The organism is Actinomadura sp. GC306, assembly GCF_004348665.1.
In the GTDB taxonomy this organism is placed as follows: domain Bacteria; phylum Actinomycetota; class Actinomycetes; order Streptosporangiales; family Streptosporangiaceae; genus Spirillospora.
Map to the genome: position 1 here is coordinate 1 of NZ_SMKM01000005.1, position 57,671 is coordinate 57,671.

General features: G+C 73.0%; 44 protein-coding genes and 1 tRNA gene (1 of these 45 running past the window's edge). 23 read left to right on the forward strand and 22 right to left on the reverse strand.

Translation table 11 applies throughout. From position 1 onward, the window contains the following. From E1200_RS01475 to E1200_RS01490, 4 genes are all read left to right on the forward strand, one after another. Positions 1 to 613 (forward strand): RDD family protein (locus E1200_RS01475; protein WP_207933038.1); only part of this gene is annotated, 613 nt, incomplete at its 5' end. 101 nt (positions 614 to 714) lie between these two features. Continuing rightward, complete coding sequence (locus E1200_RS01480) at positions 715 to 1,497, forward strand: RDD family protein (protein ID WP_131949923.1); 783 nt, start codon at positions 715 to 717, stop codon at positions 1,495 to 1,497. A 54-nt stretch (positions 1,498 to 1,551) separates the two neighbouring features. Continuing rightward, positions 1,552 to 3,138, forward strand: a complete 1,587-nt coding sequence (locus tag E1200_RS01485; protein WP_243708282.1) for a M1 family metallopeptidase — start codon at positions 1,552 to 1,554, stop codon at positions 3,136 to 3,138. 186 nt (positions 3,139 to 3,324) lie between these two features. Then, entirely contained in the window at positions 3,325 to 4,746 is a 1,422-nt protein-coding gene (locus tag E1200_RS01490) for a M1 family metallopeptidase (RefSeq protein WP_131949924.1), read from the forward strand. Between the two features lie 70 nt (positions 4,747 to 4,816). Here E1200_RS01490 and ilvA read toward each other — a convergent pair whose 3' ends face one another. The 3 genes from ilvA to E1200_RS01505 all read right to left on the reverse strand — a co-directional run bounded on the left by ilvA (position 4,817) and on the right by E1200_RS01505 (position 8,252). Further along, positions 4,817 to 6,055 carry a threonine ammonia-lyase gene (ilvA, locus tag E1200_RS01495; protein WP_131949925.1) on the reverse strand — a complete coding sequence of 413 codons (1,239 nt, stop codon included), beginning with the start codon at positions 6,053 to 6,055 and terminating at the stop codon, positions 4,817 to 4,819. A 77-nt stretch (positions 6,056 to 6,132) separates the two neighbouring features. Further along, complete coding sequence (locus tag E1200_RS01500; protein WP_131949926.1) at positions 6,133 to 7,092, reverse strand: ROK family protein; 960 nt, start codon at positions 7,090 to 7,092, stop codon at positions 6,133 to 6,135. After that, positions 7,089 to 8,252: an FIST N-terminal domain-containing protein gene (locus E1200_RS01505; RefSeq protein ID WP_131949927.1), complete on the reverse strand. Its 1,164-nt coding sequence runs from the start codon at positions 8,250 to 8,252 to the stop codon at positions 7,089 to 7,091. The genes E1200_RS01500 and E1200_RS01505 overlap by 4 nt, the downstream gene beginning before the upstream one ends. Positions 8,253 to 8,438: 186 nt before the next feature. Here E1200_RS01505 and E1200_RS01510 point away from each other — a divergent pair, with 186 nt between their 5' ends. The 3 genes from E1200_RS01510 (at position 8,439) to E1200_RS01520 (ending at position 12,603) form a co-directional block, all read left to right on the forward strand. Continuing rightward, positions 8,439 to 9,872, forward strand: coding sequence for a sigma 54-interacting transcriptional regulator (locus E1200_RS01510; protein WP_131949928.1), 1,434 nt, complete (start codon positions 8,439 to 8,441; stop codon positions 9,870 to 9,872). A 76-nt stretch (positions 9,873 to 9,948) separates the two neighbouring features. Continuing rightward, the gene (locus E1200_RS01515; RefSeq protein ID WP_131949929.1) at positions 9,949 to 12,018 is read left to right on the forward strand and encodes a hypothetical protein; all 2,070 of its coding nucleotides are present in this window, start codon (positions 9,949 to 9,951) and stop codon (positions 12,016 to 12,018) included. Between the two features lie 27 nt (positions 12,019 to 12,045). After that, the gene (locus E1200_RS01520; RefSeq protein ID WP_131949930.1) at positions 12,046 to 12,603 is read left to right on the forward strand and encodes a hypothetical protein; all 558 of its coding nucleotides are present in this window, start codon (positions 12,046 to 12,048) and stop codon (positions 12,601 to 12,603) included. Positions 12,604 to 12,657: 54 nt separating this feature from the next. On the opposite strand, the gene E1200_RS01525 is transcribed toward E1200_RS01520, so the two are convergent. After that, entirely contained in the window at positions 12,658 to 13,752 is a 1,095-nt protein-coding gene (locus tag E1200_RS01525; RefSeq protein ID WP_243708283.1) for an alpha/beta hydrolase, read from the reverse strand. A 48-nt stretch (positions 13,753 to 13,800) separates the two neighbouring features. Beyond that, positions 13,801 to 14,958 carry a cystathionine gamma-synthase gene (locus E1200_RS01530; protein ID WP_131949931.1) on the reverse strand — a complete coding sequence of 386 codons (1,158 nt, stop codon included), beginning with the start codon at positions 14,956 to 14,958 and terminating at the stop codon, positions 13,801 to 13,803. A 169-nt stretch (positions 14,959 to 15,127) separates the two neighbouring features. On the opposite strand from E1200_RS01530, the gene E1200_RS01535 reads away from it, so the two are divergent. Continuing rightward, complete coding sequence (locus E1200_RS01535) at positions 15,128 to 17,284, forward strand: MMPL family transporter (protein WP_131949932.1); 2,157 nt, start codon at positions 15,128 to 15,130, stop codon at positions 17,282 to 17,284. Between the two features lie 161 nt (positions 17,285 to 17,445). Here E1200_RS01535 and E1200_RS01540 read toward each other — a convergent pair whose 3' ends face one another. Further along, positions 17,446 to 18,828, reverse strand: coding sequence for a cystathionine beta-synthase (locus E1200_RS01540; protein WP_131949933.1), 1,383 nt, complete (start codon positions 18,826 to 18,828; stop codon positions 17,446 to 17,448). 187 nt (positions 18,829 to 19,015) lie between these two features. On the opposite strand from E1200_RS01540, the gene E1200_RS01545 reads away from it, so the two are divergent. From E1200_RS01545 to E1200_RS01555, 3 genes are all read left to right on the forward strand, one after another. Beyond that, entirely contained in the window at positions 19,016 to 19,975 is a 960-nt protein-coding gene (locus E1200_RS01545; protein ID WP_131949934.1) for an SGNH/GDSL hydrolase family protein, read from the forward strand. Between the two features lie 386 nt (positions 19,976 to 20,361). Next, positions 20,362 to 21,582, forward strand: coding sequence for an acetyl-CoA C-acetyltransferase (locus E1200_RS01550; RefSeq protein ID WP_131949935.1), 1,221 nt, complete (start codon positions 20,362 to 20,364; stop codon positions 21,580 to 21,582). 190 nt (positions 21,583 to 21,772) lie between these two features. Further along, a complete protein-coding gene (locus E1200_RS01555; protein ID WP_131949936.1) occupies positions 21,773 to 22,000 on the forward strand; it encodes a DUF4287 domain-containing protein in 228 nt (75 codons plus the stop codon). Between the two features lie 310 nt (positions 22,001 to 22,310). Here E1200_RS01555 and E1200_RS01560 read toward each other — a convergent pair whose 3' ends face one another. The 4 genes from E1200_RS01560 to E1200_RS01575 all read right to left on the reverse strand — a co-directional run bounded on the left by E1200_RS01560 (position 22,311) and on the right by E1200_RS01575 (position 26,119). Beyond that, the gene (locus E1200_RS01560; protein WP_131949937.1) at positions 22,311 to 23,165 is read right to left on the reverse strand and encodes a Bax inhibitor-1/YccA family protein; all 855 of its coding nucleotides are present in this window, start codon (positions 23,163 to 23,165) and stop codon (positions 22,311 to 22,313) included. Between the two features lie 105 nt (positions 23,166 to 23,270). Further along, positions 23,271 to 23,343 (reverse strand) — tRNA-Leu (locus E1200_RS01565). A gap of 17 nt (positions 23,344 to 23,360) precedes the next feature. After that, complete coding sequence (locus tag E1200_RS01570) at positions 23,361 to 24,713, reverse strand: class I SAM-dependent methyltransferase (protein WP_131949938.1); 1,353 nt, start codon at positions 24,711 to 24,713, stop codon at positions 23,361 to 23,363. 44 nt (positions 24,714 to 24,757) lie between these two features. Then, positions 24,758 to 26,119, reverse strand: a complete 1,362-nt coding sequence (locus E1200_RS01575; protein ID WP_131949939.1) for an NAD(P)/FAD-dependent oxidoreductase — start codon at positions 26,117 to 26,119, stop codon at positions 24,758 to 24,760. Positions 26,120 to 26,360: 241 nt separating this feature from the next. On the opposite strand from E1200_RS01575, the gene E1200_RS01580 reads away from it, so the two are divergent. Then, positions 26,361 to 27,128, forward strand: coding sequence for a DUF4232 domain-containing protein (locus tag E1200_RS01580; protein WP_131949940.1), 768 nt, complete (start codon positions 26,361 to 26,363; stop codon positions 27,126 to 27,128). On the opposite strand, the gene E1200_RS01585 is transcribed toward E1200_RS01580, so the two are convergent. Beyond that, a complete protein-coding gene (locus E1200_RS01585; RefSeq protein WP_131949941.1) occupies positions 27,125 to 27,964 on the reverse strand; it encodes a uracil-DNA glycosylase in 840 nt (279 codons plus the stop codon). The genes E1200_RS01580 and E1200_RS01585 overlap by 4 nt on opposite strands. Positions 27,965 to 28,103: 139 nt before the next feature. Between E1200_RS01585 and E1200_RS34280 the strand changes: the two genes are divergently transcribed. Continuing rightward, complete coding sequence (locus E1200_RS34280; RefSeq protein WP_207933040.1) at positions 28,104 to 28,928, forward strand: DUF2510 domain-containing protein; 825 nt, start codon at positions 28,104 to 28,106, stop codon at positions 28,926 to 28,928. Between the two features lie 9 nt (positions 28,929 to 28,937). Here the strand turns inward: E1200_RS34280 and E1200_RS01595 are convergent, their stop codons facing one another. The 4 genes from E1200_RS01595 to eno are packed head-to-tail and all read right to left on the reverse strand — an operon-like array spanning position 28,938 to position 32,283. Further along, positions 28,938 to 29,885: a Ppx/GppA phosphatase family protein gene (locus tag E1200_RS01595; protein ID WP_131949942.1), complete on the reverse strand. Its 948-nt coding sequence runs from the start codon at positions 29,883 to 29,885 to the stop codon at positions 28,938 to 28,940. Next, the gene (locus tag E1200_RS01600) at positions 29,882 to 30,478 is read right to left on the reverse strand and encodes a DUF501 domain-containing protein (protein WP_131949943.1); all 597 of its coding nucleotides are present in this window, start codon (positions 30,476 to 30,478) and stop codon (positions 29,882 to 29,884) included. The genes E1200_RS01595 and E1200_RS01600 overlap by 4 nt, the downstream gene beginning before the upstream one ends. Positions 30,479 to 30,502: 24 nt before the next feature. Further along, on the reverse strand, positions 30,503 to 31,000 hold the full coding sequence (locus tag E1200_RS01605; protein ID WP_243708284.1) for a septum formation initiator family protein: 498 nt from the start codon (positions 30,998 to 31,000) through the stop codon (positions 30,503 to 30,505). After that, positions 31,000 to 32,283, reverse strand: a complete 1,284-nt coding sequence (gene eno, locus E1200_RS01610; protein ID WP_131949944.1) for a phosphopyruvate hydratase — start codon at positions 32,281 to 32,283, stop codon at positions 31,000 to 31,002. Before eno ends, E1200_RS01605 begins: the two co-directional genes overlap by 1 nt. Positions 32,284 to 32,521: 238 nt before the next feature. Between eno and E1200_RS01615 the strand changes: the two genes are divergently transcribed. Both E1200_RS01615 and E1200_RS01620 read left to right on the forward strand, forming a co-directional pair. Continuing rightward, positions 32,522 to 33,460, forward strand: coding sequence for a sulfite exporter TauE/SafE family protein (locus E1200_RS01615; protein WP_131949945.1), 939 nt, complete (start codon positions 32,522 to 32,524; stop codon positions 33,458 to 33,460). 141 nt (positions 33,461 to 33,601) lie between these two features. Continuing rightward, the gene (locus E1200_RS01620) at positions 33,602 to 35,017 is read left to right on the forward strand and encodes a HAMP domain-containing sensor histidine kinase (RefSeq protein ID WP_131949946.1); all 1,416 of its coding nucleotides are present in this window, start codon (positions 33,602 to 33,604) and stop codon (positions 35,015 to 35,017) included. 15 nt (positions 35,018 to 35,032) lie between these two features. Here E1200_RS01620 and E1200_RS01625 read toward each other — a convergent pair whose 3' ends face one another. The 6 genes from E1200_RS01625 to mfd form a co-directional block, all read right to left on the reverse strand. Further along, the gene (locus E1200_RS01625) at positions 35,033 to 35,260 is read right to left on the reverse strand and encodes a hypothetical protein (protein WP_131949947.1); all 228 of its coding nucleotides are present in this window, start codon (positions 35,258 to 35,260) and stop codon (positions 35,033 to 35,035) included. Between the two features lie 57 nt (positions 35,261 to 35,317). Then, the gene (locus tag E1200_RS01630) at positions 35,318 to 36,262 is read right to left on the reverse strand and encodes an NADP-dependent oxidoreductase (RefSeq protein ID WP_131949948.1); all 945 of its coding nucleotides are present in this window, start codon (positions 36,260 to 36,262) and stop codon (positions 35,318 to 35,320) included. A gap of 80 nt (positions 36,263 to 36,342) precedes the next feature. Then, positions 36,343 to 38,853: a transglycosylase domain-containing protein gene (locus E1200_RS01635; RefSeq protein ID WP_165950156.1), complete on the reverse strand. Its 2,511-nt coding sequence runs from the start codon at positions 38,851 to 38,853 to the stop codon at positions 36,343 to 36,345. A gap of 82 nt (positions 38,854 to 38,935) precedes the next feature. Further along, the gene (locus E1200_RS01640; protein WP_131949949.1) at positions 38,936 to 39,934 is read right to left on the reverse strand and encodes a MazG family protein; all 999 of its coding nucleotides are present in this window, start codon (positions 39,932 to 39,934) and stop codon (positions 38,936 to 38,938) included. A gap of 5 nt (positions 39,935 to 39,939) precedes the next feature. Beyond that, positions 39,940 to 40,596, reverse strand: a complete 657-nt coding sequence (locus tag E1200_RS01645; RefSeq protein ID WP_131949950.1) for a hypothetical protein — start codon at positions 40,594 to 40,596, stop codon at positions 39,940 to 39,942. A 61-nt stretch (positions 40,597 to 40,657) separates the two neighbouring features. Further along, complete coding sequence (gene mfd / locus E1200_RS01650; RefSeq protein WP_131949951.1) at positions 40,658 to 44,251, reverse strand: transcription-repair coupling factor; 3,594 nt, start codon at positions 44,249 to 44,251, stop codon at positions 40,658 to 40,660. A gap of 225 nt (positions 44,252 to 44,476) precedes the next feature. Between mfd and E1200_RS34590 the strand changes: the two genes are divergently transcribed. The 6 genes from E1200_RS34590 (at position 44,477) to E1200_RS01680 (ending at position 51,960) form a co-directional block, all read left to right on the forward strand. Then, complete coding sequence (locus tag E1200_RS34590) at positions 44,477 to 45,376, forward strand: class I SAM-dependent methyltransferase (RefSeq protein ID WP_243708285.1); 900 nt, start codon at positions 44,477 to 44,479, stop codon at positions 45,374 to 45,376. A 118-nt stretch (positions 45,377 to 45,494) separates the two neighbouring features. Then, entirely contained in the window at positions 45,495 to 46,967 is a 1,473-nt protein-coding gene (cysC, locus tag E1200_RS01660) for an adenylyl-sulfate kinase (protein WP_131949952.1), read from the forward strand. Positions 46,968 to 47,140: 173 nt separating this feature from the next. After that, positions 47,141 to 48,106 (forward strand): sulfite exporter TauE/SafE family protein, encoded by a 966-nt coding sequence (locus E1200_RS01665; RefSeq protein ID WP_131949953.1) that lies wholly within the window; start codon positions 47,141 to 47,143, stop codon positions 48,104 to 48,106. Further along, the gene (locus E1200_RS01670; protein ID WP_131949954.1) at positions 48,084 to 48,890 is read left to right on the forward strand and encodes a WecB/TagA/CpsF family glycosyltransferase; all 807 of its coding nucleotides are present in this window, start codon (positions 48,084 to 48,086) and stop codon (positions 48,888 to 48,890) included. The genes E1200_RS01665 and E1200_RS01670 overlap by 23 nt, the downstream gene beginning before the upstream one ends. Positions 48,891 to 48,998: 108 nt before the next feature. Next, on the forward strand, positions 48,999 to 50,270 hold the full coding sequence (locus E1200_RS01675) for a hypothetical protein (protein ID WP_207933042.1): 1,272 nt from the start codon (positions 48,999 to 49,001) through the stop codon (positions 50,268 to 50,270). Between the two features lie 79 nt (positions 50,271 to 50,349). Beyond that, on the forward strand, positions 50,350 to 51,960 hold the full coding sequence (locus E1200_RS01680) for a DNRLRE domain-containing protein (protein WP_131949956.1): 1,611 nt from the start codon (positions 50,350 to 50,352) through the stop codon (positions 51,958 to 51,960). A gap of 127 nt (positions 51,961 to 52,087) precedes the next feature. On the opposite strand, the gene E1200_RS01685 is transcribed toward E1200_RS01680, so the two are convergent. Beyond that, positions 52,088 to 55,822 carry a PKD domain-containing protein gene (locus E1200_RS01685; RefSeq protein WP_131949957.1) on the reverse strand — a complete coding sequence of 1,245 codons (3,735 nt, stop codon included), beginning with the start codon at positions 55,820 to 55,822 and terminating at the stop codon, positions 52,088 to 52,090. Between the two features lie 431 nt (positions 55,823 to 56,253). Between E1200_RS01685 and E1200_RS01690 the strand changes: the two genes are divergently transcribed. Beyond that, positions 56,254 to 57,642, forward strand: a complete 1,389-nt coding sequence (locus E1200_RS01690; RefSeq protein ID WP_131949967.1) for a hypothetical protein — start codon at positions 56,254 to 56,256, stop codon at positions 57,640 to 57,642. Further along, positions 57,639 to 57,671, forward strand: the beginning of a protein-coding gene (locus E1200_RS01695) for a hypothetical protein (protein ID WP_207933043.1). The gene runs 1,248 nt beyond the window's last position; 33 of the gene's 1,281 nt are visible here — the first part of the coding sequence; its start codon is at positions 57,639 to 57,641; its stop codon lies beyond the right edge, outside the window. Before E1200_RS01690 ends, E1200_RS01695 begins: the two co-directional genes overlap by 4 nt.

Below are 57,671 nucleotides of genomic sequence, written 5' to 3' on the forward strand. Positions count from 1 at the left end.
GCACCCCGCCGCGCCGCACCCCGGCTACGGCCCGCCCATGCAGCCGCAGCCGGGCCTCGCCGGCCCCGAGGACATGCTCGCGGGACGCTGGGCGCGGCTCGGCGCCGCGATCCTGGACTCCCTCCTGCTCGCCGTCGTCACCGTGCCGGTCATGCTGTTCTCCGTCCGCTGGGACAAGCTGCTGGAGGCCGCCGAGGCCGGTGAGGCGGTCTCCCTCTCCGACCCCTTCGAGTTCTACAACGTCCCGGTGCTCCTGGCCGGATACGCGATCACGTTCGTGGTGGGGTTCGCGTACTACACCGTCCTGCACGCCAGGTGGGGCCAGACGATCGGGAAGAAGGCCCTCGGCATCCGGGTGGTGAACGCCGCCGACCTCTCGGCGGTGAGCTGGGGCCAGGCCATCGGGAGGCAGGCGTTCGTCTCCTCCGTGTCGATCGCGACGACCGCGGCCAACTTCTTCCTCGCCGGCGGAGCCGTCCTCGCGATGCTCGGGGCGCTGGACCCGGCGTGGATCCTGTGGGACAAGCGCCGGCAGGCGGTGCACGACAAGGTCGCCAAAACGCTGGTGGTGAAGACCGCGCCGTGGATTCCGGACCCGTACGCGAAGTCCTGAGCATCCCCGGTACGGGCAAGTTCTGATCTTCCTCGCGCAAACTCTGCGGCCCCACCGGACGCGGGGAGTTTGGACGGCGGCGGCGCGGCCACGCTCCGGGCATGACGCAACCGCCGAACGACCCCGCGTCCGGGGGAGATCCGCAAGACAGGCCGCACGGCCGCCCGCAGGATCCCGGCGGGCCGGGTCCGTACGGTGGTGAGCAGCCCTACGGCGGGCAGCAGCCGTACGGGGAGCAGCCGTACGGCCAGCAGCCTCCCTACCGAGAGCCGTACGGGCAGCAGCAGCCGTACGGGCAGGGGCCCTATGGCGAGCAGCCCTACGGTCAGCAGCCGGGTTACGGGGACCTGCCGAAGTACCCCGGCCAGTCCGGGCACGGCGGCACGGGCGGCTACGGCGAGCCCGCCCAGCGGCTGGCGAGCCGCTGGGCGCGGCTGGGCGCGGCGATCGTGGACATCGTCCTCCTCGGCATCGTCACCAGCCTGATCTCGCTGCCGTTCGTCGACTGGGGCAGCGTCTTCGACCCCGACACGGGCGAGTCGCTCTACTACTCCAACGCCCAGCTTTCGAGCAACGCGATCGGCGTCGTGCTGGCCTTCTTCTACTACTGGCTGATGCACGCCAAGTGGGGCCAGACGATCGGCAAGAAGCTGCTGGGGATCAGGGTCGTCCGGGAGACCGACGGGCAGGCGATCACCACCGGGGAGGCGGCCGGCCGCTCCGCGTTCTACAGCGTGCTCGGCGGCATCTGCGGATGCATCGGCCTCATCAACGTCCTGTGGATCCTGTGGGACCCGCGGAAGCAGGCCCTGCACTGCAAGGTGGCGCACACCGTGGTGGTCCAGGCCGGTCCGCACACCCCCGATCCCTACGCCCATCGCTGACCGGGGAACCGATACGAGTTGCCCTGCGCGTACCAGGCGGGGCAGTCTTGGCGGGTGCACAAGGCCGGAGAATCCCCCACCCCTCGCCGCCACGGCTCGCGGACCGCGTTCCGTGGTGCCGCGGGACTGGCCGCGCTCGCCGTCGCGGGGTCGCTGACCGCGGCCTGCCAGCTGTCGCCCTTCAACGACGACGGCGACCCGTCCGGGGCGCCCCCGGGGTCGGCCGCGACCGGTCCGGCGGGGCCGACGACCGCGGGCGACAACTACGTGCCGGGGGACGGCAACGGCGGCTACGACGTCCAGCACTACTCGCTGAAGCTGAACATCGACCCGGACGCCGGCGAGCAGCTGAAGGGCACCGCCACCATCACGGCGAAGGCGACCGAGCGGCTCGCCCGCTTCAACCTGGACCTGAGCGGCCTCAAGGTGGCGTCGATCAAGGTGAACGACGCCCCGGCGCGGCAGCAGCGCGGCGGCAGCGAGCTGGAGGTCACCCCGGCGAAGCCGCTGCGGAAGGACGCGCAGTTCACCACCGTGATCGAGTACTCGGGGACGCCGGAGCCGGTGACGGACCCGGTGCTCGGCACCTACGGCTGGATCCGCACGTCCGACGGGGTGTTCATCGCCTGCCAGCCGAGCGGGGCGCAGACCTGGTTCCCGAGCAACGACCACCCGAGCGACAAGGCGACGTTCGACTTCGAGATCACCGTCCCGCAGGGGCTGACGGCCATCGCCAACGGCGAGCCGGCGACGCCGCTCACCGGGACCGGCGGCGGGGCGCCCGGCGTGCCCGGCGGCCCGCCCGGCACCGGTCCCGGCGGCCCGCCGGACGAGCCGCCCACCGGGCCCGGCATCGAGCCGATCGGGCACCGCGCCCAGACGACGACCAAGTGGCACGTCAAGTCGCCGATGGCCACGTACCTCGCGACCGTCAACGTCGGGCGCTTCGACGTGCGGACGGGCATGGCCGGGAACGGCGTCCAGGTCATCAGTGCGGCCGACCCGACCCTGTCCATGGTCAACCTGGACGCCTTCCACCGCCTGAACACCGAGATCACCGACGAGTTCGCGAAGCTGTTCGGGCCCTACCCGTTCTCCTCGTCCGGCGGGCTCGTCGACAACGCGGAGGTCGGTTTCGCGCTGGAGACGCAGACCAGGCCGGTGTACGGGTCGTTCGGGGCCGAGCCCACGATCGTGGCGCACGAGCTGGCGCACCAGTGGTTCGGCGACAGCGTCAGCGTCACCGGGTGGAAGGACATCTGGCTGAACGAGGGCTTCGCCACCTACGCCGAGTGGCTGTGGGAGGAGAAGAGCGGCGGCCGGACCGTCCAGAACCAGTTCGACGAGCGCTACGAGAGCCGCATCGCGAACGAGCTGTGGGACAACCCGCCCGGCGACCCGGGGCGCAAGAAGATGTTCGGCCGCTCGGTGTACGACCGCGGCGGGATGACGCTCGTGGCGCTGCGCGAGCGGGTCGGCGAGGACGTCTTCTACGACATCCTCAAGACGTGGGCGGACGAGCACCGCCACTCCAACGCGACGACACCGCAGTTCATCGCGCTGGCGAACAAGGTCTCGGGCAAGAAGCTCGACGGGTTCTTCAAGGCCTGGCTGTACGAGAAGGGCCGCCCGGCGAAGTAGGCCGGCGCGCGTCCCGGCCGCACCGTCCCGGCCGCCTGAGGTCCACATCCGGTCACGAAAGGCCCCGCGTGCTCGCGCATTCGAGACCGGATCGCGCTTGAACCGTCCGGGATCGGGAGAAAGTCTTGATCACGGCCGTCGTGACGGAGCGGCGGCCGTCATCGAGGAGCACCGAGGACGAGGCCGATGAGCACAACCCCCAGAGCCCTCGCCGCCGTGACGCTGGGCGTCGCCGCGGCGCTCACCGTGTCCGCGGCGCCCGCGAGCGCCGCGGCGCGCTACACACCCGGCGCGCCCGGCGCCGGCGACCCCTACTTCCCCGACATGGGGAACGGCGGCTACGACGTCGGGCACTACGACATCGGGCTGCGGTACGACCCGGCGACGAAGGGCATCCGGGCCGTCACGAAGATCAAGGCGCGGGCCACGCAGGACCTGTCCCGGTTCAACCTGGACTTCCTCGGCCCCCTCACGATCTCGTCGCTGACGGTGGACGGGCACCGGGCGTCCTTCGAGCGGACGGGCGCCCAGGAACTCGTCATCACCCCGCGCAAGGGGCTGCGGAAGCACCGGCACTTCACGGTGACCGTCGCGTACGCGGGCGTCCCGCAGCCCGTCAACGACGCCACGCTGGGCACGTCCGGCTGGATCCCCACGGCCGACGGCGCGGTCATGGTGAACCAGCCGTTCGGCGCGGCGACCGTCTACCCGGTGAACGACCACCCGACCGACAAGGCGACGTACACGTTCACGCTCACGGCGCCGAAGGGCCACACCACGCTGTCCAACGGCGACCTGCGCGGGACGTGGACCAAGGGCGGCTGGACGACGACGCGCTGGGTCATGCGGCACCCGATGGCCAGCGAACTGTCGATGCTCGCGATCGGCAAGTACGACGTGCTCACCGGGCGGACGGGCGACGGCGTGCCGAACCTGACCGCGACCGACCGCGCGCAGGGCGTCTCGCCGGAGAACGCGCGGAAGTTCCACCGGCAGACCGCCGAGATCCAGGATTTCCAGGCGTCGATGTACGGCCGGTACCCGTTCACCTCGACCGGCGGGATCGTGGTCAAGGGCGGGTTCGGGTACGCGCTGGAGACCCAGGGCCGCCCGGTGTACGACCTCGGCCGCCGGCCGGGCGCCATCCCGAGCGGCGCGCTCGTCGCGCACGAGCTGGGCCACCAGTGGTTCGGCGACTCGGTCACGCCGGAGCGGTGGGCCGACATCTGGATGAACGAGGGCTTCGCGACGTACTCCGAGTGGCTGTACGCCGAGAAGTTCGAGGGCACGCCCGTCCAGGAGAGCTTCGACGCGGTCTACGCGACGCCCGCCGACGACGGCCTGTGGGAGGGCGTCGTCTCCGACCCGGGACGCGACCACATCTTCGACGGCCTCGTCTACGACCGCGGTGCGATGGCCGTGCACGTCCTGCGGCAGACCATCGGCGAGAAGTCGTTCCACCGGCTGCTGAAGGCGTGGCCGGCGGCGTACCGCTACGGCAACGCCTCGACGGAGGACCTGGTCCGCTTCGCCGAACGCCTCTCGGGCAAGAACTTGGACGGCTGGGCGAAGGCATGGCTGTACAGCGAGGGCAAGCCGGCCCTCTGAACGCCGCCGTGCGGCGTGCCGCCCCTATGCCGGCGCGGATAGGGGCGGCACGCCGCAGGTGACCGGTCGTTCAGCTCAGGGTGAGGGTGTAGCCCTTCTCGCGGAGGCGGGCGATCACGTCCTCCGAGTGGGCGGAGCCGCGCGTCTCCAGGTGCATCAGGACCTCGGCCTCCTCGACGTGCAGCCGGGCCGCGACCCGCTCGTGCATCACGTCCAGGACGTTCACGCCCAGCTCGGCGAGCTCGCTGAGCAGGGTCACCAGGGCGCCCGGACGGTCCTTCAGCCGGCAGCGGACGACCAGGTACCGGCCCGCGCCCGCGAGGCCGTGCCGCAGCACCTTCGACAGCAGCAGCGGGTCGATGTTCCCGCCCGACAGCACGATCACGACGGGCGGCTCGACCGCGTACCCGTGCTCCAGCACCGCCGCGACCCCGGCCGCCCCGGCGGGCTCGACGACCTGCTTGGCGCGTTCGAGGCACAGCAGCAGCGCCTGGGAGATGGACTCCTCGGTCACGGTGACGACGGCGTCCACCAGCTCGGTGAACATGGCGTGGGTCAGCTCGCCGGGCCGGCCGACCGCGATGCCGTCCGCCATCGTCGGCTCCACCGCGACCGGCAGCGGGCGTCCGGCGGCGAGCGAGGGCGGGAACGCGGCGGCGCGCTTGGCCTGCGCGCCGAGCGCCTTGATCTTCCGCCCGCCGGTCTCCGCCGCGACGCCCTTGGCCGCGGCGGCGATGCCCGCCAGCAGGCCGCCGCCGCCCACCGGCGCGACGATGGTCCGGACGTCCGGGCACCCCTCCAGGATCTCCAGGCCGATCGTGGCCTGCCCGGTCACGACGTCCGGGTGGTCGAAGGGGTGGATGAACACCGCGCCGCAGTCTTCGGCGTACTCCTGCGCGGCGGTGAGGCACTCGTCGACGGTGGGGCCCGGGAACACGACCTCGGCGCCGTAGCCCCGGGTCGCGGCGATCTTGGGGAGCGGCGCGCCGACCGGCATGAAGACCGTGGCCTTGCAGCCGAGCATGGCCGCGGCGAGCGCGACGCCCTGCGCGTGGTTGCCCGCGCTGGCCGCCACGACGCCGCCGGCGCGCTCGTCCTCGGTCAGCCCGGCGATCCGCGCGTACGCCCCGCGGATCTTGAACGAGCCGGTGCGCTGCAGGTTCTCGCACTTCAGCAGGACGGGCCCGCCGAGCTGCTCCGACAGCACCCGGGACGGGATCAGCGGGGTGGGGACGACCACCTCGCGGAGCAGTTTCCGGGCCGCGCGGACATCGTCGACGGTGACGGCCCGCCCTTGCCGATCGCTCATACCTGCCTCCTGTGGGGGGACGACCCCCCACACCCCCCGGTTCGCTTCGCTCTAATGGATACTCGCACCCCGCGAGCTCACCCTGCACTCCAATAGCGATCTTGCGCGAACACCAGGGCGGCGGCGCCGACGAGCCCGGCGGTCTGCCCGAGTTCCGCCGGGACGATCCGCACCCGGCGCGCGAAGTCCATCCGGGCGTGCTCGCGGAACGCCTCCCGCAGCGGCTCGAACAGCAGGTCCCCCGCCTGGGAGACGCCGCCGCCGAGCGCCGCGACCTCCAGGTCGCACAGGTGCGTCGTGGAGGCGAGCGCGACGCCGATGGCCCGGCCGGCCCGCCGCATCGCCGCGGCGGCGACCGGATGCCCCGCGCGGGCGTCGGCGGCGAGTTCCACGCCGGTCGCGTCCGGGGTCTCCTGGCGCCAGCCCTGCTCCCGCGCCCAGGCGACCAGCCCGGGGCCGCGGGCGACGGCCTCCAGGCAGCCGCGCCCGCCGCACTCGCAGGGCGGCCCGGCGGGGTCGACGACGACGTGGCCGATGTGCCCGGCGTTGCCGCTGGCGCCGTTGATGAGCCGGCCGCCGAGGATGAGGCCGCCGCCGACGCCCGTGGACACCACCATCCCGAGGACGTTGTCGCGGCCGCGTCCGGCGCCGAGCCAGTGCTCGCCGACGGCGACGCAGACGGCGTCGTTGTGGATGCGGACGGGCAGGTCCGGATACCGGTCGCGGAGCCTGGCGCGCAGCGGGAAGCCGTCCCGCCACACCGGGATGTTGAGCGGCGAGACCTCGGCGGCGGGCCACGTCATCGGCCCGCCGCAGCCGACGCCGACGCCCGCGAGGGGCGGGTCTCCGGCATCGGCGGCGAGCTTGTCCAGCAGGGCCTCCAGCGCCCGCCACAGCCCCTCGGCGTCCAGGCCGGGCCCGGCCGGCGTCGCCGCGCGGTCGTAGGCGGCGACGCGCCCGCCCGGTTCGACGATCGCGGCGGCGAGCTTCGTGCCGCCGATGTCGACGGCGAGCACGGGTGCGGCCGGGCCCGTCAAGCCGGTTCCCCGGCCCGGCCGAACGCCAGGATGGACGCGGTGAAGCCGTGCACGTGGTTGCGTCCCGCGACCGGGCCGATCTCGCCGGCGCCGAAGAAGCCGCCCACCCCGGCCGGGCCGAAGGCGCGGTCGAGGACGCGGGCGTCGTGGTCGGAGTCGGCGAACATCGCCTGCCCGCGCCCGTTGCAGGAGAACAGCAGCGCGCCCTCGACCGGCCGCATGTCGAAACGGTCGAGCAGGGCCGCGAGGTCCTGGTCGGCGGCGCCCGCGTCGCGGACCTGGAACCGGACGGTGCGCCCTACGTCCACCACGTCGCCGATCGCGATGGCGCCGCTGTCGGTGTCGGCCCCGACCACCCCGCGGACGAGGAAGTCGCCGTGCTCGTGCTCGTCGGCGTACTCGTCCATCGCGACGCCGATCAGCAGGCCGCGGCCGGCGAGCTCCTGCTCCTCCTCCGGCAGTTCCAGGACGATCTGCTCGAGTTTCTCCAGCGCGGGCGTGCCGGCCAGCTCGTACAGGACGTTCTCCTCCGCCCTGGTCACCACCATGTCGGGGCCGATCGGGCGGGCGCCCTGGCTGACCACGGTCGCCGCGGCCACCGACCCGCCGATGACGACGCCGACCGCGCCGTCGCGGTAGACGTCCCCGCCGACGAACAGCCGCGCGTCGCCGCGCTCGCGGCCCTCCGCGAGCCCGCCGACCAGCGGCAGGCCGGGCAGCGCGTCGTCGGAGCGCTCGACGAACGCGTCCACCGGGAAGGTGTACGGGTCGGTCAGCAGCACGCCGACCACGTCGTCGTCCTGCGCCTCGGGCATGCCGACCACGACCAGCCGGTCGTCGGCCTTCAGCGTCTCCAGCCGGAACGGGTCGAGCCGCGCGCCCGGCAGGACCGCCGCCCACGCGCTGACCGCGCCGGCCTCCTCCACCCCGCGCCCGGCGCCGATCACGCCGGACGCGGTGCAGCCCAGCAGCACCGCGGGCCCGGCCGCGCGCGCCGCGGCGGCCGCGGCCATCTCGAAGACCTCCGGGTCGTCGCCGGTCATGAAGACGCAGACCAGGTCGGGCGCCGCGCTGAGCGGCGCGAGGGCCTGCTCGACCGCCGACACGGCCGCCTCGCACAGGTCGGGTCCGGAGGCCAGGCCATCACCGAATCGCGCCATCCGCGCCGCCTCCCTCACTGCGTTTCGCCGCTGCGTTCACACGCACAGTGTCCCCCGCCGTGCGCCGCCCACCCAAACATCGCCCGATCCGCACGGGACGGTACACCGGCGGACGAATCCACCGGGCAACGGAGGAATCCCGTCCCGGGGTGCGATTCCGCGTAGCGGCGACGTAATGTCGGTCGCGTGCGTTCTTCCACACCGCGTGAATCCCTGCCCAGCGAGGCCACACTGGGCGAGCTGCGCACCAGCGGCCACGTCCGGCGTCCGGTGAAGGCGGAGATCCGCCGCAACCTGCTCGCCCGGATGCGCTCCGGCGAACCGCGCTTCCCCGGCATCCTCGGCTTCGACGACACCGTCCTGCCCCACCTCGAACGCGCCCTGCTCGCGGGGCACGACCTCGTGCTGCTGGGCGAGCGCGGGCAGGGCAAGACGCGGCTCATCCGCACCCTCACCGGGCTGCTGGACGAGTGGACCCCGGTCGTGGCCGGCTGCGAGATCAACGACCACCCGTACGAGCCGGTGTGCGTGCGCTGCCGGCGGCTCGCCGCCGAGAAGGGCGACGACCTGCCGGTCGAGTGGCGGCACCGCGACGACCGCTACGGGGAGAAGCTCGCCACGCCCGACACCAGCGTCGGCGACCTCATCGGCGACGTCGACCCGATCAAGGTGGCCGAGGGCCGGACGCTCGGCGACCCGGAGACCGTCCACTTCGGCCTGGTGCCCCGCACCAACCGCGGGATCTTCTCCATCAACGAGCTGCCCGACCTGGCCGAGCGGATCCAGGTGGCGCTGCTGAACGTCCTGGAGGAGCGCGACGTCCAGATCCGCGGCTACGCGCTGCGGCTGCCGCTGGACGTGCTGCTCGTCGCGTCCGCCAACCCGGAGGACTACACCAACCGCGGCCGCATCATCACCCCGCTGAAGGACCGCTTCGGCGCCGAGATCCGCACCCACTACCCGCTGGAACTGGCCGCCGAGCTCGCGCTGATCCGCCAGGAGGCCGACTTCGCCGACCTCGCGGGCCTGCCCGCCGAGGTGCCCGACCACCTGATCGAGGTGATCGGGCGGTTCACCCGGCTCGTCCGCGAGTCGACGGCGGTGGACGCCCGCTCCGGCGTGTCGGCCCGGTTCGCGCTCGCGGGCGCCGAGACCGTCGCGGCGGGCGCGGTGCGGCGCGCGGCGCTGACCGGCGAGGAGCACGCCGTCGCGCGGGTCTGCGACCTGCCCGCGGTCGTCCCGTCGCTGATGGGCAAGGTCGAGTTCGAGGTCAGCGAGGAGGGCCGCGAGCAGGAGGTGCTGGAGCACCTGCTGCGCCGGGCCGTCGCCGAGACCTACCGGCGGACGCTGGGCCCCGCCGACCTGAGCGGGCTGCTCGACAGGTTCGACTCCGGTGACGGCGTCGAGTCGGGCGAGCTGGTCCCGGCGGCGGAGCTGCTGCGCCGCATCGGCCAGGTCCCCGGCCTCGCCAAGATCATGGAGCGGCTCGGCATGACCGGGGAGTCCCCCGGCCAGGCCGCCGCCGCACTGGAGTTCGCCCTGGAGGGCCTGTTCCTCACCCGCCGGCTGTCCAAGGACGTCGCGGAGGGGGCCGACGGGACGGCCACCTACCGGACCTGACGGCCGGACCTGACGGCCGGGCACGACGGCCCGGCCCGACGGCCGCAACCCGCTTCTCCACCTGCGAGGAGATTCGATGAGCCGATACCGCTACGGCGCCTACGAGGACGGGCCCGATCCGCTGGCCCCGCCCTACGACGTCCGCGACGCCCTCGACGCGATGGGCGACTCGGTGCTCGACGGCACCCGCCCGGACGAGGCGCTGCGGGACCTGCTCCGGCGCGGCCTCCGGGACGCGCAGGGCCGCCTGCCGGACGTGCGGGGGCTCGACGACATGCTCCGCCAGGTGCGCGAGCGCCGCCGCGCGCTGCGCGACCGGGGCCGCCTCGACGGGACGCTGGAGGAGGCGCGGGCGCTGCTGGACACCGCGATCGGGCAGGAGCGGGCCGAGCTGTTCCCCGACCCGAGCGACGAGGCGCGGCTGCGGGAGGCGGAGCTGGACACGCTGCCGTCCGACACGTCCCAGGCGATCCGGCGGCTGTCGGACTACGAGTGGCGCTCGGACGCGGCCCGGGAGACGTTCGAGCGGCTGAAGGACCTGCTGCGCCGCGAGGTGCTCGACGCGCAGTTCCAGGGCATGAAGCAGGCCCTGGCGAACCAGGACCCCGCCGCCATGGAGCGCGTCAAGAACATGATGGGCGCGCTGAACGAGATGCTCGACCGCGACGCGCGCGGCGAGCACACCCAGGAGGACTTCGACCGGTTCATGGAGGAGTACGGGGACATGTTCCCCGACGCTCCGCAGAACCTGGAGGAGCTGGTCGACTCCCTCGCCCGCCGCGCCGCGGCGATGGACCGGCTGCTCGCCTCGCTCAGCCCGGAGCAGCGCGCGGAGCTGGCCGGGCTGATGGAGCAGGCCATGCAGGACGCGGGCCTCGCCATGGAGATGACCCGGCTCGGCGACGCGCTGCGCACCCGCCGTCCCGACCTCGGCTGGGGCCGCGCGGAGCAGATGAGCGGCGAGGACCCGCTCGGCATGGGCGACGCCACCACCGCGCTCGCCGAGCTCGCCGACCTCAGCGAGCTGGAGGCGGCCCTCGGGCAGGACTACCCGGGCGCCCGGCTCGACGACATCGACGAGGACGCCGTCCGCCGCGCGCTCGGCCGGCAGGCCGTCGACGACCTGGCGGCGCTGCGCCGCATCGAGGCGGAGCTGGAGCGGCAGGGCTACCTGCGCCGCAACCGCGGCAAGCTGGAGCTGACGCCGAAGGCGGTGCGGCGGCTCGGCGAGACGGCGCTGCGCCGGGTGTTCGCGCAGCTCACGACCGGCCGGCAGGGCGACCACGACCAGCGGGACGCGGGCCAGGCGGGCGAGCTGACCGGCGCGAGCCGGGAGTGGCGGTTCGGCGACGAGCAGCCGCTCGACGTCGTCCGGACGGTGAGCAACGCGATCCGCCGCAGCGCCATGGAGGGCGGCGTGCGGCCCGCCGGCCCGCCGGCGTCCGCCACCCTGAAGCTTGTGGAGCCGGCGCCCCCCGATACCGGCGGCGCCGGATCGCGCCCGGGGCTGGAACCCGGCGGGGTGCGGCTGGGCGTGGACGACTTCGAGGTGCACGAGACCGAGCGCCGCACGGGCGCGGCGGTGTGCCTGCTGGTCGACCTGTCGTACTCGATGGTGCTGCGCGGGACGTGGGCGGTCGCCAAGCAGACCACGCTCGCCCTCCACACCCTCGTGACCAGCAAGTTCCCGCAGGACGCCATCCAGATCATCGGGTTCTCCAACTACGCGCGGGTGCTGCACCCGACGGAGATGGCGGGCCTCGACTGGGACATGGTGCAGGGCACCAACCTGCACCACGCCCTGATGATCGCCGGGCGGCACCTGGACCGGCACCCTGACTTCGAGCCGATCGTCCTCGTCGTCACCGACGGGGAGCCGACCGCGCACCTGCGCCCGGACGGCCGCTCGCTGTTCGACTACCCGCCGTCCACCGACACCCTCGTCCTCACGCTCGCCGAGGTCGACAAGATGACCCGGCGGGGCGCCTGCATGAACTTCTTCATGCTCGCCGAGGACCGGCGCCTCGTGTCGTTCGTGGAGGAGGTCGCGCGGCGCAACGGCGGCCGCGTCTTCGCGCCGGACGCCGACCGGCTCGGCGAGTACGTCGTCAGCGACTACCTCCGGGTGCGGCGCGCCCGCCGCTAGCGGGGCGGAGGGTTTAGGGTCGGCGTCATGTCGACCTCCGACCACCTCCTGCTGTTCCTGCACATCGGGTTCGCGATCTTCACGCTGGGGCCGCTGACCGCCGCGACCATGTCCACCCCGCGCTACATCCGCAGGCGCAACGTGGTCGTGCTGCGGTACCTGCACCGCGTCACACAGATCTACGGGGTCACCAGCCTGGGGATCTTCCTGTTCGGGCTGCTGCTCGCCCAGGGCGACCTGGCGGAGGTGTGGCTGTCGGTGTCGATGACGCTGTTCGTCGTCGCGCTGGTGCTGCTGCTGATCGTCGAGCGCGACCAGCGGAAGGCGGTGCACCTGCTGGAGGTCGCGGCCGAGAAGGAGGCCGCGGCGCCCCATGCCGAGCCCGCCGCAGCTGACACGAAGGTCGCCGGCAAGGACGCCGGGGACGGCGCGGACACCGGTAAGGACACCGGCGAGGAGCCGCCCGCCGCCCGGCCGGCGGCGGACGACATCGCGCAGGTGGAGCGCGGCCGGATCGCCGCCATCTCCGGCGTGGTCGCGGTGATGTGGCTCGTGATCCTGCTGCTGATGGTCTGGAACGGCTGACCCGCGCCGGTCACCCCGCGCCGGTCACCCTGTGCCGGTCACCCGGTCCGGGGGTCACCCAGGTCCGGGCGTCAGGCGCTCCTTGAGCCAGGCGACGATCGTCGGGTAGGTCTTGTCCCCGGCCAGCAGCCCGGAGGCGTGCATGTCGCCCTCCAGGCTCTTGACCGTCGCCGGGACGCCCGCGGCGCGCAGCGCGCTCGCCAGCCCGTTGCTGTGCGAGATCGGCACGAAGTCGCCGGCCGTGTGCATGAGCAGCATCGGCGCGTCGCCCGTCGAGGCGTGCGACGCGGAGTTCGCGTCCTCCAGCTTCGCGACGCACTCCTCGTCGGCGGAGACGTCCGGGGCGCAGTTCAGGAGCGCGGTCACCGCGCCCCGAAGCTTCCGCTGGCTCGGCGTGGCGGCCGGCTTGCCGCCGTCGTGGTACGCGAGCGACGGGCTGGTCACCGGCGACAGCGCGACCACGCCGCGGACCTGGGCGGAGCCCGTCCCGAACGTGCCGAGCTGGGTGGCGAGGTGCCCGCCGGACGAGGCGCCGACCACGGCGACGCGCCGCGGGTCGAGGTTCCACCGCCGGGCGTTGTCCTTGAGGAACGCGAGCGCGGACAGGGCGTCGTCGCGCTGCGCCGGCCACTGCGCCCGCGGCGCGAGCCGGTAGTTCGCCGACAGGACGACGAACCCCTCCTCGGTCAGCCGGCGCGCGAAGTACTTCCAGCCGCCCTTGTCGCCGTGCAGCCAGTACCCGCCGTGCAGGATCAGCACGGCGGGACGCGGTGCCGTCCCCTGCTCGGTCTTGCGCCAGTAGACGTCGACCCGCTGGGCCCGGTCCTTGCCGTAGGCGTAGGTGCGCGCGCGGGGCAGCTCCGGGGTGACCATGACGGCCTCGGCGGAGACGGTCCCGTCGGTCGCACCGTCCGGCCGCGCCGGCTGCGACGTGCCGGACGTCGCCGGCCCCTGCGAATCGGGGGCACCGGAAGCCGGCGGGCCCTCGGGCGCCGTCGTCCCCTGCTCCCCGCCCGGCGAGGCGGGCGGCACCGGGCTGGACGCGGGCGGCGTCGGCACCGGCGAGGTCGCCTGGGCGCCTACCGGCACCGCCACGGCGGAGACACACGTCGCGGCGAACGCCGCCCCACAGACCAGAACTTTGCGCACCCCGGTCCCTTTCTTTACGCACCTGGCGCGCCGAGTATAGAGGCTTGATCAAGTGCCGTGGGCGAGAGCCCGCTCAAGATCCCGCAGAAGATCGGTGACGTCCTCGATCCCGACCGAGAGCCGCACCAGGTCGGCAGGAACCTCCAGCGGCGACCCGGCGGCCGACGCGTGCGTCATCCGCCCCGGGTGCTCGATCAGCGACTCCACCCCGCCGAGCGACTCGCCCAGCGTGAACAGCTTCGTCGCCTCGCAGACCCGGACGGCCGCCTCCTCCGACTCCATCCGGAACGAGACCATGCCGCCGAACGCCTTCATCTGCTTGGCGGCGACGTCGTGCCCGGGGTGGCCGGGCAGCCCCGGGTAGAGGACCTCCCGGACCGCCGCGTGCCGCTCCAGCATCTCCACGATCCGCTCCGCGTTCGCGCAGTGCCGGTCCATCCGGACGCCGAGCGTCTTGATCCCGCGCAGGGTCAGCCAGGCGTCGAACGGGCCCGCGACGGCGCCCATCGCGTTCTGGTGGAACGCCAGCCGCTCCCCCAGCTCCGCGTCCGACACGATCAGCGCGCCGCCGACGACGTCGGAGTGGCCGCCGATGTACTTGGTGGTCGAGTGGACGACCACGTCCGCGCCGAGTTCGAGCGGGCGCTGCAGGTAGGGCGAGGCGAAGGTGTTGTCGACGACGAGCAGCGCGCCCGCGTCGTGGGCGACGGCCGCCAGCGCCGCGATGTCGGCGATGCCGAGCAGCGGGTTCGTCGGCGTCTCCAGCCAGATGATCTTCGTCTGCGGGCCGACCGCGGCCCGCACCGCCTCGATGTCCCCCAGCGGTACCGGGTCGAACGCCACGCCCCAGGGCTCGGCCACCTTCGCGAACAGCCGGTAGGTGCCGCCGTAGGCGTCGTTCGGGATGACCACGTGGTCACCTGGGCGGCAGACCGCGCGCAGCAGCGCGTCCTCGGCGGCGAGCCCGGACGCGAACGCCAGCCCGCGGACGCCGCTCTCCACCTCGGCGAGGCACGTCTCCAGAGCGGTCCGGGTCGGGTTCGCCGACCGGGAGTACTCGTAGCCGCCGCGCAGGCCGCCGATGCCGTCCTGCTTGTACGTGGAGACCTGGTAGATCGGCTTCACGACCGCACCCGTGGTGGGGTCGGGTTCCTGCCCGGCGTGGACGGCCAGGGTCTCGAAGCCTCGCTGAACGTCGTTGTCCATGGGTACGAGGCTATCCGCCCCGCTCCCCTCCTGAAGGATGAGGCTCTCCACCGGAGGTATCAGCCCGCATTTCGGCGCAGCGGGTGACCCCAAGGCGCCGGGGGATCTCTACCGTTTTAGAGGTACTCAGCAATCTCGACCTCCCCCCGTCTCTGGATAAGGAAACCCCATGTTCGCTCGGCTCGCGCGCTTCGTCGTGAGACACCCGTGGTGGACGATCGCGGCCTGGCTCGCGGCCGCGATCGTCATCATCGCCTTCTCCCCCAAGCTGTCCACCGAGTCGGACCAGGGCGAGTTCCTGCCGTCCGGATACGAGTCGGTCCAGGCCATCGAGCTCGCCGAGAAGGCGTTCCCCGAGCAGGCGGACATGTCCGCGCTGATCGTGGTGCAGCGCTCCGACGGCGGGAAGCTCACCCCAGCCGACAACGCCAAGGTCGCCGAGGCGGCCAAGGGCCTGTCGGCCAAGACCTACCCGACGGTCAAGGGCTTCCTCACCAGCCCCGAGTCGATCGCCCCGAACGGGTCCATCCAGCTGATCACCGTGCCGATGGACATGGCGACCGGCGAGGAGGCCCAGCAGCAGAGCCAGGCGATCAAGGACATCCGCACCGAGCTGCCCAAGCAGCTCGGCGCCGGCCTTGAGGCGAAGGTCGGCGGCGAGGTCGCGATGTTCGTCGACAACGAGGACTCCTTCACCCAGTCCTTCATGCTCATCACCGTCGCGACCTTCGCGCTGATCATCGGGCTGATCCTGGTGATCTTCCGGGCGCCGCTGGCGGCGATCCTGCCGATCATCGTGATCATCGCGACCGAGCAGATGTCGATGGGGCTGATCGGCACGGCGTCCAAGCTGCTGGACTTCACCGGCGACGACAGCCTGCAGATCATCCTGACGATCGTGATGTTCGGCGTCGGCGCCGACTACTACCTGTTCCTGCTGTTCCGCTACCGGGAGCGGCTGCGCGCCGGCGAGGACCGCAAGACCGCGCTCATCTCCGCCGTGGAGCGGGTCGGCGAGGTCATCACCTCCGCCGCCGCCGCGATCGCGGTCACCTTCATGGTGCTGATGCTGGCGTCCTTCGGGATCTTCGCCGCGTGGGGCCCGTCGCTGGCCATCGGCGTCGTGGTGATGGGCATCACGTCGCTGACGCTGTTCCCCGCCATCCTGTCGCTGGTCGGCCCCGCGGTGTTCTGGCCGTCGAAGTCCTGGAAGAAGCAGCCGAAGGGCACCACCGCGGCGAAGCTCGGCGGGCTGGTCGGGCGGCGCCCGGCCGCGGTCGCCCTCGGCGCCGGGGTCCTGCTGGTCGCGCTCGCGTCCGGCGCGGTCAACTTCAAGTCCGACTACGACTTCCAGTCCAGCTTCCCGAAGGACACCGAGTCCGCCCTCGCCACCGAGGACCTGAAGAAGGGCTTCCCGGCCGGGCAGACCACGCCGGTCGAGGTCATGATCCAGTCCACCGGCGGGCAGCCGCTCGACAAGGCCGAGCTGGACGCCTGGGGGCAGCAGGCCAAGTCGCTGCCCGGCGTCGGCGGCGTCCAGCCCGCCGTGATCAGCCAGGCCGACCCGACCATCGGCCAGGTGAACCTGGTGCTGAACGGCAACCCGGTCGACAACGACTCGATCAACCACGTCAAGAACGAGCTCGGGCCGGCCGTCCACGACATCGCGCCCGCGGGCACCGAGGTGTTCGTCGGCGGCGAGACCGCGATCTACAGCGACATCAACCGCGTCGTGAACCGCGACCTGTCGGTGATCCTGCCGGTCGCCGGGGTGCTCATCGCGCTGATCCTGCTGGCGCTGCTGCGCTCCGTCGTCGCCCCGCTGTACCTGGTCCCGGCGGTGCTGCTCGGCTTCGCCGCGACGCTCGGCTCGGCGGTGTACGTCTTCCAGGGGCTGCTCGGCCAGCCCGGGGAGGTCTTCCACCTGCCGATCATGCTGTATCTCTTCGTGCTGGCCATCGGGACGGACTACAACATCCTGATGACCGCGCGGCTGCGCGAGGAGGCCAAGGAGGGCCACGAGCCGCGCAAGGCCGCCGCGCTGGCGGTCGAGCACGGCGGCCCGACGGTCGCCGCGGCCGGGCTGATCCTCGCCGGGACGTTCTCGGTGATGCTGCTGGCCAGTGTGTCGATGCTGCAGCAGATGGGCTTCTCCATCGCGCTCGGGATCGCGCTGTCGGCCTTCGTGATGGCGATCTTCCTGGTGCCGGGCGTCACGGCGCTGCTGGGCCGCAAGGCGTGGTGGCCCGGACACGGCGCCGACGCGAAGCAGGCGCCGAAGGCCGCCGACACGCAGGAGGACCTCACCCCGACCGGGGCCCGGTGACGCCGGGACCCCCATAGACGCCGGGTCGCGGAGCCGGCCAGACACGCCGCCCACCGGGCGGCTCCGCGACCCGGCACCCTCGTAGGGGAAGCGCCGGAGACCAGCACGGTCTCCGGCGCTTCCCTTTGCGGTTGTGCGCGTCCTTTCGCGGCCCTCCCGCGTCAGCTCGCGGACAGGAACGCGAGGAGGTCCTGGCGGGTGACGAGTCCCTTGGGCTTGCCGTCCACGAGCACGACGGCCGCGCCGGACTTCTGCAGCACGCCCACCGCCTCGCTCACCGGCTCCCCGGACCCGAGCGTCGGCAGCGGCGGGGACATGTGCCGCTCCACGGGCTCGGCCAGCTTGCCGCGCTCCCCGACGAGGATGTCGAGCAGGTCCCGCTCCCGCACCGAGCCGACCACCTCGGCGGCCATGACCGGCGGCTCCTCCTTCATCACCGGGAGCTGCGACACCTCGTACTCGCGCATGATCGAGATCGCGGTCTCCACGCTCTCGTGCGGGTGGACGTGCACGAACTCCGGCAGCGTCCGGCCCTTGCGGGTGAGCACCTCGCCCACCCGGGCCTCCTCGGTGGACGGGATGAGGAAGCCGTAGTCCGCCATCCACTCGTCGTTGAAGATCTTGGTGAGGTAGCCGCGGCCGCCGTCCGGCAGCAGCACCACGATCACCGCGTCCGGCTCGGCTCGCGCGGCGACGCGCAGCGCGGCGACGACCGCCATCCCGCAGGACCCGCCGACCAGCAGCGCCTCCTCGCGGGCCAGCCGCCGGGTCATGTTGAACGAGTCCTTGTCGGACACCGCGATGATCTCGTCGCAGATGTCCCGGTCGTAGGTCTCGGGCCAGATGTCCTCGCCGACGCCCTCGACCAGGTAGGGCCGGCCCGTCCCGCCGGAGTACACCGATCCCTCGGGGTCCGCGCCGATGATCCGCACCCGGCCGCCGGAGACCTCCTTGAGGTACCGGCCGGTGCCGCTGATCGTGCCGCCGGTGCCGATGCCCGCGACGAAGTGCGTGATGCGCCCCTCGGTCTGCTCCCAGATCTCCGGCCCGGTGGTCTCGTAGTGCGACCGCGGGTTCTCCTGGTTGGTGTACTGGTTCGGCTTCCACGCGCCGGGGATCTCCGCGGCCAGCCGGTCCGACACCGAGTAGTACGACTCGGGGTGCTCGGGCGAGACCGCAGACGGGCAGACCACGACCTCCGCGCCGTACGCGCGCAGCACGTCGATCTTGTCCCTGGAGACCTTGTCCGGGCAGACGAAGACGCAGCGGTAGCCGCGCTGCTGCGCCACGATGGCGAGCCCGACCCCGGTGTTGCCGGACGTCGGCTCGACGATCACGCCGTTCGGGCGCAGCTCGCCGGAGCGCTCGGCCGCGTCGATCATGCGGACCGCGATGCGGTCCTTCACCGAGCCGCCGGGATTGAAGTACTCCACCTTGGCGAGCACCTGCGGCCGCCCCTCGGCCGTGCCCCCGTCGGTCACCTTGCGCAGCCGAACGAGGGGGGTGTTGCCCATCAGTTCGACGAGCGAGTCGTGTACGTGCACCGCGACATCCTTGTCGGTCAGTATGCCGATCTGAGCGTTGCGCCCCTGGTCGGCCCGCATTTCGTACGGGCCGCGCCGGACGCGGGTCCGGTCGGACCCCCGCTTCGACGGTAGCCGAGAGCGGAGACCGCAGGCATCAACGGCGGGGCCCGCGGGTAGAAACCAGATCACGGAGGGTCAGCGACGCATGTGGAGAGCATTCACGGCCCGCCGCATCGCGGCGGCCGCGGCGTTCGGCGGCGGCGGCATCACGGCCCTCGGCGGCCTCACGTTCGGGCTCCTCGTGGCGGAGGCCAAGCTCGCCCGCCGGCTGATCACCGCGACCCCGGGCGCCGGCCCCCCGGTCGCGGACGGCCTCTACGGCGGGACGCACGGCGGCGCCCCGCTGTCCCTCGTGATGCTCGGCGACTCGACCGCCGCCGGGCTCGGCGTGCACCGCCCGGACGAGACGCCCGCCGCGCTGCTCGCCACCGGCCTGTCGGCGATCGCGGACCGGCCCGTCCGGCTCACCAACGTGGCCCGCTCCGGCTCCCGCTCGCAGGCGCTGTCCGGCCAGGTCGACCGGGCGCTGCAGACCCGCCCCGACCTGGCCGTCATCATGATCGGCGGCAACGACGTGACCGCGCGGGTGGCGCCCGCCGAGTCCGTCCGCCACCTCGGCCTCGCGGTGGCGCGGCTCCGCGCCGCGGGCAGCGAGGTCGTGGTCGGCACCTGCCCCGACCTCGGCACCGTGAAGCCGCTGATGCAGCCGCTGCGGTACATCGCCCGGCGCGCCAGCCGCCAGCTCGCCGCGGCCCAGACCGTCGCGGTCGTCGAACGCGGCGCCCACTCGGTGTCGCTCGGCGACCTGCTCGGCCGCGAGTTCTCCGCCGACCCGCTCTCGATGTTCAGCGAGGACCGGTACCACCCGTCCGCACGGGGGTACGCGGCGGCGTGCGCCGCCGTCCTGCCCGCGATGGCCTCCGCGCTGGGCCTGGAGCCCGCGGCGGACGAGCAGCCGGCCGGCATCCTGCCGGTCTACCTGGCCGCGGCCGAGGCCGCCGAGCAGTCCGGGACGGAGGTCCGCAAGGCCGCCACGGGCCGCTGGGCCGCCCTGCTGCCCCGCCGCCAGGCCCCGCAGCCGGACCCCGGCCGCGCCACGGCCTGACAGGTCTGGCCAGCCTGACGCGCTTGACCCGCCTGACCGGGCCTGCGCACAACGGAGCCCCCGGGAGGAAGAGAACCGGGGCCCGTCCGGTCACCGGTGACGAGCCCCGGCCGTCCTCTCGTCCGCCCCGGGCCGGCCGCCGCCCGCGCTTGCGGCGGCCGGCCCGGCGGCGTGGCGTCCAGGGTCCCGGGACCGGGCGCCCGGCCGCATGGGTCCGCTGTCACCACCTGCCCGGGAAATCCGCAGGTCGGTGTGCGGGCCGGCCACCGCATGCCCCGCCAGGACTGGGCATGGGCACATGTACGCGGACACGCGCGGGCGGTTAGATTTGCCGGTGACCGGTGAGTAACGTAACACCGCACGGCCGCTGAGACAGGAGACCCGCAATGCCCGAGGCAGTCATCGTCGCAACCGCGCGCTCGCCGATCGGACGCGCCTTCAAGGGGTCGCTCAAGGACATGCGGCCCGACGACCTCACGGTGCAGATGGTCACCGCCGCGATGGCGCAGGTACCGCAGCTGGATCCGAGCCAGATCGACGACCTGCTGCTCGGCTGCGGGCTGCCCGGTGGAGAGCAGGGCTACAACATGGGCCGGGTGGTGTCCGTCCTGATGGGCTGGGACCACGTGCCCGGCGCCACCATCACCCGGTACTGCTCGTCGTCCCTGCAGACGTCCCGGATGGCGCTGCACGCGATCCGCTCGGGCGAGGCCGACGTGATCGTGTCGGCGGGCGTCGAGACCGTGAGCCGCTTCGCCAAGGGCAGCAGCGACGGCCTGCCCGACACGCAGAACCCGCTGTTCGACGAGGCCCAGGCCCGCACCGCGAAGGCCGGCGAGGGCGGCGCGCCCGTGTGGCGCGACCCCCGCGAGGACGGCAACCTCCCCGACATCTACATCGCGATGGGCCAGACGGCCGAGAACGTCGCCGGGCTGCGCGGGGTCAGCAGGCAGGCGCAGGACGAGTTCGGCGTCCGCTCGCAGAACCTCGCAGAGAAGGCCCTCGCCAACGGGTTCTGGGAGAAGGACATCACCCCGGTGACGCTCCCGGACGGCAGCGTCGTGGCCAAGGACGACGGCCCGCGGCCCGGCACGACCTACGAGAAGGTCTCGCAGCTGCAGCCGGTGTTCCGGCCGGACGGGACGGTCACCGCCGGCAACTGCTGCCCGCTGAACGACGGCGCCGCCGCCGTCATCATCATGAGCGACACCAAGGCCGCCGAGCTCGGCATCACCCCGCTGGCCCGCATCGTGTCGACCGGCGTCACCGGCCTGTCCGCCGAGATCATGGGCCTCGGCCCGGTGGAGGCGTCGCGGCGCGCGCTGGCGCTGGCCGGCATGACCATCGACGACATCGACCTCGTCGAGATCAACGAGGCGTTCGCCGCGCAGGTGCTGCCGTCCGCCGAGGACCTCGGCATCGACCTCGACAAGCTGAACGTCAACGGCGGCGCGATCGCCGTCGGCCACCCGTTCGGGATGACCGGCGCCCGGATCACCTCCACGCTCGTCAACGGCCTGAAGTTCCACGACAAGCAGTTCGGGCTGGAGACGATGTGCGTGGGCGGCGGCCAGGGAATGGCGATGATTCTGGAGCGCCTTTCCTGACATTCGCGCGGATCGTCCGCCGCCCCGGGCCGGGGCGGCGGACGTGCGGCGCCACCTGCGCGTTTCCGGGGATGTTCCCCGTTATCGACGATCTACGTTACGTCATGGATAGGTCGGCGTTAGGGGGTTGTCACGTGCGGTTTCCTGTTGCAGAGTCAGCAGGAAGAGCCCCGCGACCTGGAGGTGCCAATTGTCACTGAGCCACTCGCCGGAGACGCACACGAAGCTGATCGCCCGCATTCCGCAAGTCACAGGACGTGACATCCCCGAGTGGTTCACCGCCATCGAGAACGGCCCGTCGTTCACCCGCTGCGAGGAGCGCAGCCACTGGCTGGCCGAAGAGCACAACCTCTCCCACGGCTACGCCTCGGCGCTGGTGCGCGAACACGAGCGCACGCGCCGCGAACGGCACTACTGAGCCGTCCCGTCCGCCCGCCGCCGGTCTCCGGCGCGGCGCCGCGGACGACCCGCCCGGCCCGACGTCCCGCCGACCGGCCACCCGCCGGGGCCGCGGACGGCCCGCCGGAGCAGAACTTCATACAAGCCACGGTCACCCGGACGTGGCGGGATCCCGCCGACGGACGCCCCCGCAGTCGTGCCGCCGAGCCGCGCCACGACCCCGGCGCAGAGATCCCGCAACAGATCAGCCCCACGCCGTCCGGCGTGGGGCTGATCAATGCGTGCTGATCAACGCGTGCTGATCAATGCGGCGGGTGCGCCGTGCGGCGCTAGTCCCTGCCCGCGTAGAGGTAGCTGACCAGGCGGAGCATCTCCAGGTAGATCCAGACCAGGCTCAGCACGAGCCCGAACGCGCAGTACCAGGCGAACCTCTCCGGGGCGCCGCTGCGGACGCCCTCCTCGATGGAGTCGAAGTCCAGCAGGAGGAAGAAGCAGCCGACGAGGATGGCGACGACGCTGAACACGTAGGCGAGCGGGTTGCCGGGGTCGCGGATGCCGAGCCCGTCGTCGCTGCCGAACATGTACATCACCATGTTGACGAGCATGAGCGCGATCAGCGCGGCGCCGGCCGCGATGGTGAACCGGACGAACTTGGGCGTGACCCGCACGATGCGCAGCGCGTAGACGGCGAGCGTGGCGGCGAACGCCAGCGCGGTGCCGATCACGGCCTGGAACACCACGCCGTGGTACAGGTCGTTGTAGGCGTGGCTGATGACGCCGACGAGCACGCCGTACACCGCGGCGAACGCCAGGACCATCGGGGCGTTGGCCTTGCGGCCGAACGTGATGAACGCCCAGATGCCGATCTGGGCGATGAGCGCCACGACGAGGACCGGAACGGTGAGGCTCGGCGGGACGAGCACCCACGCCACGGCCGCCGTGAGCACCAGGGTGAACAGCGCCATGAAGCCGCGGACGACGACGTCGTCCAGCGTCATGGGCCTGGTCGGGGCGGGCGGTGCGTAGCCCGGCCCCTGACCGGCGTACGGCTGTGCGCCGTATCCGGGTGCGCCCTGGCCGGGGGCGCCGTACGCCGGAGCGCCGTGACCGGGCGCTCCGTACGCCGCACCTCCGGCCCGCTGATTGAAGGCGTTGCCCCGGAACGCCGGGTTCCTGCTCTCCATAGAGCCCTCCACTTTCGGCCGACCTGGCCGTCCATTCTATGCGGGAACGGCCCTGCGTGATCAGCGGGAACCCGCCCGGCGCGGGCTGGGTAGAAGAATCGTCTGTGCCCCTGGTCGGACTCGAACCGACACGATGGCTCTTTTAGGGAGCCCGCCTCTGCCATTGGGCTACAGGGGCGGCGTCATCATATCGAGTCAGGGCCCGGCCACGCGGGGTTCCGCGGGCGGGACCGGGACGCCAGAACCCCCTGAAACACGGCGTTTCGCGCGGATCTCGTACCGACCCGCCCGGCCGTTCTCGCAGGCCAGTGCGGACGCGGCGAGGTACAGCAGCCAGACCCGCGCCCGGCCGGGTCCGGCCAGCTCCGCACATTCGGTCCAGTGGTGCTGTAGCGCCGCGGCCCATGCCCGGAGCGTGCGCTCGTGGTGCTCGCGCAACGTCGTCACGGCGCGCACTTCCAGCCCCGCTTGCGCCAGTTCGTCGACGAGGGCGCCGAGGGGCCGCGGCTCGCCCTCGTCCTGGAGCAGGTAGCCGGTGGTGAGCGTGCGCCGGGCGCGGTGCGGGCCGGGGCGGCCCACGGGCTGCTGCAGGAGGAGCCGGCCGCCGGGTGCGAGCAGCTCGTGCAACCGGGCCGCGGGACGGTCGACGGGCGCCGCGTCCGCGATGCCGACGATCGCGTCGTAGGGGCCGTCGCCCGCCTCGGACAGGTCCCAGTCGCGGACCTCGACACCGCCGCCGCCGGAAGCGTCGGTGAGGGCGCGGATGTGGGCCGCCTGGTCGGCCGTGCGCGTCAGGCCCACGACGCGGGCGCCGTGCCGGACGGCCGCGTGCCGGGCGAACGCGCCCCACCCGCAGTTGAGGTCGAGGACGCGGGCGCCGGGGAACAGCCCGAGCCGCTCGGCGATGGCCTCGTGGGCGGCGGACTGGGCCGTGCCCAAGTCGGCCGCCCGGCCGTCCCAGAGCGCGGTGCCGTGCGGCAGCCCGTCCCCGAAGACGCGGGCGAAGAACGCGGTGGGCTCCCGCATCGGCCCGGGACGGCCGGGCTGCCCGCCGCCGGGCCGCACCGCGCGGCCGGGCGCCGTCTCCTCGGGCGGCGGTTTCGGCTCGGGCCCGACCGCGCCGAGGGTGACGGCGGTGCGCACGATGTCGCGCTTGTCGTCGCCGCTCAGCCGGATCGGCCCCGCACCGCCGCCCATCACCTCCTGGACGGCGTCGAGCGCGGCGAAGACGTCCCCCTCGATGTCCAGCTCGCCGGCGACGTAGGCGCGGACGAAGCCGAGCTCGCCGGGCTTCCACAGCAGCCGCCGCAGCGCCCGCCGGTGCCGGATCACGAACGCGGGGGCCCCGGCCGGGCCGACGGCGCTGCCGTCCCAGGCGCGGACCCGGACCGGCAGGTCGTCCGCGGTCTCCCGCTCCCCGCCCAGCATGATCTTCGTGAGCAGCGGGACCAGCCGGGCGGCGACACCGCCCGCCGCTCGCGCATCGGCGAGCGGGGCCTCCGAGAGCTCCGCCTGCGCCTCATCCCAGGTGGCGTCTCCGTCGTGCATGGTGAGGGCGCCTCCTTCGCGGGCGACGTCGGCCCGTCACGCGTTCACAGGTCCTGGCGCCGGCCGGCCGCGAGCTCGAACTCGAAGCGGGGCGATTCCAGCTCACCGAGCGAGACGATCTCGCGCTGGAAGAAGAAGGCGAGGGTCCAGTCCACGGTGATCCGGAACTTGCGGTTGACGGTCGGCATCCGAGACAGATGGTAGGTGCGGTGCATGAACCACGCCGGGAGGCCGCGCAGCTTGATCCCGTAGACGTTGGCCACGCCTTTGTGCAGGCCGAGGCCCGCCACCGAGCCGACGTAGCGGTGCGCGTACGCCTTCCGCGGCTTTCCGCGCACATCCGCCACGATGTTGTCACCGAGGCGCCTGGCCTGCCTGACCGCGTGCTGGGCGTTCGGTGCGGTGAACTCCCCGGCCTCGGTGAGGTCGGGGACGGCGGCGTTGTCGCCCGCCGCGTAGACGTGCTCCAGCCCCTCGGCGGTCAGCTCGGGGGTCACCTTGACGCGGCCCTTGTCGTCCACCGGCAGGTCGCTCTCCCGGACGACGGGGTGCGGTTTGACCCCGGCCGTCCACACCAGCGTCCCCGCGTCGAACTCGTCGCCGTCGCTGAGCACGATGTGCCGCTTCTCGGCGGACTTCAGGAGCGTCTCCATCTTCACCTCGATGCCGCGGCGGCGCAGCGCCTCGGCGGTCCAGCGGCCCATCTCCGGCCCCACCTCCGGCAGGATCCGGTCGGTCGCCTCGACCATCAGCCAGCGCAGCTCCTCCGGGTCGATCGACGGGTACCACTTGCAGGCGTCCCGGGACATGTCCTCCAGCTCGGCCATGGCCTCGACGCCGGCGAACCCGCCGCCCACGAAGACGAACGTGAGCGCACGCCTCCTGGTCTCCGCGTCGCCGGCGTTGGACGCGGCGATGTCGAGCTGGTGCAGGACGTGGTTGCGCAGGAAGATCGCCTCTTCGACGGTCTTGAAGCCGATCCCGCATTCGGCGAGCCCCGGGATCGGCAGCGTCCGCGAGATGGAGCCGAGGGCGACCACGAGCATGTCGTAGCCGATCTCGCGCTCGGGCACCCCGGCGGTCTTCGTGCCCGCGGGCCGGACCGTGACCCGCCTGGAGGCGTGGTCGATCCGCGTCACGGACCCGTTCAGGATGTTGCAGCGCTTGAGGACCTTCCGCAGTGACGCCACGACATGGCGCGGCTCCAGGTTCCCCGCCGCGGCCTCGGGGAGGAACGGCTGGTAGGTCATGTAGGACTGCGGGTCGATGACGGTGACGGCGACCTCGCCGCGGCGCATCTCGGCGCGCAGCTTCTTCTGCAGCCGCAGCGCCGTGTACATGCCGACGTACCCGCCGCCGATGATCAGGATGTGCTTCGCGGAGTCCGCGGTGCGCTCGGAAGGCATGTCGGAGCGGTACCCGGATAAGCGGCCGGTTCACCACTTCGCCCGAATCATGAACTTCCCCGGGCGGCCCGGCATCTCACTCGATGTATCACCGCAAAGACGGCGGAACAGGGCCCGACGGGGGCGTCAAGCGGCCCGGACGGCGGGCCGGCCGGGGGACGGCCGGCCGCCCGGGTCGCTCGGCCAGGCCCTTTCCCGCCGTCTTCGTGTTCAACGGGGAAGGGCGAGGATGGGGACTCGAATGCCAAGGATCATCTGGGGGACACTGGCCGCCGCCGCCGTCACGGCGGCGCTCACGGGATGCGGCCTCACCGGGACCGCGGGGCCCGCCGCGTCCGAGGCCGGCGGTTCGGCGACACCGACCACGTCGACGACGGCCGGAACCGCCGGATCGGACGCGGGAACCGGCGCGCCCGCCGAGGGCTCACCCTCCGCCGGCGCCCCCGGCACCGGAACGGGAACGGGAACGGGCGACGGAAGCGGCACTGGAACCGGCGACGGATCAGGGACGGGAACCCCCACCGGCACGCCGACCGGTGAAGCACCGGGAGACGGCCACGGCGGAGACGGCGGCGGGGCCGGCGGCGGGGACTATCCGCTCTGCACCAGGGGCACGCTCAACGCGTACCTCATCGACCGGAGCTTCGTGGAGACCAACCGCTACGTGACGCTCGTCATGACCAACACGTCCAGGACCACGTGCAACCTCCGCGACTTCGCCAGGCTTCAGCTCCTCAACGCGAGCGGGCTCCTCGAGTCGAGTGTCGAGCACAACGGCACGGCCCAGACGGTCACGCTCCGGGGCCACGACCGGGCCTACGCACGGCTCCACTGGACGTCGGAGCACGCCGCTGACGAGGGCAGCCCCTGCCAGCCCACCCCGACCACGCTGCGGGTCTACACGCTGTACCAGACCGAGCCTCACACGGTGTCCTGGACTCACGGCCCGGTCTGCCACCACGGCAGGATCTGGCTCACCCCCTTCACGAGCACGGCGCCCGGCCACTAGCGGTGGTCGCGGGCGCGGGTGAAGACGGCGTCGAGCATGTCCTCGGTGACGCGGCCGGTGAAGGTGTTCTGCTGGCTCGGGTGGTAGCAGCCGAGCAGCAGGACCGGGTCGCGGCGGGCCGCGGCGCCGCGGACGTCCGAGGGCGGCGGCGGCGCCAGCTCGCATTCGGCGCCGTGGCCGAACTTCGGCCGGGGGCGCGGCACCCCGTACCCGGCCTGCTTCAGCGCCGGCCACACGCCCTGCCAGGCGAAGCCGCCGAGGCACACGATGCAGCGGACGCTCGGCGCCGCCATCTCGACCTCGCGGGCCAGCCACGGCAGGCAGGTCGTGCGCTCCAGCGGCGTCGGCTTGTTGTCGGGCGGCGCGCACCGGACGGTCGCCGCCATCCGGGCGCCGATCAGCCGCTGCCCGTCACCGGCGTGCACGCTGGTCGGCAGCGCGGCCAGTCCCACCCGGTGCAGCGACGCGAACAGCCAGTCCCCTGAGCGGTCGCCGGTGAAGATGCGGCCGGTGCGGTTGCCGCCGTGCGCGGCCGGGGCGAGGCCGACGATCAGGATCCGCGGCTCCGGGTCGCCCCATCCGGCGATGGGACGGCCCCAGTACTCCTCGTCCGCGAACGCCCTGCGCCGCTGGACGGCGACCTTCTCCCGCCACTCCACGAGGCGGTCGCAGGCGCGGCACACCGACTGCCGCGCGGACAGCTCGTCCAGGCCGGGCGCCCCGGCGGCCAGCTCGACGACGTCGCCGGTGCCGTGCGCGACGGGCGTGTCCGGGGCGGCGGGGTCCTCCGGCCATCCGGAACCGGGCGGCACGAAGGGGGCGTTGGCGGTCGGCATACCACCGATCGTCGCACGCCACGGGCGGTGGCCGGGTTCCGCCCATACCTCTGCTTTACCGGGCGGTATCGGTACGATGCGTTCGCCGGTCGGGGACGCGGGTGTCCGGCGCACGCCGAGGGCGAAGCGGAGGCAGGCAGTGTCGCAACCGGGCTGGTATCCGGACCCCTACGGCACGGGCAGCCTGCGCTGGTGGGACGGGCGGAGCTGGACCGAGCGCCTCAACCCCGAGCCGGCCGGCCCGCCGCGGGTGCGGCTCCCCCGCCCGGAGCGGCCGGTGCACGAGGAGCAGGTCCCGGCGGCGGCCCACGCCGCGCCGCACGCCCAGCGGGCGAGCTGGGACTCGCGGCCCGCCGTCCAGCCGCTCGGCGTCCGGGTGCACGGCCTCCACCTCCACGCCGACGACCGGCTCGTCGCCTACGGGGACGCCTCGCTGGGCTGGCCGCAGGTGGAGTGGGTGGCGTACTGGGCGGCGCAGCGACCGGCCGGATACGGCCACGGCCCCGGCACCCAGTGGATCTTCCAGGCGGGCCGCCACCCGTTCCGCTCCGGGCCCCGGGTCGAGGTCGTCATCGAACCCGGCGCCCTGTCCCCCGCCGCGCAGGCGCCCGGCCCCGGCTCCGGCCCGGGTCCCGGCCCCGGCGAGCCCGAGCAGGTGTGGGGGCGGCTGATCCAGCTGTGCCAGGAGTACGCCGAGCCGCGGCTCGTGGCGGAGCTGGCGGGCCGGGTGCGGGCCGGCGAGTCGATCGACGTGGCGCACGGGCTGACGTTCCACCCGGGCGGGGTCCGCGGCAACCGGGTGTCGCTGAGCTGGTCGGCCATCGCGGGCGCGACCGTGGACAGCGGCCGGGTGTGGATCCAGCAGTCCAGCAGCTCCTCGCCGATCCTCTACGTCCCGCAGCAGAACCCGAACGCGGTGCTGATCCCGGCGCTGCTGGCCCGGCTCCGGGAGCCGACGCGGTGAACGGGCCGGTCAGAGCAGGGACCAGGCGATCCCGTCCAGGATGTCGTGCTCACTGACGACGACCGCGCCGAAGCCGTACTCCCGCATGATCCGGTCCAGGATCAGCGCGCCGGCGCCGATCACGTCGACGCGGCCGGGGTGCATGACCCCGATCTCCGCGCGTTCGGCGCGAGTGGCGTGCAGCAGCCGCCGCGTCACGTCGTGCACCTGGGTGGCGGTGATCCGCGACAGGTGGATGCGGGACGGGTCGTACTCCGGCAGGTCGAGCGCGATCCCGGCGACCGTGGTGACCGACCCGGCGAGGCCGACGAGCGTGCGCGCCTCGTCCACCGGCACGGTCTCCCGGACGGCGGCGAGCGCGGCGTCGATGTCGGCCGCGGCGCCCGAGATCTGCTGCGGGGACGGCGGGTCGCCGCGCAGGTGCCGCTCGGTCATCCGGACGCAGCCGATGTCGGTCGAGCGCGCGGCGTCGGCCGCGGAGCTCCCGAGCACGAACTCGGTGGACCCGCCGCCGATGTCGACCACCAGGTAGGGGCGGGCGGGGCGCAGCGCGGCGAGTTCCCGGGTGGCGCCGGCGAACGACAGCTCGGCCTCCTCGTCCCCGCTGATCACCTCGGGGACGACGCCGAAGATGTCGACGACGCCGCTGACGAAGTCGGCCCGGTTCTCCGCGTCGCGGGTCGCGCTGGTCGCCACGACGCGCGTCTTGACCGGGCCGTGCCCGGCCAGCGCGCCGTGCCGCTCGATGAGGCCGGCGTACCCGCGCATCGCGGCGAAGGTCCGCTCCAGCGCGGCGGGCGACAGCCGCCCGGTCTCGTCGACGCCCTCGCCGAGCCGGACGATCTCCATCCGGCGCTCGACGTCGGTGAGCGTCCCGCCGGCCTCGCCGGGCACGATGTCGGCGATCAGCAGGCGGACGGAGTTGGTCCCGCAGTCGATGGCCGCGACGCGCGTCACCGGGCCTCCCCCGCATCGTCATCGTCCGTGCCCGCATCCGTGCCCGCATCCGCGTCGGCACCCGCACCGGAACCGGCCTCGACGCAGGGACCGGAGCGCCACCACTCGGGGAGCGCCTCCAGGCCCTCCCGCCCGAACGGGTTGATCCCGGGGACCGCCAGCTCGTGCGCGATCAGGGCGTGCAGGCACTTGACGCGCTCGGGCATGCCGCCCGCGCTCTGCATGCCCTCCGGCAGCGGCTCGATGCCGTCCTCGCGGGCGGCCTCGCCGCGACGGCGGAGGTAGTCCTCGTGGGCCGCGGTGTAGGCGGCCCTCAGCTTCGGGTCGGCGGCGAGCCGGTCCTGCATCTCCCGCATGACACCGCTTCCCTCCAGGGTCCCGATGGCCGAGGCGGCCTTCGGGCAGGTCAGGTAGAACAGCGTGGGAAAGGGCGTCCCGTCCGGGAGCCTCGGGGCCGTCTCGATCACGGCGGGCAGCCCGCACGGGCAGCGGCTCGCCACCGCGCGCACGCCGCGCGGCTCCCGGCCGAGCTGGGCCGCGACCGCCGCCCTGTCAGCGTCCGCCACCGCGGCCCGGTCACCTGCTTCCTTCATTCTGCGTCCCCACCCGCGGACGGGTCAGCGTGGCCGGTCGGCCGCCTCCACCGACCGCCACAGCATCTCGTACCACGGCGGCCTGCTCGTCGGGCCGCCCTTGTGCGCCTGCCGGTCGCCGTCCCCGCCACCGTCCAGCACGATGTAGCACTTTACGGCAGGACGGCAGTAGTGGAGCCTTCGCGTCGCCTCACGCTCAATGTACGACTTGTCGCCGAGTTGCCGCTTGCGCTGGGCGAGGATCTCCACTTGCCGACGGGCCACCGCCTCCTTCTGCCGCAACTCGGCGATCTCCTGCCGCTGGGCGATGTACTCCCGGACGGGGTAGGCCAGGCTCAGCGCGATCGCGCAGACCACCACGGCGAGGATGGCGGCACGGCTGGTGAGCGCCGGGTTGCCCCGGCGCATGCCGTCCGCGCGGCCGTCCGCGCCGTCCCCGGGCCCCTCGTGCGGCCCCTCGTGCGGCCCGGCGTGGGCCCCGCCGCGGGGGCCGCCGGCGCGGCGGTCGCCGCCCCGCGCCATCAGCCCTGCGCGTCGAAGCGCGGGAACGCCGCGGCGCCGGCGTAGCGGGCGGCGTCGTCCAGCAGCTCCTCGATGCGCAGCAGCTGGTTGTACTTGGCGACCCGGTCGCTGCGCGCGGGGGCGCCGGTCTTGATCTGGCCGCAGTTGGTCGCGACGGCCAGGTCGGCGATCGTGGTGTCCTCGGTCTCGCCGGACCGGTGGCTCATCATGCAGCGGTACCCGCTGGTCTGCGCGAGCGAGACCGCGTCGAGCGTCTCGCTGAGCGTGCCGATCTGGTTGACCTTGACCAGCAGGGCGTTGGCGGCGCGCGACTTGATCCCGCGGTCCAGCCGCTCGGGGTTGGTGACGAACAGGTCGTCGCCGACGATCTGGACGCGGTCGCCGACCGCGGCGGTGAGGCCCTCCCAACCGGTCCAGTCCTCCTCGTCGAGGGGGTCCTCGATGGAGACCAGGGGGTACTCGCTGATGAGCTCGCCGTAGTAGGCGGCCATGTCGTCCGCGCTCCGCTTGGTGCCCTCGAACGTGTACTGCCCGTCGGCGTGGAACTCGGTGGCGGCGACGTCCAGCGCGAGCGCGATGTCGCGGCCGGGGGTGAAGCCGGCCTTGCGGATCGCCTCCATGATGAGGTCGAGCGCGTCGCGGTTGCTCGGCAGCTCGGGCGCGAACCCGCCCTCGTCGCCGAGCCCGGTGTTCAGGCCCTTGGACTTCAGCACCGACTTCAGCGCGTGGTAGGTCTCGGCGCCCCAGCGCAGCGCCTCGGCGAACGTGGCCGCGCCGATCGGCGCGATCATGAACTCCTGGACGTCGACGTTGGTGTCGGCGTGCGCGCCGCCGTTCAGGATGTTCATCATCGGGACGGGCAGCAGGTGCGCGTTCGGGCCGCCCACGTAGCGGAACAGCGGGAGGCCGGCGGAGTCGGCGGCGGCCTTGGCGACGGCCAGGCTGACGCCGAGGATCGCGTTGGCGCCGAGGGCCGACTTGGCGGGCGTGCCGTCCAGGTCGATGAGCAGCTGGTCGATGAGCCGCTGGTCGGACGCGGGGTAGCCGACGAGCTTCTCGTCGATGGTCTCGTTGACGCCCCTGACCGCGTCCCGGACGCCCTTGCCGAGGTAGCGGTCCCCGCCGTCGCGCAGCTCGACGGCCTCGAACTGGCCGGTGGAGGCTCCGCTCGGCACGGCGGCGTGCGCCTCGGTCCCATCGGCGAGCAGGACCTCGACCTCGACGGTCGGGTTGCCGCGGGAGTCGAGGATCTCGCGGGCGAGTACGGCCTCGATCGACGACACGGGGAACCCCCTGGTGGTGCGAGTGGTCTGTTTCAGCGGTCTCGTGCGAGCACCGAGCCTATCCGCGCCGCGCGCACGCCGCTCACCGGGCACGCCCGTTGCCCGGATTCGCCGTGAAGTTGTCGCGGCCCGGCCGATGGAGCGACTTGACGTGCGTAATTCCTATATTGTCTACTAACCAAGTATCCAAACCAGATTGGTAGGGATTTTTTCCTGCCGCACCTCCCGAGGTGAACCCGTGCGAAAACTCGTCCTGCTCGCCCTGGTCGGCCTGGGCGCCCAGCTCGTCGACGGCAGCCTGGGCATGGCCTACGGCGTCACCTCGACGACGCTGCTGCTCGCCATCGGCACCAACCCGGCCGCCGCGTCCGCCACCGTCCACCTGGCCGAGATCGGGACCACGCTCGCGTCGGGCGCCTCCCACTGGAAGTTCGGCAACGTCGACTGGCGCGTCGTCGCCAAGATCGGCATCCCCGGCAGCGTCGGCGCGTTCGCCGGCGCCACGTTCCTGTCCGGGCTGTCGACCGAGGCCGCCGGGCCGGTGATGGCGATCATCCTGCTCACGCTCGGCACCTACATCCTCGTCCGCTTCACCCTCCGGGGCATCCGCACCGACCGGCTCGGCAGGCCGCTGCGCAAGCGGTTCCTCGGCCCGCTCGGCCTCGTCGCCGGCTTCGTCGACGCCACCGGGGGCGGCGGCTGGGGGCCCGTCGGCACCCCGGCCATCCTGGCCAGCGGACGGCTGGAGCCGCGCAAGACCATCGGCTCCATCGACACCAGCGAGTTCCTCATCGCCGTGGCCGCCAGCATCGGCTTCCTCATCGGCATCGGCTCGGAGGGCGTCAACTTCACCTGGGTGGCCGCGCTGCTGATCGGCGGCCTGATCGCGGCCCCGATCGCCGCGTGGCTCGTCCGGCACATCCCGCCGCGCGTCCTCGGCAGCGCGGTCGGCGGCGTGATCATCCTCACCAACACCCGCACGCTGCTGCGCAGCGACTGGATCGACGCCTCGGAAGGCGTCCGGTGGGTCTTCTACGCCGCCATCTACGCCATCTGGGCGGCGGCGCTGACCTACTCGATCCGGCGGCACCTCGCCGAGCGCATCACCGACCCCCCGGCGGACGGGGACGACGCCGCCCCCGACGCCGGGAAGGCCGCCGCCCCCACCGCCGGCTGACCCGCCGTCCGGCGCACCGGCACCGGACCGCACCGCCCCCTCATCGTCCATGCCCGGCGGGGGCCGGGCATGGACGATCCTTTACCCGGCACCCACGGTCGTGTTTGCCCCGTTCCGGCAAGAAACCACGGGAACCTGCAAATGCGTCTCCGGGAGGTCGTCATAGGTGACCGGCCCAGAACGGCGGGTCTGAGCCGCTGGATCTGGCGGGCGGTACTGCGGCACCCGGAGATTCGCATCCGGGTGACGATGACGTCGGCGCTCGTCGCCCTGATCCTGTCCACGGCGCTGTGCTTCGCGCTGCTCGCGCTGGTCAGGCAGCAGGCGATCGCCGAAGCCACGCGGGAGACGGCGCGCGAGGGACGCCGCACGGTGACCGTGGTCAACGCGGGCCTGCTGCGGGAGCGGATCGCCGCGCCGAGCGGCGAACTCCAGCAGGTGGTGGACCTGGCCGGCGGCGTGGTCGCCGCCACACCGGCGATGGCGGGACGCCCGCCGGTCCGGTTCCCCTCGCCGCCGTCGACCGACGACCGCCGCGACGGGCAGAGCTGCGAGGTCGACGCGCCCGGCGGGGACTGCTTCCTCATCGTCGAGTACCGCGTGGGCATGGGCCGGGACACGATGTTCGTCTACTCGCTGGCCCCGGTGCCGGGGCTGTTCCCCCGGCCGCTCGCGGCGCTGCTGCTCATGCTGGGCGTCCCGGTCATCACGGGACTGGTCGCCTACGCGACGTGGGCGGCGGCGTCCCGCGCGCTCCGGCCGGTCGGCGCGATCCGCCGCGAACTGGACGAGATCACCGCCACCGACCTGGAGCGCCGGGTGCCGCAGCCGGCCCGCCGCGACGAGGTGGGGCTGCTGGCCGAGAGCATCAACGCGACCCTCGACCGGCTGGAGAAGGCCGTCGCGCGGCAGCGCGGGTTCGTCACCGACGTCTCGCACGAGCTGCGCAGCCCGCTCGCCGCGCTGCGGATGGAGCTGGAGCTGGCGCTGTCGGCGCCCGAGGACACCACCTCGCCGGAGGCGCTGCGGGCCATCCTCGACAACACCGACCGGCTCACCGCGGTCGTCGACGACCTGCTCGCCCTCGCCCGCCTGGAGGCCGACCGGAACTTCGAACGCGAGGCGGTGGACCTCAGCGAACTGGCCGACCAGGAGGTGCTGACCCGCCCCCGCCGCACCCAGGTGACGGTCCTGGCCGAGGGGTCGGTGACCGTGCAGGGCGGACGCAGCGAGCTGTCGCGGCTGCTGCGGAACCTCATCGACAACGCCGACCGGCACGCCGACCGCGAGGTCACGGTGGTGCTGCGGCCCGAACCGCCCGCCACCGCGGTCGTCGAGGTGATCGACGACGGCAACGGCATCCCGCCCGAGGACCGCGAGCGGGTGTTCGAGCGGTTCACCCGGCTCGCCCAGGGCCGGCACCGCGACGCCGGCGGGACCGGCCTCGGGCTGGCGATCTCCCGCGACATCGCCGAGGCGCACCGCGGCACGCTGATCCTCACCGACCGTTCCGACGGCCGGGCCGGCGCCCGCTTCGTCCTGCGGCTGCCCCAGTAGCCCCGGGCCGCCGGGTCAGGAGTCGCCGAGGCGGCCGCGGAGCCGCTCGCGCTCGGACTCCAGGAGCTCGATCTGGCCCTCCAGCTCCTGCCGCGCGGTCAGGTACTGGCCGGAGTCCACGAAGTCCGTCGGGTCGTCGGACGGCTCGGGGACCTCGGAGCGGAGCCGGTCGAGGGTCTCGTCGATCTCGCGGAGCCGCTCCCGGCCCTCGTCGTCACCGGCCTGGCTCATGCTCTGGTTCATGTGACCTCCTCGCGATGGCAATGCCCGCGATTTCGCGGTCCTCACCCGCCCGGCGGCTCAGATGCGGAGCACGGTCTTGCCGCGCGCGCCGCCGGCCCGGTTGTCGGCCAGCGCCTCCGGCGCGTCCGCCAGCGGGACCTCGCGCTCGATCGAGACCCGCAGCCCGTCCGCGTCGATGAGGTCGGACAGCCGCTCCAGCATCCCGGCCGACGGCTCGGCCTCCAGGTTGATCCCGCGCAGCCCCTTGTCCTCCATCGCGTCCGGGTTCACCGACCACGTGGTGCTGACGTAGACCCCGCCGGGCCGGAGCAGCTGCGCGATGCCCTCGGTGGCGCCGGTGTCGCTGACCACGTCGAGGACGGCGTCGATCCCGTCCACGTGGACGCCGAGCACCTGCCGGTTGAGGTCGTCCTCGGTGTGGTCGACGGTCGCGTCCGCGCCGAGGCGGCGCATCGTCCCGGCCATGTCGTCGCGGGCGGTGGCGATGACCTTGGCGCCCTCCCGGGCGGCGAGCTGCACCAGGCCCTGCCCGACGCCGCCGGTCGCCCCGACGACCAGGACGGTGTGCCCCTCCTCGATCCCGGCGGCCTCCACCATGGCGAGCGCGGTCATGCTCGCGGTCGGCACCGCCGCGGCCTCCGTGTACAGCATTCCCTCCGGCATCCGGGCGACCGGTCCGTCCTCGCGGGCGACGGCGTACTCGGCGAAGGAGCCGAGCCCCCGGTCCACCCCGCCGAAGCACCCGTAGACCTGCTCACCGTGCCGGAGCCGGGTGACGCCCTCGCCGACGTCGTCGACCACCCCGGCGCCGTCCCGGCCGAGGATCAGCGGGAACGGCGCGTCGGCGGAGTCCTTGAGCATCCCGTCGGCGATCTTCCAGTCGATCGGGTTGAGCCCGGCCGCGATCATCCGCACGAGGATCTCGCCCGGTCCCGGCTCCGGGCGCGGCAGGTTCATCAGCGCCGGCGTGGCGCCGTATTCGGACACGGCGATGGCTTGCATGACGTTTCGTCCCCCGATACTTCAACAACACCCCGCCGTTGATCTACCCGGGCCGCGGACGATCACACAGGTCAGTGGTACTACGCGGGGGCCCGGCCTGCCGGATCGCCGGGGAGCGGCGGCAGCGTGGGGGTGTTGGTCGGGAGCGGTATGTCCGGCGGCAGGGTCGGGCGGCGGCGCTCGTCGTCCTCGTCGTCCCCGCCGGGTCCGGGGCCGGCGCTGGGGCGCAGCGTGATCGTCGTCCCGGGCTCCACCGAGCCGGGGCCGGGCGACATCTCCGCCACGGTCCCCCGCTCGTACCGGCGGGACCGGACGCGCTCGCCGACATCGGTGGTGAACCCGGCGGCGCGGAGCCTGGCGACGGCGTCGTCGAGGTCCATGCCGCGCACGTCCGGCACCTTGACGCGGTCCTCGCCCGAACCGCGGCTGAAGTAGAAGGACGGCGGCCGGTGGAACGACGTCGCGTCCGTGCCCTTCAGCGCCCCGAGCATGCTGCGCTGCCAGATCGGCGCGGGGATCGTCGCGCCGAACACCGAGCCGTAGCAGCGCCCGTCCAGGCACAGGCTCGTCATCGGGTACCGGTAGCCGCCGCGGGGGTCGCCGACCCATACGGCCGCGGCGAGGTCCGGGGTGTAGCCGGCGAACCAGGCGGCGGAGAAGTTGTCGACGGTGCCGGTCTTGCCGGCGGCGTCGCGGCCGAGGCCCAGGCCGCGCGCCGTGCCCTTGGTCAGGACGCCGCTGAGGATGTGGTTGACGGCGTCCGCGACGTCCTTGTCGAGGACCTGCTCGCACTTGCGCGGCGGGACCTTCAGCTTCTTGCCGGACGCGTCGGTGACCGCCTTGATCGCGATCGGCTCGCAGTACTCGCCGCGGGCGCCGAACGCCGCGTAGGCCGCCGCGAGGCGCAGCGGCGACACGGCGTTGAACCCGAGCGTGAACGAGGGGAACTGCTCAAGCGGCTTGCCGTTCGCCTGCCGCATCCCCAGCCGCTCGGCCATCTTGACGGTGTCGCAGAGGCCGACCTCCTTCTGCAGCGCCAGGAAGTAGGTGTTCACGGAGTTGTGGGTGCCGGTGACGAGGCTGAACGTCCGGCCGCCCTCGCCGTCGGCGGCGTTGCCCAGCGACGCCGACGGGTCGCCGACGTTCTCGCCTTCGCAGTTGCGGAACCCTGTCGGCGTGTACTTCTCCGGCGCCATCAGCCGCGTCCCGAACGGCATCCCCTCGTCGAGCGCGGCGGCCAGCGTGAACGCCTTGAACGTGGACCCGGCCTGCATGCCGATGCTGGAGCCGTGGCTGGCGTCGGCGGCGAAGTTGATCCAGGTCTTGCCGCGCTCCCCGTCCGGGCCGAGCTCGCGGCCCACGACCATCGCCTTGATCTCCCCGGTGCCCGGTTCGACCATCGCCTCCGCGGCGGCCTTGTGCGCGGAGTTCTTCGCCGGGACGTAGGCGAGCACGGCCTTGCGCGCCGCCTTCTGGGCGCGGCGGTCCAGCGTGGTGCGGATGGTGAGCCCGCCCCGCTTGAGCAGCTCCTCCCGCTCCTTCACCGTCTTCCCGAAGACCTTGTTGTTGAGGATCTCGCGCTGCACGTAGTCGCAGAAGAACGGCGCCTCGCTGGCCACGCAGCCGCTGCGCGTGTGCTGGACGTCCAGCTCGACCGGCTGCCGCTTTGTCTTCTCCGCCTCCGCCGAGTCGATCCAGCCGAGTTCGGCCATCCGGTCCAGGACGACGTTGCGGCGATCCTTCGCGGCGCGGGCGTGCCTGGTCGGGTCGTAGGCGTAGGGGTAGCGGATGACGCCGGCGAGCAGCGCCGCCTCGGCGAGGTCCAGCTCGGAGGCGTGCTTGGAGAAGTAGTGCCGGGACGCGGCCTCGATCCCGTAGGCGCCGTCGCCGTAGTAGGCGATGTTGAGGTAGCGGCGCAGGATCTCCTCCTTGGGGAACCGCTTCTCGATCGCGACCGCGTACCGCAGCTCGCGGATCTTGCGCGCCGCGGAGATCTCCTTCGCCGCCTCGCGCTCCTCGGTGGAGTCGGCCTGGGTGAGCAGCAGGTTCTTCACGTACTGCTGCGTGATGCCGGAGCCGCCCTGCGTCACCTCGCCGCTGCTGACGTTGCTGGCGAGCGCGCGCAGCGTGCCCTGCACGTCGATGGCGCCGTGCTCGTAGAACCGGCTGTCCTCGATCGCCAGGACGGCCTTGCGCAGCACCGGCGCGATCTTCTCCATCGGGACGTCGACCCGGTTCTGGTAGAAGAACGTCGCGATGGTGCGGCCGTCCGCGGCGAGGACCCGGGACCGCTGCGGGACGCCCGCGGTCGAGAGCCCGTCCGGCTCGGTGCTGAACCAGTCCGCGGTGTCGCGGGCGCCGACTCCCGCGGTGCACGCGGTGGGCAGCAGCATCAGCGCGACGATGAAACCGGCGAGCCCGCCGAGCGCGCCGAGGCCGCGGACCGCGCGGGCCTTCTCCGCGCGGGTCGTCGAACCGCTGAAGAACCTGCGGGGCCGCCCCGGGCCGCGCGCCTCCGCCGGATCGCCGGAGACGTCGTCTCCAACGTCGTCTCTTACGTCCGGATCGTCACCTTCAGCCCCAGTCGGCACGGGCATAGCGTAAACGTGCGCCCCCGGCCCGGCCACCCCATCCCCGATGTCCCGGTTCGTAACGCCATGCCCACCCGGCGTTTCAGGCGTTCGGCGCTTTTCGCTCCCAGGATCGGACACGGTCCCGGAATACCCGGGAAACCGCCCGCAACTCCGCCTCCGGATCGACGCCGCGCTCCGCCGCCTCCCGGACCAGCGCGAACAGCCGCGCGCCCAGCTCACCGCCGTCCGCGCCGCGGTCGGCCGGCAGCCCGGCCGGGAGATCGTCCGCGAGCTCGGCGGGCGCGGCCAGCCGGCCGGCGCGGCGCTGCAGCTGCGCGGCCAGCGACAGCGCGGGCTGCCCCATCGGCACGCCGTCCAGCGCCGACGCCTCCGCGCCGCCCTTCGCCGCCCGCTCGGCCGCCTTGATCTGCTCCCAGTTGGCGTTGACCTCGTCGGCGCCGGAGACCGCCACGTCGCCGAAGACGTGCGGGTGGCGGCGGACGAGCTTGTCGACGATCCCGCCCGCCACGTCGTCGATCGTGAACGCCGTCTCGTCGTCGCGCTCGGCGGCCACCACCGAGTGGAACGCGACCTGCATCAGCACGTCGCCGAGCTCCTCGCGCAGCGCGCCGAAGTCGCCGGACTCGACGGTGTCGAGGACCTCGTACGCCTCCTCCAGCAGGTACGGGACGAGGGTCGTGTGCGTCTGCTTGCGGTCCCACGGGCATTCGCGGCGCAGCGTGTCCATCACCGAGACGAGGTCGAGCAGCCGCGCGCCGGGCAGGTCGTAGGACCCGTGCAGCACCTCGACGTCGATGGGGTCGTCCACGACGAGGGCGCCGATCTCCCGCATCAGCGGCTCGTCGCCGTCCGGCGCGGCCACCCAGAGGACGCCGGCGTTCCGCGCGTCCGCGACCAGCAGGGACGCGTCGGGCTCGGCGACCACCTCCGGGACGACGCCCGCGTCCCGCAGCGACGGCAGCAGCGGGTGCCCGTCCCGCAGCCGGACGGACGACGCCGACCGCAGCGCGTCCCAGGCACGGAAGGTCAGCAGCCCCGGCGCCACCCGGTGCGTGGTCGCCAGCAGTGTCAGGCCCATGCGCGTCAGATACCCGAGTCGGGCTTGGACAGGCGGTGCTCGGCCGGGTTGATCTCGAACTTGCCCGGGTCGTAGCTGCCGTAGCGCGGGTTGATCTCGATCTTCATCCCGTCCGCGGTGCGCCGGAACAGCTCGTTCCACTGCTGCCCCGCCCGCTGCGTCGCGGGGTTCATCCGGTCGGTGAAGTCGGCCCCGAACCGCTCCATCACCGCGGCCTGGGTGGCGACGAGGCGCGCCAGGTCGCGGGTGCGGTCGCGGGGCAGCCCGCTCGCCAGCGTGATCGACTCGGCCCCGCCCTGCCGGTTCAGGCCCTCGACCGCCTGGTCGACCCGGCCGCCGGTGATCTCGACCCCGGCCTCGTCGGCGACCTCCTCGGCCACCCGGAAGTTGATCAGCAGGGTGAGCGCGCCGCGCACGTCGGACTCGGAGTCGGCGCCGAGCTGGCGGGCCGGGTTCGCCGGGTTCGCACGCATCTCGTTGGCGACCGGGTCGGCCCGGAACTGCTCGCGCCAGTCGCGGACGTCCTGGCTGAGCTCGGAGACGGTGATGCGGTCGTCGCCGACGAGGGCGGCGGTGCCCGCCTTCGGCGTGCCGCCGCAGCCGGCCAGCGCGCCGGCCGCCACCACCGCGGCCACCGCGACCTTCACGGACTTACCGAACACGGACTTACCCAACACGGAGGATTCCCATCTGATCGGCCGGGCTCGGGAGACGCGCCCGACACTACCGCGCGGCGGTGCCTGGTGCGGTCTCCAGGAACAGGGCCTCCACCAGGTCCGTCGCCCAGCGCAGCAGCTCCTGGTCGCGCAGCGGCCGGCCGCCGATCGGCGCCGTCTTCGGCGCGGGCACCAGCAGCGTGTCGGTCGCGGGCTTCAGGATGCTCTTCGGGTACAGCCGCTGCAGCCTGACCTGCCTGGAATCGGGCAGGTGCACCGGCGAGAACTTGATGAAGTTGCCCTGGACGGTCACGTCGGCGAGCCCGGCCCGCCGCGCCTTCGCCCGGAACCGCGCCACCTCCAGGAGGTTCAGCACCGGCACCGGCAGCGGCCCGAACCGGTCCTTCAGCTCGTCGTGCACGGCGCCGATCTCGTCCTCGGACGTGATCGCGGCGATGCGGCGGTAGGCGTCCAGCCGGAGCCGCTCCCCCGGCACGTACTCGTGCGGCAGGTGCGCGTCGACGGGCAGCTCGACCTTCGTCTCGACGGTCTCCGGCTCCCGGCCGCCCTGCTTCAGCTCCTGGACGGCCTCCCCCACCATCCGGACGTACAGGTCGAACCCGACGCCCGCGACGTGCCCGGACTGCTCGGCGCCGAGGATGTTGCCCGCGCCGCGGATCTCCAGGTCCTTCATCGCGACGTACATGCCGGCGCCGATCTCGGTGTGCTGCGCCAGCGTCGACAGCCGCTCGTGCGCGGTCTCGGTCAGCGGCTGCTCCGGCTGGTACAGGAAGTACGCGTACGCCCGCTCCCGGCCGCGGCCGACCCGCCCGCGCAGCTGGTGGAGCTGCGACAGCCCGTACATGTCGGCGCGGTCGACGATCAGCGTGTTGGCGTTCGGCACGTCCAGCCCGGACTCCACGATCGTCGTCGCGACGAGCACGTCGTAGTTCTTCTCCCAGAAGTCGACCATGACCTTTTCGAGCTCGCCCTCGTTCATCTGGCCGTGCGCGATGCCGATCCGCGCCTCCGGGACGAGGTTCGCCAGGTTCGCCGCGACCTTGTTGATCGAGCGGACCCGGTTGTGCACGAAGAAGACCTGGCCCTCGCGGAGCAGCTCGCGGCGGATCGCCGCGGCGATCTGCTTCTCCTCGTACGGGCCGACGAACGTCAGGACGGGGTGCCGCTCCTCCGGCGGGGTCAGGATCGTCGACATCTCCCGGATGCCGGTCAGGCCCATCTCCAGCGTCCGTGGGATCGGCGTCGCCGACATCGCGAGCACGTCCACCTGCGTCCGGAGCCGCTTCAGCTCCTCCTTGTGCTCGACGCCGAACCGCTGCTCCTCGTCGATGACCACCAGGCCGAGGTTCTTGAACCTGGTCTGCGCCGACAGGATGCGGTGGGTGCCGACGACGACGTCCACGGTGCCGTCCGCGAGCCCGCGCAGCGTCTCCTCGATCTCCCCGTCGGACTGGAACCGGCTGATCGGCTTCACCGTGACCGGGAACGCCGCGAACCGCTCGCTGAACGTCGACATGTGCTGCTGCACCAGCAGCGTCGTCGGCACCAGCACCGCGACCTGGCGGCCGTCCTGGACGGCCTTGAACGCGGCGCGCACCGCGATCTCGGTCTTGCCGTAGCCGACGTCGCCGCAGATCAGCCGGTCCATCGGCACCGGCCGCTCCATGTCGGCCTTCACCTCGTCGATGGCGGCGAGCTGGTCGGGCGTCTCCACGTACGGGAACGCGTCCTCCAGCTCCCGCTGCCACGGGGTGTCGGGGGCGAACGGGTGGCCGGGGCTCGCCATCCGCGCCGAGTACAGCCGGATCAGCTCCCCGGCGATCTGCTTGACGGCCTTGCGGGCGCGGGACTTGGCCTTCTGCCAGTCGGCGCCGCCGAGCCGGTGCAGGCTCGGCGCCTCCCCGCCGACGTACCGGGTCAGCTCCTCCAGCTGGTCGGTCGGGACGAACAGCCGGTCGCTCTTGGCGTACTCCAGGATCAGGTACTCGCGGGTGGCGCCCTGCACCGTCCGGCTGACCATCTCCACGTACCGGCCGACGCCGTGCTGCTCGTGGACGACGTAGTCGCCCGGCTTGAGCTGCAGCGGGTCGATGCCGCCGCGCCGCCGCGACGGCATCCGCCGCGCGTCCCTGGTCGACGACTTCTGCCCGGACAGGTCGGTCTCGGTCAGCACCGCCAGCTTGACCGACTCCCAGACGAAGCCGTTCTCCAGCAGCCCGGTCGTCACCGACACCAGGGACGGCTCGGGCGGCGCGCCGAGGACGGTGAGCCGCGCGCCGAGGCCCTCCTCCCCGACGAGCTGGACGAGCCGCTCGGCGGGCCCGTGCCCGGCGGTGACCAGCACGACGCGCCAGCCGCCGTCGATCCAGCCCTTGAGGTCGCCGAAGACGCGCGTGGTGTCGCCCCGGTACGCCTCCGCCGGCTGCACCCCGAGGTTCAGCGCCTCGCCGGCCTCTTCCAGGGGGGACGACCCCCCGGGCCCCCCGGTGCTCGCTTCGCCGCGCATTCCAGGGTTGAGCGCCGTCACGCTCCAGCGCGGCAGCCCCAGTTCGGTGCTGTGCGCGCGGACGTCGTCCAGCGAGCGGAACGCGGCGGCGCCGAGGTCGATCGGCGCCTCGCCGCCGGCGGCCGCGTTGACCCAGCTCGCCTCCAGGAACTCCTGGCTCGTCCGGACGAGCTCGGCCGCCCGGGTGCGGATCCGCTCCGGCTCGCACACCAGCAGCGCCGACCCGTCCGGCAGCAGGTCGGTCAGCAGCTCCATGTCGTCGGCGAGCACGGGCGAGAACGCCTCCATGCCCTCGACCGCGTCCCCGTCGGCGATCCGGGTGAGGATCTCGCCGAGCGCCGGGTGCTCGGCGGCCAGCGCCCGCGCCCGCTCCCGCACCCGCGCCGTCAGCGGCAGCTCCCGGCACGGCGGCGCCCAGAGCCCGTCCTGCGCGACCTCCAGCGAACGCTGGTCGGCCGCTTTGAAGTAGCGGATCTCCTCGACGGTGTCGCCCCAGAACTCGACCCGCAGCGGGTGCTCCTCGGTGGGCGGGAACACGTCCAGGATGCCGCCGCGCACCGCGATCTCGCCGCGCTTCTCCACCAGGTCGACGCGGTGGTACCCGGCGTCCACCAGATCGCGGACGGTGCCGTCCATGTCGGCGTCCGCGCCGGACACCAGCCGCACCGGCTCCAGGTCGGCCAGCCCGGACACGATCGGCTGGAGCACCGCGCGGACCGGCGTCACGACGACGTCCAGCGCGCCGCCCTTGCCGGCGGCGGTCCCGGCCGCGTCCAGGTGCGCCGCGTCCGGGTGGGCGAGGCGGCGCAGCACCGCGAGCCGCTGCCCGACGGTGTCCGAGCGCGGCGACAGCTTCTCGTGCGGCAGCGTCTCCCACGCCGGGAAGTGCGCCACCCGGCCGGGGTCGAGCAGGCTGGACAGCGCGGCGGTCAGGTCCTCCGCCTCGCGGCCCGTCGCGGTCACCGCGAGCACCGCGCCGCCGCCGGCCGCGCGGACCCGGCGGCTCAGCGCGGCGGCGAGGATCGGCCAGAGCGAGGGGGGCGCGACGACCTCGGTGTCCACGCGCGCCCGTTCGAGGGCGCGCTCCAGACCGGGGTCGGTGCACGCAAGGTCAACAAGTCCAGAAAGCGTCATTTTCGCCCGCAACTAAAGCAATGCAACCCCGAGGCAGGGCAGCCCGAAAACCCGGAAATCCCGCGGACCCCGGCACGGGTACCAGGGTACGCGCCCGCGGGAGCCGCCGAATCCGGCACGGCGACCCGGCGGGGACCCGGCGCGAGGCGAGCGGCGCGACACGATCGAGACCGGGAACGGGCAAATAGCGGACGGAGCGCGATCGGGCGATTACGCTGCGAAGTTGTGACCGATCTGCGTACACCGCCGGTAAGCGATGGCGATCTCTTCTCCGAACGCGCCCGCCAGTACGCCCTGGAGCGGCCGCTGGAGCGGATCCACATCCTGGAGGCCGGCTGCGGCTGGGGGACGGGCCTCGACCTGGGCGACCGCCCGCATCGTCTCACGGGGGTCGACATGGAGTCCCCCGAACTGCGCGCCTACACCTGCGAGCGCCCCGACCTGGACGCCTGGCACCTCGGCGACCTGCGCACCGTCCCGCTGCCGCCGCGCACCTACGACATCGTCCACGCCTCCTACCTCGTCGAACGCGTCCCGCACGCCGAGCTGGTGCTCGACCGGTTCGTCGCCGCGCTGAAGCCCGGCGGGCTGCTGCTGGTCCACATGCGCGACCGCAACACCGCCTACGGCTTCCTCGACCGGGTGCTCCCGCGGTGGATGCACGCCTCCGGGCGCCGCCGCAGGCGCGCCAGGCCGGGCCGGGGGACGCGCGGCGCGCACGCCCGCGTCCCCGGGCCGGCCGCCGAGGGCGCCGCCGGTTCCCCACCCGGCCCCCGTGCGGAGGCCCGCACGGAAGCCCGTGCGGAGGCCCGCGCCGGGACCCGTGCCCGGCCCGCGCAGAGCCGGCCGCCCCGGCCGGTGGTCCGGACGGCCCCGCCCCCGGCGACCTACGACCGGATCGCGTCCCGCTCGGGCATCCAGTGGTACTGCGTGATGCGGGGGCTGGTGATCTCCGAGGAGTACACCTCCCGGCAGGCCATCGACGCGCTCGGGGCCGGGACGGGCCCCGCCGAGCTGCTGTGCCGCCTGGTGGCGGCGCTCAGCCGGGGGCGCCTCACCGCCGACCACAGCGAGGTCACCTTCGTGATCCGCAAGCCCGAGAACCGCTTCGCCCGCGTCATCTGACCGGCCCCGCACGCGGGCCGGAGGTGCGGGCACTCCGGCGGCCAAGTATTTTTCCTGCGGAAACTCCATGTACACAGAGCCAGCCCGGCCTTCGCGCCGGGCGGGATCGGAGATCGCGGTGACCGCCGACGCCGGCCTTCCCGACACGCTGCGCGACCTGCCCGCCTGGACCCCGGACGCGGTGGAGCTCGCCGACCTGGAGCTGATCCTGGCCGGCGTGTACCGCCCGCTGACCGGGTTCCTCGGCTCGTACGACACCGCCATGGTGATCGCCGGCGGCCGGCTCGCCGACGGCACCCCGTGGCCGGTCCCGGTCACCCTGTCGGTGCCGGAGGAGCTCACCGGGCACGAGCGGATCGTCCTGCAGGACCCGGAGGGCGTGCCCCTCGCGGTGCTGCGGGTGACCGAGGCGTGGCAGGACCCCACCACCAAGGAGCGGCGCCTCGCCGGACCGCTGGAGGCCCTCCGCGCCCCCGCGCACGGCCCCTTCCACAGCCTGCGCCGCCGCCCGGACGAACTCGCCCCCCACGAGGGCAACGTCCTCGCGGTGGCGACCGGCGAACCCCTGCACCGCAAGCAGCTCGGCCAGCTCCGGCAGGTCGCCGAGCGGCTCGCCGCCGAGGTCCTCGTGCTGCCGATGCTGGGCGGCGAGCACGACGACTCCCTCGTCCGCGCCCTGCTCGGCGTCCGCCGCGAGCTTCCGGACGGGACCCGGATCATCCCCGTCCCGCTGCCCGAGCGCGGCGAACTGAAGGACCGGGAGATCCTGCTGCACGCGCACATCGCCGCCGCCTACGGCGCGACCCACCTGCTCGCCGACCGCGAGGTCGAGGGCACCGAGGTGCCGGTCGTCGTGCCCGAGCCGTGGGCCTACGACGCCGACGTGGAGGTGTGGCGGCCGCTCGCGCGGATCGAGCCCGACCACGTCAAGGCGGAGCTCACGCCCGAGCGCCTCGGCGAGCTGCTGGACGCCGGCGAACCCGTCCCCGACTGGTTCACCCCGCCCGCCGTCGCCGCCGAGCTGGCGCTGGCGCGCCCGCCGAAGCCGTCGCGCGGCATCACGGTGTTCTTCACGGGCCTGTCCGGCTCGGGCAAGTCCACGGTCGCGCGGGGCCTCGCCGACGCCCTGATCGAGCGCGGCGGCCGGACGGTCACGCTCCTGGACGGCGACGTCGTGCGGCGGATGCTGTCGGCCGGCCTGACGTTCTCCCGCGCCGACCGCGACCTCAACATCCGGCGGATCGGGTTCGTCGCCGCCGAGATCACCCGGCACGGCGGCACCGCGATCTGCGCGCCGATCGCGCCGTACGCGGCGACCCGCGCGGAGGTGCGCCGGATGGTGTCGGCCGCGGGCGACTTCATCCTCGTGCACGTCGCGACGCCGCTGGAGGAGTGCGAGCGCCGCGACCGCAAGGGCCTGTACGCCAAGGCGCGGGCGGGGCTCATCCCCGAGTTCACCGGCATCTCCGACCCCTACGAGGAGCCGGACGACGCCGACCTGACCCTCGACACGTCCCGGATGACGCCGGACGAGGCGGTGGGCAAGGTCGTCGACCTCCTGGTCGAGGGCGGCTGGGTGCGGCCCGCGTAGCGGCTCGGCCGTAACGGCCCGGGTCCTACCGCCCGGGTCGTAGGGGCCCGGCCGCCCCACCTGTTGTAACGCGTCCGACACGTCCCGTTTGTACCTCGCCACCCGGGTTACGACCCGAAGGTCAGGTGCCTTATCGTGGACGCGTTTCCCTACATAGTTGGTAGGTCATGCCGATGGACTTCGATTGGACGATGGCGCTGGGCTCGTTCCTCGTCGCCATCATCGTCGGGCTGACCGGGATGGGCGGCGGCGCCCTCATGACGCCGATGCTCGTGACGTTCTTCGGCGTCAGCCCGATGGCCGCCGTGTCCAGCGACCTCGTCGCCGCCGCCGTCATGAAACCCGTCGGCAGCGCCGTCCACTACCGCCAGGGCACGATCAACATGCGGCTCGTCGGCTGGCTCTGCGCCGGCTCGGTCCCCGCCGCGTTCTCCGGCGTCCTGCTCGCGCGGGCGCTCGGCCACGGCGGCCGGGTCGAGGACGTCATCAGCATCGCGATGGGCGTCGCGCTGATGATCGCGGCGGGCGGGCTCGTCCTGCGCGCCTACATGTCGCACCGGCGCCCCGACGGCGCGCAGGGCGACGGGAAGGCGCCCGAGATCCGGGTCCGCCCCGTGCCGACGGTGCTGGTCGGCATCGTCGGCGGGCTCGTCGTCGGCATCACCTCGGTCGGCTCCGGCTCGCTCATCATCGTCGCGCTGCTCGCCCTCTACCCGGCGCTCAAGGCCAACCAGCTCGTCGGCACCGACCTCCTGCAGGCCGTCCCGCTGGTGGGCGCGGCCGCCATCGGCCACCTGCTCTTCGGCGACTTCCGGATGGAGGTCACCGCCGCCCTGCTCGTCGGCTCCATCCCCGGCGTCTACCTCGGCTCGAAGGTCTCATCGCGCGCCCCGAGCACGCTGATCCGCCGCTTCCTCGTGCTGGTCCTGGTCGCGTCGTCGCTGAAGATGTTCGGCATGGAGCCCGTCCCCCTCGGGTGGACGCTCCTCGGCCTGCTCACCGCGGCGGGGGCCGGCTGGCTCGTGCTCCGCGCCCGCGGGTCCCGCGGGAGGGATACCCTGCCTTCCCAGGCCGGATCCCCCGTCGGCGCGGGCAGTCCAGGAGGGCGGGACACGAGTGGACCAACGATGGCCGCATGACCGATGGCCGCATGACACGGTCGACGTCCTGGGCGTGCGGGTCAGCCGCATCGACGTCGCGCGGCTCCGGTCGTTCGTCGCGGCGGCCGTCAAGGAGCGGACGAAGCTGACGATCACCTTCGCCAACCCGGACTACGTCCGCAAGGCCCAGCGGGACCCGGTGCTCCGCGACCTGATGAACGGCTTCGACCTCAACCTCCCCGACGGCTGGGGCGTCGTGCTCGCCGCGAAGATCTTCGGACGGCCCGTCCCCGGGCGGATGGCGAACGACGACCTCACCGACGACCTGTTCGGGCAGCCCGCCGAGGAGGGCTGGCGGGTGTTCCTGTTCGGGAACGCCCCGGGCGTCGCCGAGCAGGCCGCCGAGAACGTCCGCAAGTGGTACCCGGGCCTGGCCGTCGCGGGCACCCTGCACGGCCACTGGGCCGACGAGCACGGCCGGCTGCCCGCGGAGACCGCCGAGCGGCTCGTCGCCGAGATCAACGACGCGGCGCCCGACATCCTCCACGTCGGCCTCGGGACGCCCCTCCAGCAGCGGTTCGTCGCCGAGTACCGCGACCGCCTCACCGCGCCGGTCATCCTCACCTGCGGCGCCTACTTCGAGCACCTCGCCGAGCGCCGCGACTACTACCCGGCGTGGGTGCTGAAGCTGCGCGTCGGATTCCTGTACCGGCTGGCCCGCGAACCGCGCCGGCTCTGGCGCCGGTACACCATCGAACTGGGCTCCTACCTGGGCCGGGTCGTGCTGCACCGCATCCGGCACGGCAAGAACCCGGCGGTGTGAGGGACGTCTCCATCGAGCGACGCTTTGCCGGGAACCGCTGCCCGAGATTCCCCCATGTGGTAGGACAAGATGCCATCAACGACCCCGGCCGCACTCCGGAGCACCCCCATGCGCCCCTTCCTCGCCTGTCTCACGGCCACCTCCCTCGCGGCGTTCGCCGTGCCGGCGGTGGCGAGCGCGGCCTCGGCCGACATCGCCCACTCCAAGGTGGTCTCCGACAACCCGGTGAACAACACCCCGCACGTCCTGGACGGCACCGTCCGGACGATCGCCGTCACCGGCAGCCTGGTCGTCGTCGGCGGCAACTTCACGGAGGTCCGTGAGGCGGGCAGCGGCAAGCCGGTGCTGAAGCGGAACAACCTCTTCGCCTACGACATGGGCACGGGGAAGATCAACACGACGTTCGTCCCCAAGGTCGACGGCACCGTGCACGCCCTCCAGGCCGGGACGGGCGGCTGGGTCTACATGGCCGGGACGTTCAAGAACGTCAACGGCAGGAAGACCGGCACGGTCGCCTCGATCCGGGCGACCACGAACCAGGTGCACACCGGCTTCAAGCCGAACGTCAACTACCGCGTCACCACGATGGTGCGCCGCGGCCTGCGGCTCTACATCGGCGGCTCGTTCACCCAGGCGGGCGGCAAGGCCCGCTCCGCGCTCGCGCGGCTCGACGCGCTGACCGGCGCCGCCGACAACGGCTTCAACTTCACCATCACCAAGCCGCGGTCCGGCACCCTCAAGGTCTACCGGCTCGCCGTCGACCCGGCCGACAGCCGGATGGTGATCAACGGGACGTTCACCCAGGTCAACGAGCAGTCCCGGCCCCAGATCGCCATGATCAACACGGGCTCGGGCGCCGCGAAGCTGTCGACCTGGGCGACCCAGCGGTACGGCACCCCCTGCAACCTGTCCGCGTTCGACACCTACATGCGCGGCATGGACTTCTCCCCCGACGGCAAGTACTTCGTGGTCGTCACGACCGGCGGACCCTACGGCACCAGCCAGCTGTGCGACACCGCCGCCCGCTGGGAGGCCGGCGCCACCGGCGCCGGCCAGGACCCGACCTGGGTCAACTGGACCGGCGGCGACACGCTGCTGTCCACCACGGTCACCGGCGCCGCCGTCTACGTCGGCGGGCACCAGCGCTGGCTCGACAACCCGCGCGGCCGCGACCACGCCGGCCCCGGCGCGGTGTCGCGTCCCGGCATCGCCGCGATCAACCCGTCGACCGGCAAGGCGCTCGCGTGGAACCCGACGCGGACGCTCGGCCACGGCGTCGAGGCGCTCGTCGCCCACCCCAAGGGCCTGCTCGTCGGCAGCGACACCGACCAGCTCGGCCGCGAGTACCACGGCCGCATCGGAATGTTCCCCATGGGCTGAGCAGGCGGGTCCCGTGTGAGATAAAGGGACGACGTGAGATAAAGGGGCGACGAAGACCAGCCGACGGAAGGGGCTGCCCGTGCACCAGAGCGACCCGTTCCCTGGTGGTCACCACCGGCCCGACCCGCGCCGCTCGCAGCCCGTGCCGCCGAAGCGCCGGCGCGGGCGGCGGCGCGGTCCCCGCCCCGCCTTCTACTACACCTCCGCGGGCACCCTCCTCATCCTCGGCGGCTCGGTCGGCGCGATCGCGCTGAGCGGCCCCGGGCCCGGCCGCGACGCCCGGACGGCGTCCGCCGCCGCCGAGTCCGTCATCCCCGCGTCGGCCGACACCTACGTGGTACGCGAGATGCCCGGCCAGGGGTTCGGCGACGCGGGAAAGATCACCGCTTCGGTCTGGCCCGAGTGGCACACCGAGGCGTACGTGGCGTTCGACGTGCCGCGCCGCACGCCCCGCATCACCGGGGCCCGCGTCGAGCTGACCTTCGACCGCCCGGAGAACCGGCCCGACGCGGTCGAGCTGCGCGCGGTCACCGCCCCCTGGAGCGAGAGCGGCACGTCCTGGAGCAACCGGCCCGCCGCGGGCCGCGTCATCGCGACCGCCACCGTCCGCGGCGACCGGCTCTCCTTCGACGTCGGCTCCGTCGTGAACCGTCCCGGCCGCTACGCGTTCGCCGTCACCAACCGCAACGAGTCGTCCGCGGCGTCGGTGCACTCGCGGGAGGCCGGCGCCGGCGGGCCGCGCCTCGTGCTGACCACCCGTCCCGGGCGGACCGCGACACCGAGCCCGTCCGCCACCGGCACGCCCGACGCGTCGGGCACCGCCCTGCCGAAGCCCGGCGCCGAGCCGACCTGGCGGGCACCGCGGCCGAGCACGTCCGCCGAGCCGTCGCAGCGCCCCGGCGCGGGCAGGACGCTCTGCGGCATCTCCCTCAACCTCAAGCCCGGCGAGACGTTCCAGGAGGCCCTGAGCCGCCTGGACGAGCGGTACGGCGGGCTGGAGACCGTCCGGCTGTTCTACCGCGGCGTCCCGCCGGCGTGGCCCGGCAACCCCGACATCGGCAAGCGGCCGCCGATCATCTCGTTCAAGCTCGCGCCGAAGGACGTCCTCGCGGGCAAGCACGACGCGGCCATGACCCGCTGGTTCGCCACCGCGCCGCGCGACCGCGACGTCTACTGGGTCTACTACCACGAGCCCGAGGACAACATCGCCAAGGGCGAGTTCACCGCGGCCGACTACCGCGCCGCCTGGCGCCGGCTGCGGAGCCTCGCCGACAAGGCCGACAACGCGCGGCTGCACGCCACGCTCGTCCTGATGAGCTGGAGCCTCGAAGCCGAGTCGAAGCGCAACTGGCGCGACTACTACCCCGGGCGGGACGTCATCCAGGTCCTCGGGTGGGACACCTACAACCTCGGCTGGAAGAAGGGGCTGTACGACTCCCCGTCGAAGATGTACGACCGCGTCGTCGCCCTCAGCAAGGCCGAGCGGCTGCCCTTCGGCGTCGCCGAGACCGGCAGCTACCTCGTCGGCGACGACAAGGGCGAGAAGCGCGCCGCCTGGCTCCGCGAGACCAACGCCTACCTGAAGAAGCACGGCGCGCTCTGGGTCTCCTACTTCGACCTCGACTGGGAGACGGGCGACTTCCGCCTCCTCGACGCCCCCAGCCACAAGGCATGGCAGGACTTCTGCTGAGGCCGGGGAGCGACCCGCCGCAACGCAGGCCGTAACAACGCGCAGGCCGCAGAACGTACGCCGTGGCAACGAGAACGCGCCCCCGCCGGAAGGTTCCGGCGGGGGCGCGTTTCCCGGTCGGGACGCGTTATCCGCGGGCGAGGATGATCGTCCACATGGACGCGCGGCTCGCCGCGTTGGTCGTCGCGGTCTTGCCGCCGTAGCTGCCGCCGCCGACGGCGTCGCCGCTGTCGACGATGAGGCTGGTGATGCGGCCGCCCCCGGACCCGATGCCGGTCCCGCGGGTCGTGACACCGGCCGGAGCCGTCCACGAGGTGGTGCTGGACGACTTGTCGCCCCAGTACGTCACCGCCCACGCACCGGCCCCGCCGGCCGAGGCGTCGGGGCTGGTGTGCTGGGTGACCGCGCTGGAGTCGTCGCCCTTCGCGACCGCCGCGACCGGGTCGGAGGCGTCGGTGCCCGCGTAGGCCAGCAGCCGGATGTCGGCCTTGGTGTAGCCGCTCAGCCCGATGTTGACCTGCTTGCCCGCGTCACCGGCCTGCGCCACCCGCTTCCAGAGGACCGACGTCGCGCTGCCGACCTCCTGGCTGTCCACCTCCGTCCAGCCCGCGGGCGGCGTCGTCACCTCGTGGTCGGAGCTGTTGAACGTCAGCACCATGATCAGGCCGTCGCCGGGCTGGACCGACGCCGGGATCTGCGCGTAGGCGGTGCTGACGTTGGCGTTGCCGCCCGTGCCGCCGCGGTAGGAGATGCCCGCCGCCTGGGCGGACGCCACCACGACCTCCTCGGTCGTGACGGCCTCGGCGCCGCGGTCGTCGGTCACCGTGAGCTTCACCGGGTACGTGCCCGGCTCGTCATAGGTGTGCTGCGGCGTCGCGCCCGTGCCGGTCTGCCCGTCGCCGAACTCCCACGCGTAGGACTCGACGTCGCCGTCCGGGTCGGTGGAGGCGGTCCCGTCGAACCCGCACTCCAGGGCGTCGCAGTCGCTGGTGAAGGCGGCCGTCGGCTCCTGGTTGCCGGCCCCGCCGGCGCCGCGCGCGAGGACGATCGTCCACATGGCGGCGCGGCTGGACGCGTTGGTCGTCGCGGACTTGCCCCCGTAGGAGCCGGTGGCGACGGCGCCGCCGCTGTCGGCGATCAGGGCGCTGATGCGGCCGCCGCCGGACCCGATGCCGGTCCCGCGGGTCGTGACGCCGGCCGGAGCCGTCCACGAGGTGGTGCTGGACGACTTGTCGCCCCAGTACGTCACGGCCCAGGAGCCGCCCGCGGCGACCTCCGCGTTCGGGCTGGTGTGCTGGGTGACGGCCGTGGGGTCGCTTCCCTTGGCGACCGCCGCGATCGGGTCGGAGGTGTTCGTGCCGTCGTAGGCGAGCAGCCGGATGTCGGCCTTGGTGATGCCGCTCAGCCCGATGTTCACCTGCTGCCCCGCGTCCCCCGCCTGGGCGACGCGCTTCCACAGCACGGACGTCGAGCTCCCGACCTCCTGGGTGTCGACCTGCGTCCAGCCGGCGGGCGGCGTCGTCATCGAGTGGTCGCCGCTGCTGTAGGTCAAGATCAGGATCATGCCGTCGCCGGGCTGGACCGACGCCGGGATCTGCGCGTAGGCGGTGCTGACGTTGGCGTTGCCGCCGACGCCGGCCCGGAAGGCGATGTCGGTCTGGTTCGGCGAGACCGTGATCTCCTGCTCCTTGACGCCCTCGCCGTCGCGGTCGTCGGTCACCGTGAGCTTCACGGTGTAGGTGCCGGGCTCCTCGTAGGTGTGCTGCGGCGTCGCGCCCGTGCCGGTCTCACCGTCGCCGAAGTCCCACGCGTACGACTCGATCGAGCCGTCCGGGTCGGCCGAGGCGGACGCGTCGAACCCGCACTCCAGGGCGTCGCAGTTGCTGGTGAAGGTGGCGTTCGGCTTCTGGTTCGGCGTCCCGGCGAACAGGAACACCGCCCGGCCGCGCCAGTCGGCGGAGCTCACCTCGGTGGAGGACCCGGACGGCACGCCCGCCGCGGAGAAGTCGACGCGGTAGAGCCTGCCGTTGCCGCTGTTGACGTAGTACAGGTGCTCGCCGTTGACGAACATCCCGCCGACGCTGCTCCAGCTCATCCCGGGCAGGTTGCCGACGGCGGTGAACTCCTGCGCGCCGACGACGTTGCTCTCGGGGGTGAACGTCCGGTAGTACAGCGCGGACTGCCCGCGCGTGTAGTAGATCCGGCCGTGCGCGAAGAACATCCCGGTGATGTTGCGGACCTGGTTGTGCCAGGTCGACATGTTGACGAGCTGGTCGGCGGTGTCGATCGCGGTGGGGGCGCCGAGCGTCGCGCCGTCGAAGCTGCGCCGGTTGAACGAGCCGTCCGAGCCGCCGTAGAACAGCTCATTGTTGATCATGAAGGCGCCGCGGGCGGACCGCCAGTCGACGCCGGCGGTGCCGTCGTCCACCTCGTCCCCGGCGGTGGTGCCGTCGAACGAGCGGTGCTTGAGGTAGTTCTGCCCGAGGAGGCCGCTGCCGCCCGCGTAGTAGACGTTGCCGGGCAGCTCACCCGTGTGGTTCGGCGGGATCGCCGTGCCGCCGGCGAGCGGGAACAGCGCGAGCTTGGGGTGCCACTCGCCGCCGACGTTGTCGGTGTCGCTGCCGATGTACAGGCCCTCGGCGGTGGCGAGCATGTCGAAGACGCCGACGCCCTTGTCGCGGCCGGGGTTCCAGGAGAACGGCAGGCCGCTGGCCGGGTCGAGCGCGGCGATGCCCTCGCGGCCGACGGCGCCCTCACCGGCGCGGTCGGCGCGGAACGGGTTGTTGGCCCAGCGGAAGTGGCCGCCGACGTAGACGGCGGTGTCGGTGATCTCGACGGCGTAGCTGGTGTCGCCGCCGGTGTAGTTGACCCAGGTGGGGTTCTGGCCGCCGCCGGTCGCGGCGGTCTCCCAGCGGGCGTGGGTGTCGCACAGCTTCGGCGGGGTGCCGTAGGCGCCGGTCGTCGTCACGACGAAGAACTTCCCGTCCGGCGAGAAGTCGACGTCGCGCATGTAGGTGTCGAAGGACTGGGAGCACTGGTCGCCGTAGCGGGTAGTGTCCCAGTTGGCGAGCTGCGCGCTCGCGCCGCTCAGGTCGATCATGACGATCTGGCGCCGGGTCGCGCCGTTGACCGAGCTGAAGTTGCCGACGCCGACGAGCTTGGAGCCGTCGGGGGTCACGTCCATCTTGTAGACCTGGGTGACGCCGTCGCCGGTCTGCGTCCCGGCGAAGTTCAGGTCGAGGAAGTCGTCGCGCACCCCGGTCTGCGGGTTCAGCGCGGCGAGGGCGGGCCGGGCGGCGCCGCCGACCGTGCTGAAGGTCCCGGCGGCGTACAGCCGGCCGCCGGCGAGCCGCAGGTCGCGCACCCGGGCGTCGAACTGCGGGTTGAACGAGGTGATCGGCGCGCCGGTCTGCGCGTTGAGCCGCGCGAGCACGAAGTGGCGGACGCCGTTGATCTCGCTGAAGTTGCCGCCGACGTAGAGGGACTGCCCGTCGGGGGCGGCGAGCAGCGCGCTGGCCTCGCCCTTGTTGAGGTTCGGCGCGAAGTTCGGGTCGATCGCGCCGGTGGCGGCGTCGAAGGCGAACAGCCGGTTGCGGGTCAGCGTCGGCTTGCCGCCGCCGGGCTCTTTGACCTGGGTGAAGGAACCGCCCACGTAGATCTTGCCGCCGATCTTGATGATCGACTTGACGTCGCCGTCCAGGACCTGCGGCGTGTGGTCCGCCGGGTCGGCGTTGACCACGCGCCCGTGGTCAAGCTCCGAACCCCTGCCGTCGGCGTGCGCCGGGGCGGTGACGAGGCCCGTCATCGTCCCCAGCGCCAGGACGGCGCCCGCGGCGATGGTCCCCCACCTGCGTCTGCCCATCGACCCCTCCGTGCTTTGTAGATGCAAACCAGCCGTATCGTGCGCGTAAAGGTGACCGGCGCCGAGTAAGCGTAGCCATGTTCGAGACACCGCCGACGACCGGTTCTTAACTTTTAGGTTTCGACCGCCGAAAGGCCGCGTGTCCAGGGCCGTGACGGTGGCGCACCCGATTTCGCGGGCACGTCCATCGCGCCCCGCGGGGTACGCTGCGCACCTCGGGAGGACGCTCTGGGAGCCGTGCCGGAGGACCGGCGAGCGTGGCCGGATGTGGCCAGCACCCGGTGTCGTCCCAGGCAGCCGGCCGGACGTCCACCCGGACATCCACAACGAGGCGCGTCCTTCCAGGGGCGCGGGCGGTGCGTCCGGCACCGGGCGGGGCGGTCCGCGCGCCCGCCGGTGCGTCCAGCGGAACGGAGCGGTGATTGACCGGGATGCGAGGGATCGCGGGGAACACGCCCCTCGCGACGCCGCGGCTGCTGCCGTGGCGCCTGCGGCCGGGCTGGCCGCTCAGCGTCGCCTTCCTCGCCTTCCCGCTGTGGTGGATCCTCGGCCTCGCCAACGTGGTCCTGCTCGTCATGACGGTGCCGATGGCGCTGACGCTGTGGCGGCGGCGCGGCTCGCTCGTCGCGCCCAGCGGGTTCGGCGTCTGGCTGTTCTTCCTGGTCTGGGTGATGCTGGGCATCCTGGTGCTGTGGGCGGACGCCCCCTACGCCGAGCCCGGCGGCGGGTTCAGCCGGCTGCTGGTCTACGGCTGGCGGCTCGCCTGGTACCTCTCGTTCACCGTCGTCCTGCTGTACATCGGCAACCTCAGCGAACGCGACCTGCCGTCCGGGCGGATCGGCAAGCTGCTCGGCTACATGTTCGTCGTGACGGCCGTGGGCGGCCTGATCGGCTCGTTCCTGCCGTCCCTGCAGCTCACCTCGCCGGTCGAGATGCTGCTGCCGAAGGGGCTGGCGGAGAACTCGTTCGTCCGCGACATCGTCCATCCGAAGGTCGCCGACATCGAGTCGATCCTCGGGTTCGAGCAGTCCCGGCCGATGGCGCCGTTCGCCTACGCCAACACCTGGGGCGCCGCCTACGCGTTCTTCCTCCCCTACTTCCTGCTGACGTGGGTCCTGCGGGCCGGGACGCGGCGCCGCGTGTTCGCGTTCATCATCCTGGCCGCCTCCCTGTGGCCGGTCGTCTACTCGCTCAACCGGGGCCTGTGGGCGGCGCTCGGCGTGATGGGGCTGTTCGGGGTCGTCAAGCTCCTCCAGGTCGGCGGGCCCAGGGTCATCGCCTGGACGGCGGGGATGGCGGCCGTCGGCGCGATCGTCGTGGCGCTGTCGCCGCTGCCCGGGCTCGTCCAGGACCGGCTGGAGAACCCGCACAGCAACAACCGCCGCACGCTGCTCGCCGTGGAGACCACCCGCAGCGCCCTCACCGGGTCGCCGCTGGTCGGCTTCGGCTCCACCCGCAACGTGCAGGGCGACCTCGGCCAGGTGGCCGGCGGCGCGAAGGTCGGCTGCAAGGCGTGCGAGTCGCCGCCGCTCGGCACGCAGGGGCACCTGTGGCTGCTGATCTTCGCCAACGGGCTGATCGGGACGATCGCGTTCTGCGCGTTCTTCACGATCCGGTTCTTCCGGCACTGGCGCGACCGCGGCGCCTACTCGCTCGCGGGCTGCGCGGTGCTGATCGCCTGCGGGCTGTTCATGATCACGTACGACATGGTGGAGGTACCGCTGTACACGGTGATGATCGCGGTCGCGCTGATGTGGCGGGCCAGGCGGGACGCCCGTGGCGGGACCGCCCCCCGCGCCGCCGCGGGGGTGTCCCGGTGAGCGGCGACGAGGTGCGCCGCGCCTGGATC

What these genes read in the sequence shown, in the direction of transcription:
- E1200_RS01685 (WP_131949957.1), bottom strand. Translation starts at nt 55,822, where the DNA reads ATGGGCAGACGCAGGTGGGGGACCATCGCCGCGGGCGCCGTCCTGGCG.
- E1200_RS01550 (WP_131949935.1), top strand. Translation starts at nt 20,362, where the DNA reads ATGCCCGAGGCAGTCATCGTCGCAACCGCGCGCTCGCCGATCGGACGC.
- E1200_RS01515 (WP_131949929.1), top strand. Translation starts at nt 9,949, where the DNA reads ATGAGCCGATACCGCTACGGCGCCTACGAGGACGGGCCCGATCCGCTG.
- E1200_RS01580 (WP_131949940.1), top strand. Translation starts at nt 26,361, where the DNA reads ATGCCAAGGATCATCTGGGGGACACTGGCCGCCGCCGCCGTCACGGCG.
- E1200_RS01675 (WP_207933042.1), top strand. Translation starts at nt 48,999, where the DNA reads ATGCGCCCCTTCCTCGCCTGTCTCACGGCCACCTCCCTCGCGGCGTTC.
- ilvA (WP_131949925.1), bottom strand. Translation starts at nt 6,055, where the DNA reads ATGAGCGATCGGCAAGGGCGGGCCGTCACCGTCGACGATGTCCGCGCG.
- E1200_RS01560 (WP_131949937.1), bottom strand. Translation starts at nt 23,165, where the DNA reads ATGGAGAGCAGGAACCCGGCGTTCCGGGGCAACGCCTTCAATCAGCGG.
- E1200_RS01640 (WP_131949949.1), bottom strand. Translation starts at nt 39,934, where the DNA reads ATGGGCCTGACACTGCTGGCGACCACGCACCGGGTGGCGCCGGGGCTG.
- E1200_RS01605 (WP_243708284.1), bottom strand. Translation starts at nt 31,000, where the DNA reads ATGGCGCGGGGCGGCGACCGCCGCGCCGGCGGCCCCCGCGGCGGGGCC.
- E1200_RS01535 (WP_131949932.1), top strand. Translation starts at nt 15,128, where the DNA reads ATGTTCGCTCGGCTCGCGCGCTTCGTCGTGAGACACCCGTGGTGGACG.
- E1200_RS01530 (WP_131949931.1), bottom strand. Translation starts at nt 14,958, where the DNA reads ATGGACAACGACGTTCAGCGAGGCTTCGAGACCCTGGCCGTCCACGCC.
- E1200_RS01520 (WP_131949930.1), top strand. Translation starts at nt 12,046, where the DNA reads ATGTCGACCTCCGACCACCTCCTGCTGTTCCTGCACATCGGGTTCGCG.
- E1200_RS01505 (WP_131949927.1), bottom strand. Translation starts at nt 8,252, where the DNA reads ATGGCGCGATTCGGTGATGGCCTGGCCTCCGGACCCGACCTGTGCGAG.
- E1200_RS01625 (WP_131949947.1), bottom strand. Translation starts at nt 35,260, where the DNA reads ATGAACCAGAGCATGAGCCAGGCCGGTGACGACGAGGGCCGGGAGCGG.
- E1200_RS01665 (WP_131949953.1), top strand. Translation starts at nt 47,141, where the DNA reads ATGGACTTCGATTGGACGATGGCGCTGGGCTCGTTCCTCGTCGCCATC.
- mfd (WP_131949951.1), bottom strand. Translation starts at nt 44,251, where the DNA reads ATGACGCTTTCTGGACTTGTTGACCTTGCGTGCACCGACCCCGGTCTG.
- E1200_RS01575 (WP_131949939.1), bottom strand. Translation starts at nt 26,119, where the DNA reads ATGCCTTCCGAGCGCACCGCGGACTCCGCGAAGCACATCCTGATCATC.
- E1200_RS01480 (WP_131949923.1), top strand. Translation starts at nt 715, where the DNA reads ATGACGCAACCGCCGAACGACCCCGCGTCCGGGGGAGATCCGCAAGAC.
- E1200_RS01585 (WP_131949941.1), bottom strand. Translation starts at nt 27,964, where the DNA reads ATGCCGACCGCCAACGCCCCCTTCGTGCCGCCCGGTTCCGGATGGCCG.
- E1200_RS01490 (WP_131949924.1), top strand. Translation starts at nt 3,325, where the DNA reads ATGAGCACAACCCCCAGAGCCCTCGCCGCCGTGACGCTGGGCGTCGCC.
- E1200_RS01620 (WP_131949946.1), top strand. Translation starts at nt 33,602, where the DNA reads ATGCGTCTCCGGGAGGTCGTCATAGGTGACCGGCCCAGAACGGCGGGT.
- E1200_RS01545 (WP_131949934.1), top strand. Translation starts at nt 19,016, where the DNA reads ATGTGGAGAGCATTCACGGCCCGCCGCATCGCGGCGGCCGCGGCGTTC.
- E1200_RS01600 (WP_131949943.1), bottom strand. Translation starts at nt 30,478, where the DNA reads ATGAAGGAAGCAGGTGACCGGGCCGCGGTGGCGGACGCTGACAGGGCG.
- E1200_RS01570 (WP_131949938.1), bottom strand. Translation starts at nt 24,713, where the DNA reads ATGCACGACGGAGACGCCACCTGGGATGAGGCGCAGGCGGAGCTCTCG.
- E1200_RS01690 (WP_131949967.1), top strand. Translation starts at nt 56,254, where the DNA reads ATGCGAGGGATCGCGGGGAACACGCCCCTCGCGACGCCGCGGCTGCTG.
- E1200_RS01630 (WP_131949948.1), bottom strand. Translation starts at nt 36,262, where the DNA reads ATGCAAGCCATCGCCGTGTCCGAATACGGCGCCACGCCGGCGCTGATG.